Annotated in this window: 64 protein-coding genes and 25 pseudogenes (1 of these 89 cut by a window edge); 41 read left to right on the top strand and 48 right to left on the bottom strand. The window is 72.4% G+C overall.

The features are described from left to right. From G5V59_RS35720 to G5V59_RS04740, 14 genes and pseudogenes are all read left to right on the top strand, one after another. Positions 1-314: the 3' portion of a 5'-3' exonuclease H3TH domain-containing protein gene (locus tag G5V59_RS35720; protein ID WP_341350849.1), read on the top strand. Its footprint begins 103 nt before the window's first position; 314 of the gene's 417 nt are visible here — the last part of the coding sequence; its start codon lies off the left edge, out of view; it ends in the stop codon at positions 312-314. A gap of 314 nt (positions 315-628) precedes the next feature. After that, on the top strand, positions 629-793 hold the full coding sequence (locus tag G5V59_RS04800; RefSeq protein ID WP_278259642.1) for a transporter substrate-binding protein: 165 nt from the start codon (positions 629-631) through the stop codon (positions 791-793). Beyond that, entirely contained in the window at positions 780-1,706 is a 927-nt protein-coding gene (locus tag G5V59_RS04795) for a transporter substrate-binding protein (RefSeq protein WP_278259641.1), read from the top strand. Before G5V59_RS04800 ends, G5V59_RS04795 begins: the two co-directional genes overlap by 14 nt. A 99-nt stretch (positions 1,707-1,805) precedes the next feature. Beyond that, positions 1,806-2,615, top strand: a complete 810-nt coding sequence (locus G5V59_RS04790) for a hypothetical protein (protein WP_278255756.1) — start codon at positions 1,806-1,808, stop codon at positions 2,613-2,615. Next, positions 2,609-4,450 (top strand): ATP-binding cassette domain-containing protein, encoded by a 1,842-nt coding sequence (locus tag G5V59_RS04785; RefSeq protein ID WP_278255755.1) that lies wholly within the window; start codon positions 2,609-2,611, stop codon positions 4,448-4,450. The genes G5V59_RS04790 and G5V59_RS04785 overlap by 7 nt, the downstream gene beginning before the upstream one ends. Then, positions 4,374-5,210, top strand: coding sequence for an ATP-binding cassette domain-containing protein (locus G5V59_RS04780; RefSeq protein WP_278255754.1), 837 nt, complete (start codon positions 4,374-4,376; stop codon positions 5,208-5,210). Before G5V59_RS04785 ends, G5V59_RS04780 begins: the two co-directional genes overlap by 77 nt. 56 nt (positions 5,211-5,266) lie before the next feature. Beyond that, positions 5,267-5,520 (top strand): annotated as a pseudogene (gene ureA / locus G5V59_RS04775) (urease subunit gamma). Positions 5,521-5,530: 10 nt separating this feature from the next. Beyond that, positions 5,531-5,869: an urease subunit beta gene (gene ureB, locus G5V59_RS04770; RefSeq protein ID WP_278255753.1), complete on the top strand. Its 339-nt coding sequence runs from the start codon at positions 5,531-5,533 to the stop codon at positions 5,867-5,869. Further along, a pseudogene (gene ureC / locus G5V59_RS04765) lies at positions 5,862-6,167 on the top strand (urease subunit alpha); the annotation flags it as partial. The gene ureB and the pseudogene ureC, both read left to right, overlap by 8 nt. A gap of 16 nt (positions 6,168-6,183) precedes the next feature. Then, positions 6,184-7,101, top strand: a pseudogene (locus tag G5V59_RS04760) (urease subunit alpha); the annotation flags it as partial. Between the two features lie 70 nt (positions 7,102-7,171). Beyond that, entirely contained in the window at positions 7,172-7,573 is a 402-nt protein-coding gene (locus G5V59_RS04755; protein WP_278255752.1) for a hypothetical protein, read from the top strand. 99 nt (positions 7,574-7,672) lie between these two features. Next, positions 7,673-8,023: pseudogene (locus G5V59_RS04750) on the top strand (urease accessory UreF family protein); the annotation flags it as partial. 334 nt (positions 8,024-8,357) lie between these two features. After that, positions 8,358-8,939 (top strand): GTP-binding protein, encoded by a 582-nt coding sequence (locus G5V59_RS04745; protein ID WP_341350848.1) that lies wholly within the window; start codon positions 8,358-8,360, stop codon positions 8,937-8,939. Further along, positions 8,923-9,672 carry a hypothetical protein gene (locus G5V59_RS04740; protein ID WP_278255751.1) on the top strand — a complete coding sequence of 250 codons (750 nt, stop codon included), beginning with the start codon at positions 8,923-8,925 and terminating at the stop codon, positions 9,670-9,672. The genes G5V59_RS04745 and G5V59_RS04740 overlap by 17 nt, the downstream gene beginning before the upstream one ends. On the opposite strand, the pseudogene G5V59_RS04735 reads toward G5V59_RS04740, so the two are convergent. From G5V59_RS04735 to pafA, 17 genes and pseudogenes are all read right to left on the bottom strand, one after another. Continuing rightward, positions 9,656-10,288: pseudogene (locus tag G5V59_RS04735) on the bottom strand (ABC transporter substrate-binding protein); the annotation flags it as partial. The gene G5V59_RS04740 and the pseudogene G5V59_RS04735 overlap by 17 nt on opposite strands. Beyond that, complete coding sequence (locus G5V59_RS04730; protein WP_278255750.1) at positions 10,285-10,602, bottom strand: ABC transporter substrate-binding protein; 318 nt, start codon at positions 10,600-10,602, stop codon at positions 10,285-10,287. The pseudogene G5V59_RS04735 and the gene G5V59_RS04730, both read right to left, overlap by 4 nt. Before the next feature lie 790 nt (positions 10,603-11,392). Then, a pseudogene (locus G5V59_RS04725) lies at positions 11,393-12,049 on the bottom strand (NUDIX domain-containing protein); the annotation flags it as partial. Between the two features lie 1,010 nt (positions 12,050-13,059). Next, on the bottom strand, positions 13,060-13,569 hold the full coding sequence (locus tag G5V59_RS04715; protein ID WP_278255749.1) for a hypothetical protein: 510 nt from the start codon (positions 13,567-13,569) through the stop codon (positions 13,060-13,062). Beyond that, entirely contained in the window at positions 13,566-14,465 is a 900-nt protein-coding gene (locus tag G5V59_RS04710; RefSeq protein WP_278255748.1) for a DEAD/DEAH box helicase, read from the bottom strand. Before G5V59_RS04710 ends, G5V59_RS04715 begins: the two co-directional genes overlap by 4 nt. Further along, a complete protein-coding gene (locus G5V59_RS04705) occupies positions 14,462-14,608 on the bottom strand; it encodes a hypothetical protein (RefSeq protein WP_278255747.1) in 147 nt (48 codons plus the stop codon). Before G5V59_RS04705 ends, G5V59_RS04710 begins: the two co-directional genes overlap by 4 nt. Then, complete coding sequence (locus G5V59_RS04700; protein ID WP_278255746.1) at positions 14,605-15,333, bottom strand: diacylglycerol kinase family protein; 729 nt, start codon at positions 15,331-15,333, stop codon at positions 14,605-14,607. Before G5V59_RS04700 ends, G5V59_RS04705 begins: the two co-directional genes overlap by 4 nt. A 9-nt stretch (positions 15,334-15,342) precedes the next feature. Beyond that, complete coding sequence (locus G5V59_RS04695; RefSeq protein WP_341351129.1) at positions 15,343-15,852, bottom strand: twin-arginine translocase subunit TatC; 510 nt, start codon at positions 15,850-15,852, stop codon at positions 15,343-15,345. A 121-nt stretch (positions 15,853-15,973) separates the two neighbouring features. Continuing rightward, a pseudogene (locus tag G5V59_RS04690) lies at positions 15,974-16,129 on the bottom strand (twin-arginine translocase subunit TatC); the annotation flags it as partial. Between the two features lie 205 nt (positions 16,130-16,334). Further along, a pseudogene (gene tatA / locus G5V59_RS04685) lies at positions 16,335-16,469 on the bottom strand (twin-arginine translocase TatA/TatE family subunit); the annotation flags it as partial. 77 nt (positions 16,470-16,546) lie between these two features. Continuing rightward, positions 16,547-17,006: pseudogene (locus G5V59_RS04680) on the bottom strand (WYL domain-containing protein); the annotation flags it as partial. Positions 17,007-17,059: 53 nt separating this feature from the next. Then, entirely contained in the window at positions 17,060-17,404 is a 345-nt protein-coding gene (locus G5V59_RS04675; protein ID WP_278259638.1) for a hypothetical protein, read from the bottom strand. 162 nt (positions 17,405-17,566) lie between these two features. Further along, complete coding sequence (locus tag G5V59_RS04670; protein ID WP_278255745.1) at positions 17,567-18,154, bottom strand: WYL domain-containing protein; 588 nt, start codon at positions 18,152-18,154, stop codon at positions 17,567-17,569. A 35-nt stretch (positions 18,155-18,189) separates the two neighbouring features. Beyond that, positions 18,190-18,888: pseudogene (locus tag G5V59_RS04665) on the bottom strand (FKBP-type peptidyl-prolyl cis-trans isomerase); the annotation flags it as partial. Between the two features lie 72 nt (positions 18,889-18,960). Next, positions 18,961-19,482 carry a hypothetical protein gene (locus G5V59_RS04660; RefSeq protein WP_278255744.1) on the bottom strand — a complete coding sequence of 174 codons (522 nt, stop codon included), beginning with the start codon at positions 19,480-19,482 and terminating at the stop codon, positions 18,961-18,963. Beyond that, positions 19,439-19,654, bottom strand: coding sequence for a hypothetical protein (locus G5V59_RS04655; RefSeq protein WP_278255743.1), 216 nt, complete (start codon positions 19,652-19,654; stop codon positions 19,439-19,441). Before G5V59_RS04655 ends, G5V59_RS04660 begins: the two co-directional genes overlap by 44 nt. A 66-nt stretch (positions 19,655-19,720) precedes the next feature. Beyond that, positions 19,721-21,084, bottom strand: a pseudogene (pafA, locus tag G5V59_RS04645) (Pup--protein ligase). A gap of 44 nt (positions 21,085-21,128) precedes the next feature. On the opposite strand from pafA, the gene G5V59_RS04640 reads away from it, so the two are divergent. From G5V59_RS04640 to G5V59_RS04620, 6 genes and pseudogenes are all read left to right on the top strand, one after another. Further along, positions 21,129-21,383: an FAD-dependent oxidoreductase gene (locus G5V59_RS04640; RefSeq protein ID WP_278255742.1), complete on the top strand. Its 255-nt coding sequence runs from the start codon at positions 21,129-21,131 to the stop codon at positions 21,381-21,383. Between the two features lie 5 nt (positions 21,384-21,388). Further along, a complete protein-coding gene (locus G5V59_RS04635; protein ID WP_278255741.1) occupies positions 21,389-21,592 on the top strand; it encodes a hypothetical protein in 204 nt (67 codons plus the stop codon). Next, a complete protein-coding gene (locus tag G5V59_RS04630) occupies positions 21,576-21,698 on the top strand; it encodes a hypothetical protein (protein WP_278255740.1) in 123 nt (40 codons plus the stop codon). Before G5V59_RS04635 ends, G5V59_RS04630 begins: the two co-directional genes overlap by 17 nt. Further along, a pseudogene (locus tag G5V59_RS35715) lies at positions 21,641-21,850 on the top strand (hypothetical protein); the annotation flags it as partial. The gene G5V59_RS04630 and the pseudogene G5V59_RS35715, both read left to right, overlap by 58 nt. Before the next feature lie 148 nt (positions 21,851-21,998). Next, positions 21,999-22,190, top strand: a pseudogene (locus G5V59_RS04625) (hypothetical protein); the annotation flags it as partial. Positions 22,191-22,368: 178 nt separating this feature from the next. Next, complete coding sequence (locus tag G5V59_RS04620) at positions 22,369-22,548, top strand: Rieske 2Fe-2S domain-containing protein (protein WP_278259636.1); 180 nt, start codon at positions 22,369-22,371, stop codon at positions 22,546-22,548. Positions 22,549-22,564: 16 nt separating this feature from the next. On the opposite strand, the gene G5V59_RS04615 is transcribed toward G5V59_RS04620, so the two are convergent. The 4 genes and pseudogenes from G5V59_RS04615 to G5V59_RS04600 form a co-directional block, all read right to left on the bottom strand. Continuing rightward, positions 22,565-22,828 (bottom strand): hypothetical protein, encoded by a 264-nt coding sequence (locus G5V59_RS04615; protein ID WP_278255739.1) that lies wholly within the window; start codon positions 22,826-22,828, stop codon positions 22,565-22,567. Positions 22,829-22,937: 109 nt separating this feature from the next. Then, positions 22,938-23,282, bottom strand: a pseudogene (locus G5V59_RS04610) (SDR family NAD(P)-dependent oxidoreductase); the annotation flags it as partial. Between the two features lie 174 nt (positions 23,283-23,456). Next, positions 23,457-24,041 (bottom strand): SDR family oxidoreductase, encoded by a 585-nt coding sequence (locus G5V59_RS04605; protein WP_278255738.1) that lies wholly within the window; start codon positions 24,039-24,041, stop codon positions 23,457-23,459. Positions 24,042-24,144: 103 nt separating this feature from the next. Beyond that, positions 24,145-24,231: pseudogene (locus tag G5V59_RS04600) on the bottom strand (short-chain dehydrogenase); the annotation flags it as partial. A gap of 41 nt (positions 24,232-24,272) precedes the next feature. Here G5V59_RS04600 and G5V59_RS04595 point away from each other — a divergent pair. Genes G5V59_RS04595 through G5V59_RS04575 form a run of 5 tightly spaced genes read left to right on the top strand, consistent with a single transcriptional unit; the run spans position 24,273 to position 27,748 of the window. Further along, on the top strand, positions 24,273-24,971 hold the full coding sequence (locus G5V59_RS04595; RefSeq protein WP_278255737.1) for an enoyl-CoA hydratase family protein: 699 nt from the start codon (positions 24,273-24,275) through the stop codon (positions 24,969-24,971). A 5-nt stretch (positions 24,972-24,976) separates the two neighbouring features. Next, the gene (locus tag G5V59_RS04590) at positions 24,977-25,927 is read left to right on the top strand and encodes a CoA-transferase (RefSeq protein ID WP_278255736.1); all 951 of its coding nucleotides are present in this window, start codon (positions 24,977-24,979) and stop codon (positions 25,925-25,927) included. After that, positions 25,924-26,829, top strand: a complete 906-nt coding sequence (locus tag G5V59_RS04585; protein ID WP_278255735.1) for a CoA-transferase — start codon at positions 25,924-25,926, stop codon at positions 26,827-26,829. Before G5V59_RS04590 ends, G5V59_RS04585 begins: the two co-directional genes overlap by 4 nt. Next, positions 26,748-26,999: a nitronate monooxygenase gene (locus tag G5V59_RS04580; protein ID WP_278255734.1), complete on the top strand. Its 252-nt coding sequence runs from the start codon at positions 26,748-26,750 to the stop codon at positions 26,997-26,999. Before G5V59_RS04585 ends, G5V59_RS04580 begins: the two co-directional genes overlap by 82 nt. A gap of 5 nt (positions 27,000-27,004) precedes the next feature. After that, positions 27,005-27,748: a nitronate monooxygenase gene (locus G5V59_RS04575; RefSeq protein ID WP_278255733.1), complete on the top strand. Its 744-nt coding sequence runs from the start codon at positions 27,005-27,007 to the stop codon at positions 27,746-27,748. Here the strand turns inward: G5V59_RS04575 and G5V59_RS04570 are convergent. Further along, positions 27,736-28,077 carry a hypothetical protein gene (locus G5V59_RS04570; RefSeq protein ID WP_278255732.1) on the bottom strand — a complete coding sequence of 114 codons (342 nt, stop codon included), beginning with the start codon at positions 28,075-28,077 and terminating at the stop codon, positions 27,736-27,738. The two genes, G5V59_RS04575 and G5V59_RS04570, sit on opposite strands and share 13 nt — an antisense overlap. Before the next feature lie 92 nt (positions 28,078-28,169). On the opposite strand from G5V59_RS04570, the gene G5V59_RS04565 reads away from it, so the two are divergent. Next, positions 28,170-28,418, top strand: coding sequence for a hypothetical protein (locus G5V59_RS04565; protein ID WP_278255731.1), 249 nt, complete (start codon positions 28,170-28,172; stop codon positions 28,416-28,418). A gap of 113 nt (positions 28,419-28,531) precedes the next feature. Here G5V59_RS04565 and G5V59_RS04560 read toward each other — a convergent pair whose 3' ends face one another. Then, the gene (locus G5V59_RS04560; protein ID WP_278255730.1) at positions 28,532-29,425 is read right to left on the bottom strand and encodes a GNAT family N-acetyltransferase; all 894 of its coding nucleotides are present in this window, start codon (positions 29,423-29,425) and stop codon (positions 28,532-28,534) included. 41 nt (positions 29,426-29,466) lie between these two features. Here G5V59_RS04560 and G5V59_RS04555 point away from each other — a divergent pair, with 41 nt between their 5' ends. Then, positions 29,467-29,814, top strand: coding sequence for a hypothetical protein (locus tag G5V59_RS04555; protein WP_278255729.1), 348 nt, complete (start codon positions 29,467-29,469; stop codon positions 29,812-29,814). Positions 29,815-29,818: 4 nt separating this feature from the next. On the opposite strand, the gene G5V59_RS04550 is transcribed toward G5V59_RS04555, so the two are convergent. Further along, entirely contained in the window at positions 29,819-29,944 is a 126-nt protein-coding gene (locus G5V59_RS04550; RefSeq protein WP_278255728.1) for a hypothetical protein, read from the bottom strand. Continuing rightward, entirely contained in the window at positions 29,941-30,507 is a 567-nt protein-coding gene (locus tag G5V59_RS04545) for a hypothetical protein (protein ID WP_278255727.1), read from the bottom strand. The genes G5V59_RS04550 and G5V59_RS04545 overlap by 4 nt, the downstream gene beginning before the upstream one ends. A 204-nt stretch (positions 30,508-30,711) precedes the next feature. On the opposite strand from G5V59_RS04545, the gene G5V59_RS04540 reads away from it, so the two are divergent. Further along, positions 30,712-31,338 (top strand): hypothetical protein, encoded by a 627-nt coding sequence (locus G5V59_RS04540; protein WP_278260272.1) that lies wholly within the window; start codon positions 30,712-30,714, stop codon positions 31,336-31,338. A 5-nt stretch (positions 31,339-31,343) separates the two neighbouring features. Here G5V59_RS04540 and G5V59_RS04535 read toward each other — a convergent pair whose 3' ends face one another. The 8 genes and pseudogenes from G5V59_RS04535 to G5V59_RS35710 form a co-directional block, all read right to left on the bottom strand. After that, positions 31,344-31,514, bottom strand: a complete 171-nt coding sequence (locus G5V59_RS04535; protein WP_278260271.1) for a hypothetical protein — start codon at positions 31,512-31,514, stop codon at positions 31,344-31,346. A 114-nt stretch (positions 31,515-31,628) separates the two neighbouring features. Continuing rightward, positions 31,629-32,795, bottom strand: a pseudogene (locus tag G5V59_RS04520) (acetyl-CoA C-acetyltransferase). Then, positions 32,788-33,072, bottom strand: coding sequence for a hypothetical protein (locus G5V59_RS04515; protein ID WP_278259634.1), 285 nt, complete (start codon positions 33,070-33,072; stop codon positions 32,788-32,790). The pseudogene G5V59_RS04520 and the gene G5V59_RS04515 overlap by 8 nt, the downstream one beginning before the upstream one ends. Before the next feature lie 300 nt (positions 33,073-33,372). Further along, the gene (locus G5V59_RS04510) at positions 33,373-33,450 is read right to left on the bottom strand and encodes a hypothetical protein (protein ID WP_278259633.1); all 78 of its coding nucleotides are present in this window, start codon (positions 33,448-33,450) and stop codon (positions 33,373-33,375) included. Next, the gene (locus tag G5V59_RS04505) at positions 33,447-33,866 is read right to left on the bottom strand and encodes an SDR family NAD(P)-dependent oxidoreductase (RefSeq protein ID WP_278259632.1); all 420 of its coding nucleotides are present in this window, start codon (positions 33,864-33,866) and stop codon (positions 33,447-33,449) included. The genes G5V59_RS04510 and G5V59_RS04505 overlap by 4 nt, the downstream gene beginning before the upstream one ends. 310 nt (positions 33,867-34,176) lie before the next feature. Then, positions 34,177-34,404, bottom strand: a pseudogene (locus tag G5V59_RS04500) (acyl-CoA dehydrogenase family protein); the annotation flags it as partial. A 93-nt stretch (positions 34,405-34,497) separates the two neighbouring features. Then, on the bottom strand, positions 34,498-34,956 hold the full coding sequence (locus G5V59_RS04495) for an acyl-CoA dehydrogenase family protein (RefSeq protein ID WP_278255726.1): 459 nt from the start codon (positions 34,954-34,956) through the stop codon (positions 34,498-34,500). Beyond that, entirely contained in the window at positions 34,899-35,690 is a 792-nt protein-coding gene (locus tag G5V59_RS35710; RefSeq protein WP_341350847.1) for an acyl-CoA dehydrogenase family protein, read from the bottom strand. The genes G5V59_RS04495 and G5V59_RS35710 overlap by 58 nt, the downstream gene beginning before the upstream one ends. Before the next feature lie 1,154 nt (positions 35,691-36,844). Between G5V59_RS35710 and G5V59_RS35705 the strand changes: the two genes are divergently transcribed. The 11 genes and pseudogenes from G5V59_RS35705 to G5V59_RS35700 form a co-directional block, all read left to right on the top strand. Beyond that, positions 36,845-37,378, top strand: coding sequence for an MFS transporter (locus G5V59_RS35705; RefSeq protein WP_341350846.1), 534 nt, complete (start codon positions 36,845-36,847; stop codon positions 37,376-37,378). A gap of 35 nt (positions 37,379-37,413) precedes the next feature. Next, positions 37,414-37,695: pseudogene (locus G5V59_RS04480) on the top strand (AMP-binding protein); the annotation flags it as partial. A gap of 115 nt (positions 37,696-37,810) precedes the next feature. Then, positions 37,811-37,903: pseudogene (locus G5V59_RS04475) on the top strand (hypothetical protein); the annotation flags it as partial. Between the two features lie 100 nt (positions 37,904-38,003). After that, positions 38,004-38,432, top strand: a complete 429-nt coding sequence (locus tag G5V59_RS04470; RefSeq protein ID WP_278255724.1) for an AMP-binding protein — start codon at positions 38,004-38,006, stop codon at positions 38,430-38,432. A 26-nt stretch (positions 38,433-38,458) separates the two neighbouring features. After that, positions 38,459-38,779, top strand: a pseudogene (locus G5V59_RS04465) (fatty acid--CoA ligase); the annotation flags it as partial. 88 nt (positions 38,780-38,867) lie between these two features. Then, positions 38,868-39,422, top strand: a pseudogene (locus G5V59_RS04460) (acyl-CoA dehydrogenase family protein); the annotation flags it as partial. Positions 39,423-39,585: 163 nt separating this feature from the next. Continuing rightward, complete coding sequence (locus G5V59_RS04455; RefSeq protein ID WP_278259631.1) at positions 39,586-40,176, top strand: acyl-CoA dehydrogenase family protein; 591 nt, start codon at positions 39,586-39,588, stop codon at positions 40,174-40,176. Positions 40,177-40,215: 39 nt separating this feature from the next. Beyond that, positions 40,216-40,593: a hypothetical protein gene (locus tag G5V59_RS04450; RefSeq protein WP_278255723.1), complete on the top strand. Its 378-nt coding sequence runs from the start codon at positions 40,216-40,218 to the stop codon at positions 40,591-40,593. Beyond that, positions 40,563-40,922, top strand: a complete 360-nt coding sequence (locus tag G5V59_RS04445; RefSeq protein WP_278255722.1) for an acyl-CoA dehydrogenase family protein — start codon at positions 40,563-40,565, stop codon at positions 40,920-40,922. Before G5V59_RS04450 ends, G5V59_RS04445 begins: the two co-directional genes overlap by 31 nt. Before the next feature lie 42 nt (positions 40,923-40,964). Next, a pseudogene (locus G5V59_RS04440) lies at positions 40,965-41,099 on the top strand (acyl-CoA dehydrogenase); the annotation flags it as partial. Between the two features lie 454 nt (positions 41,100-41,553). Continuing rightward, positions 41,554-41,610 (top strand): annotated as a pseudogene (locus G5V59_RS35700) (hypothetical protein); the annotation flags it as partial. 228 nt (positions 41,611-41,838) lie between these two features. Here the strand turns inward: G5V59_RS35700 and G5V59_RS35695 are convergent. The 4 genes from G5V59_RS35695 to G5V59_RS04420 form a co-directional block, all read right to left on the bottom strand. Beyond that, on the bottom strand, positions 41,839-42,057 hold the full coding sequence (locus G5V59_RS35695; RefSeq protein ID WP_341350845.1) for a hypothetical protein: 219 nt from the start codon (positions 42,055-42,057) through the stop codon (positions 41,839-41,841). Between the two features lie 11 nt (positions 42,058-42,068). Then, the gene (locus tag G5V59_RS04430; protein WP_278255721.1) at positions 42,069-42,317 is read right to left on the bottom strand and encodes a hypothetical protein; all 249 of its coding nucleotides are present in this window, start codon (positions 42,315-42,317) and stop codon (positions 42,069-42,071) included. A gap of 83 nt (positions 42,318-42,400) precedes the next feature. After that, on the bottom strand, positions 42,401-42,562 hold the full coding sequence (locus G5V59_RS04425; protein WP_278255720.1) for a hypothetical protein: 162 nt from the start codon (positions 42,560-42,562) through the stop codon (positions 42,401-42,403). Continuing rightward, positions 42,522-43,016, bottom strand: a complete 495-nt coding sequence (locus G5V59_RS04420) for a hypothetical protein (protein WP_278255719.1) — start codon at positions 43,014-43,016, stop codon at positions 42,522-42,524. The genes G5V59_RS04425 and G5V59_RS04420 overlap by 41 nt, the downstream gene beginning before the upstream one ends. A 948-nt stretch (positions 43,017-43,964) precedes the next feature. Between G5V59_RS04420 and G5V59_RS04415 the strand changes: the two genes are divergently transcribed. Further along, complete coding sequence (locus tag G5V59_RS04415) at positions 43,965-44,984, top strand: hypothetical protein (protein WP_278255718.1); 1,020 nt, start codon at positions 43,965-43,967, stop codon at positions 44,982-44,984. A gap of 409 nt (positions 44,985-45,393) precedes the next feature. On the opposite strand, the gene G5V59_RS04410 is transcribed toward G5V59_RS04415, so the two are convergent. The 9 genes and pseudogenes from G5V59_RS04410 to G5V59_RS04375 all read right to left on the bottom strand — a co-directional run bounded on the left by G5V59_RS04410 (position 45,394) and on the right by G5V59_RS04375 (position 50,365). Continuing rightward, positions 45,394-45,855: a flavin reductase family protein gene (locus G5V59_RS04410; RefSeq protein WP_278255717.1), complete on the bottom strand. Its 462-nt coding sequence runs from the start codon at positions 45,853-45,855 to the stop codon at positions 45,394-45,396. Next, a complete protein-coding gene (locus G5V59_RS04405; RefSeq protein ID WP_278255716.1) occupies positions 45,822-46,037 on the bottom strand; it encodes a hypothetical protein in 216 nt (71 codons plus the stop codon). The genes G5V59_RS04410 and G5V59_RS04405 overlap by 34 nt, the downstream gene beginning before the upstream one ends. A 21-nt stretch (positions 46,038-46,058) precedes the next feature. Further along, entirely contained in the window at positions 46,059-46,256 is a 198-nt protein-coding gene (locus G5V59_RS04400; protein WP_278259629.1) for a VOC family protein, read from the bottom strand. 94 nt (positions 46,257-46,350) lie between these two features. After that, positions 46,351-46,482: pseudogene (locus tag G5V59_RS35690) on the bottom strand (VOC family protein); the annotation flags it as partial. After that, positions 46,421-47,491 (bottom strand): hypothetical protein, encoded by a 1,071-nt coding sequence (locus G5V59_RS35685; RefSeq protein WP_341350844.1) that lies wholly within the window; start codon positions 47,489-47,491, stop codon positions 46,421-46,423. The pseudogene G5V59_RS35690 and the gene G5V59_RS35685, both read right to left, overlap by 62 nt. Further along, a complete protein-coding gene (locus tag G5V59_RS35680; protein ID WP_341350843.1) occupies positions 47,488-47,850 on the bottom strand; it encodes an alpha/beta hydrolase in 363 nt (120 codons plus the stop codon). Before G5V59_RS35680 ends, G5V59_RS35685 begins: the two co-directional genes overlap by 4 nt. Before the next feature lies 1 nt (position 47,851). Further along, complete coding sequence (locus G5V59_RS04385) at positions 47,852-48,106, bottom strand: hypothetical protein (protein ID WP_278255715.1); 255 nt, start codon at positions 48,104-48,106, stop codon at positions 47,852-47,854. 67 nt (positions 48,107-48,173) lie between these two features. After that, positions 48,174-49,043 (bottom strand): annotated as a pseudogene (locus G5V59_RS04380) (acyl-CoA dehydrogenase family protein); the annotation flags it as partial. A 38-nt stretch (positions 49,044-49,081) separates the two neighbouring features. Further along, complete coding sequence (locus G5V59_RS04375; RefSeq protein ID WP_278255714.1) at positions 49,082-50,365, bottom strand: Fic family protein; 1,284 nt, start codon at positions 50,363-50,365, stop codon at positions 49,082-49,084. 208 nt (positions 50,366-50,573) lie between these two features. Between G5V59_RS04375 and G5V59_RS04370 the strand changes: the two genes are divergently transcribed. Further along, positions 50,574-51,491 (top strand): hypothetical protein, encoded by a 918-nt coding sequence (locus G5V59_RS04370; RefSeq protein ID WP_278255713.1) that lies wholly within the window; start codon positions 50,574-50,576, stop codon positions 51,489-51,491. Between the two features lie 129 nt (positions 51,492-51,620). On the opposite strand, the gene G5V59_RS04365 is transcribed toward G5V59_RS04370, so the two are convergent. Beyond that, the gene (locus tag G5V59_RS04365) at positions 51,621-52,793 is read right to left on the bottom strand and encodes a hypothetical protein (RefSeq protein ID WP_278260270.1); all 1,173 of its coding nucleotides are present in this window, start codon (positions 52,791-52,793) and stop codon (positions 51,621-51,623) included. Further along, positions 52,742-53,161 (bottom strand): hypothetical protein, encoded by a 420-nt coding sequence (locus tag G5V59_RS35675; protein WP_341351367.1) that lies wholly within the window; start codon positions 53,159-53,161, stop codon positions 52,742-52,744. Before G5V59_RS35675 ends, G5V59_RS04365 begins: the two co-directional genes overlap by 52 nt. Positions 53,162-53,215: the final 54 nt, after the last annotated feature.

Here is a 53,215-nt window from a genome sequence, read left to right as displayed (position 1 = left end):
AGACCGCGGCGTCGCTGCTGCAGAAGTACGACGACATCGCCGGGGTGCGCGCGGCCGCCGAGGACCCGGGCAGCGACCTCGGTCCGGGACCGCGCGCGAAGATCAAGGACGCTGCGCCGTACCTGGAGGTGGCGCCGCGGGTCGTCGCGGTGGCCCGCGACCTCGACCTGCCGCGCGGGGACGCGCTCGCGCTGCCGGCCTCCCCCGCCGATCCCGGCCTCCTGGCGGAGCTCGCGGAGCGCTGGGGACTCAGCAGCCCGGTGACCCGGCTGACCGGCGTGCTGGCCGCGCTGGGGGACGCCCGCGGCATGTAACACCGATTTCATTCCATTTGGTACTAGTTCGAAATCAGCCCTTCCTAGGTTCGTCGTCACCGGGGCCCGGCGTCGTGCCCCAAGGCCCAGCACCCGCCTCCCGAGAGGGCGGGTCCGATGACCGAAGGGTTGTCCCACGTGACGATTTCCCGCGCCCGTCTTGCGACCGGCACCGTCCTCGCCCTCACCGCGGCACTCAGCCTGAGTGCCTGCGGGGGCTCCAAGTCCGGAGAGTCGAGCGCAGCCGAGAGCCTGCGTCGACACCTCCGGAGACACCATCGAGGCTCGGGTTCCTCAACTCCACCTCGGGAGCCATGGCGATCAGCGAGCAGACCGTTCGCGACTCGCTCGCGATGGCGGCGGAGGAGATCAACGCCAGCGGCGGCATCCTCGGCAAGAAGATCGAGCCGGTCGTCGAGGACGGCGCCAGCGACCCGGCCGTCTTCGCCGAGAAGATCGAGAAGCCTGCTGACCGGTGACTGCGTCGCCGCGGTCTTCGGCGGGTGGACCTCGGCCTCCCGCAAGGCCATGCTCCCCGTGGTGGAGGCCGACAACGGCCTGCTGTTCTACCCGGTGCAGTACGAGGGCCTGGAGGCCTCGAAGAACATCTACTACACCGGCGCCACCACCAACCAGCAGATCATCCCGGCGATGGACTTCTTGAAGTCCAAGGGCGTCAAGACCCTCTTCCTCGCCGGATCCGACTACGTCTTCCCGCGCACCGCGAACAAGATCATCAAGCAGTACGCGAAGCAGGCTCGGCATCGAGATCGTCGGCGAGGAGTACGTCCCGCTCGACGACGACGACTGGACCACGCAGGTCTCCAAGATCGTCAAGGCGAAGCCGGACTTCGTCTTCAACACGATCAACGGCTCCTCCAACGTCGGCTTCATCAAGGCCTACTACGAGCAGGGCCTGAGCCCGAAGACCTCGCCGATCATCTCGGTCTCGATCGCCGAGGAGGAGGCGCCGGCGATGGGCAAGGACGTCACCGGCCAGTTCGCCGCGTGGAACTACTTCGAGTCGGTGAAGAGCCCGGCGAACGAGAAGTTCATCAAGGCCTTCCAGGCCAAGTACGGCGCCAAGCGCCCCACCTCGGACCCGATGGAGGCGGCGTACACCTCGCTGTACCTCTACAAGGCGCTGGTCGAGAAGGCCGACTCCTTCGACGTCGACAAGATCAACGAGGGCGCCGACGGCGTCTCCTTCGACGCACCCGAGGGCACCGTCACCATCGACGGCGAGAACCACCACATCGCCAAGACCGGCCTCATCGGGCGGATCAACTCCGACAACCAGTTCGACGTCGTCTGGTCCTCGGAGAAGCCGATCGAGCCGGACCCCTTCCTCAAGGGCTACGACTGGTGGGACCCGAGCGGCAAGTGACCTGATCCGGCACGGCCGGACCAGGCTCAGCCTCCCCCTCCCGGGGGTGCCCCGCTCGCGCAGCGGGGCACCTCCGGGCTCTGCCCCTCAGGAGACCCTTCGTCGTGGATGCCTTCACCACCCCGCTGCTCGCCGGTACGGCGACCGGCGCGCTCCTCCTCATCGCCGCGCTCGGCCTGGCCCTCACCTTCGGCCAGATGGGCGTCATCAACATGGCGCACGGCGAGTTCCTCATGGCCGGCGCCTACACGACCTACCTCACCCAGCAGGTCGTCACGAACACCGACCTCTCCCTGCTGGTCGCCCTGCCCGCGGCGTTCCTCGTCGCGGGGGCGCTCGGCCTGCTGCTGGAGGTGGCGATCATCCAGTGGATGTACCGCCGCCCGCTCGACACGTTGCTGGTCACCGTCGGGGTGAGCCTGCTCCTGCAACAGGCTCGCCAAGGACGTCTTCGGCGCCCAGGGCGACCCGGTCCACACGCCGGGCTGGCTCGACGGCAACGTCGACGTCTTCGGCTACCACTGGCCCTACCGGCAGATGTTCACCGTCCTGCTGGCGGTCGCGGCCCTCGCCGGGCTCGGGGCGATGCTGAGGTACACCGCCTACGGCCGCCAGATCCGCGCCACCGTGCAGAACCGCGACCTGGCGGAGACCATGGGCGTCTCCACCCGGGCGGTCGACCGGGTCACCTTCTTCGTGGGCTCCGGCCTGGCCGGGGTGGGCGGCGTGGCCGTGTCGCTGATCTCGGGGACGAACCCGAACCTCGGGACGACGTACATCATCTCGGCGTTCCTGGTGGTCGTCGCCGGCGGCCTCGGCCGACTCAAGGGCACCGTCATCGCGGCCTTCGTGGTCGGCGTGGTCGGCGCCTACTTCACCGACTGGTTCAGGCTCGAGCCTGGCGCAGGTGCTGACCTTCGCCCTGGTCGTGGTGTTCCTCCAGGCTCAGGCCGCAGGGCCTGTTCACCGTCCGGACGAGGGGTCTCGCATGAAGCACCTGCAGGCGAGCGCGCGGACCTGGGCTCCGCTGCTGGCGATCGCGCTCCTGGCCGTCGTCCTCATCGTGGTGGCTCCGGCCGTGCTGAGCCCGTTCCGGCTCAACAACCTCGGCAAGTACGTGTGCTGGGCGATCGCGGGCGTCGGCATCGGCCTCGCCTGGGGCCGCGGCGGCATGCTCGTCATGGGCCAGGGCGTCTTCTTCGGCCTCGGCGGCTACGCGATGGCGATGCACCTCAAGCCTGGAGGCCGCGATGGCCACCGGCGGCCCGGACGCCATCCCCGACTTCATGGTGCTCTACGGCGACGGCACCATGCCCGGCTGGTGGGAACCCTTCCGCAGCGGGCCGTTCACCCTGTTCGCCATCGTCGCCGTCCCGGCCGTCGCGGCGACGCTGCTCGGCTGGGCGATCTTCAAGCGGCGGGTCAAGGGCGCCTACTTCGCGATCCTCACCCAGGCGCTGGCGGTCGCCTTCGCCACGCTGCTCGTGGCGACGATCAAGCAGACCGGCGGGTTCAACGGGCTCAACCAGTTCACCCAGTTCTTCGGCTACAACCTCTACGACCCGGTCAACAAGCGGATGATCTACTCGATCGCCGCGAGCGTGCTGATCGTGTGCCTGGTCGTGGTGTGGCAGGCTCTACCGCAGCCGCTTCGGCGAGTCTGCTCGTCGCCACCCGGGACGCCGAGGAGCGCGTGCGCTTCCTGGGCCACGACCCGGCCAACATCAAGTCTGGTCGCCTTCGTGGTGGCGGCGGTGATGGCGAGCGTGGGCGGTGCGCTCTTCGCGCCGATCACCGGCATCATCTCCCCCTCCGACGTGGACGCCACCGCCTCGATCTTCCTGATCGCGGGGGTCGCGCTGGGCGGACGGGCACTCCTGCTGGGTCCGGCACTGGGCGCACTGGCCGTGGGCTACGGCCGCACCTCGCTCTCGGAGTCCTTCCCCGACCAGTGGACCTACTTCCTCGGCCTGCTGTTCATCGTGGTCATCCTGTTCTTCCCCGCGGGGCTGGGCAGCGCGTGGTCCCAGGTGACGGCACGGCTGCGCAAGCAGAAGGCGGTGGCGTCGTGAACGACGACTACCTGGAGGTGCGCGGGCTGAGCGTGTCCTTCGACGGCTTCACCGCGGTGGACGCGGTCGACCTGACGCTGCTGCAGGGCCGGCTCCACTTCCTCATCGGCCCCAACGGCGCCGGCAAGACCACCCTGGTCGACGCCGTCACCGGCCTCGTGCCCGGTACCGGCTTGGTCCGCTACCGCAACAAGGACCTGTTGAGGACCAAGTCGCACCGCATCGTGCGTGCCGGCATCGGTCGCACCTTCCAGACCGCGACGGTGTTCGAGGGGCTGAGCGTCCTGCAGAACCTCGACATCGCCGGCGGCGTGCACCGGCCGGCCTGGCGCATGCTCCTGGCCCGGCGCGGCACGCCGTCGTACGTCGAGGAGGCGCTGGAGACGATCGGGCTCTCCCACCTGCGCGACAGGCCGGCGGGCGTGCTGGCGCACGGGCAGAAGCAGTGGCTGGAGATCGGCATGCTGCTCGTGCAGGACGCCCGGGTGATGCTGCTCGACGAGCCCGTCGCCGGGATGAGTGCCGAGGAGCGGGAGCAGACCGGCGAGCCTGCTGCGCCGCATCGGCCGCGAGCGCACCATCGTCGTCATCGAGCACGACATGGAGTTCGTGCGCAGCTTATGCCGACGTCGTCACCGTGCTGCACGCCGGCAAGGTGCTGGCCGAGGGCTCGGTGACCGAGATCCAGGCCGATCCGCGGGTCCAGGAGGTCTACCTGGGCCGGACCCCCGACCCGATCGAGGAGACCGACCATGCTTGAGCCTGCGCGGGGTGACGGCCGGCTACGGCCGTACCCGGGTCCTGGAGGACGTGTCGCTGGCGGTGCCCGAGGGCGGCGCCGTCGCCGTGATGGGCCACAACGGCGCCGGGAAGACCACGCTGCTGCGGGTCGCCGTGGGACTGCTGCCGGTGATGCGCGGCCAGGTGCTCGTCGACGGCGAGGACGTGACCCGGCTGCGCCCCAACAAGCGGGTACGACGCGGGGTCGGCTACGTCCCCCAGGGCCAGCTGTGCTTCCCGCAGATGACGACCCTGGAGAACCTCCAGGCTCGTCACCACCGACAAGGCGGCGATCGATGGGGTGCTGGACACCTTCCCGGCTCTGCGCGGCCTGCTCGCCCGCCGTGCGGGGCTGCTCTCCGGCGGCCAGCGACAGCGAGCTTCTCGATCGCGCGCACCCTGCTGACCCGGCCCCGCCTGCTGATCCTCGACGAGCCGACCGAGGGCATCCAGCCCAATGTCGTCGCCGAGATCGAGGCGGTCATCACCGACCTGACCGCGCGCGGCGACCTCTCGGTGCTCCTCGTCGAGCAGCACGTGGGCTTCGCGCTGCGCAGCACGGACTCCTACTACGTCCTGGAGTCCGGCCGGGTGACGTCGAGCGGCGAGGGCGGACCCGGGGCGCTGGACGCCGTCCGCGCGGCGATGGCGGTCTGAGTCGATGCACCTGACTCCCGCGGACACGGAGAAGGCTGCTGCTCAGCGTCGCCGGGATGGTCGCCCGCGACCGCCTGGCCCGGGGCGTGCTCCTGAACTACCCCGAGACCGTCGCCCTGCTCTCCTGCTGGGTGATCGAGGAGGCCCGGGCCGGCGCCATGGTCACCGAGCCTGATGGAGCGCGGACGCGACGTGCTCACCCGTGACCAGGTGATGGCCGGCGTCGCCGAGATGCTCGTCGACGTCCAGGTCGAGGCCACCTTCCGCGACGGGCGCAAGACTCGTCACCCTCCACCACCCGATCGCCTGAGGAGCCGCAGATGGGAATCGTGACCGACGGACCGGGCGCCGTACGGACGGGCGAGGGGACGGTCGTGCTGAACGGCGACCGCTCCCCCGCCGAGCGTCTCGTGCTGGTGGTGACCAACACCGGCGACCGGCCGGTGCAGATCGGCTCGCACGTGCACCTGCCCGACGTGAACCCCGCCCTCGCCTTCGACCGGGCGGCCGCCCACGGCTTCCGCCTCGACATCGCCTCCGGCACGTCGCGGCGCTTCGAGCCCGGCGCCTCCCAGGAGGTGGCGGCGGTGGCGCTGCGCGGGGCGCGGATCGTGCCGGGCATCCAGGTGCGCGACGGCGAGGGGGCGCTCGATGGTTGAGATCTCCCGGGCGGAGTACGCCGCGCTCTACGGGCCGACCGTCGGCGACCAGGTCCGCCTCGGCGACACCGACCTGTGGATCGAGGTCGAGCGGGACCTCACGGCCGGCGGCGAGGAGGCGGTCTTCGGCGGCGGCAAGTCGATCCGCGAGTCGATGGCCCAGTCCACCCGGACCTCGGCCGAGGGCGCGCTGGACACGGTGATCACCAACGCCCTGGTGCTCGACCACTGGGGAGTCGTCCGCGCCGACGTGGGGATCCGGGCGGGCCGGATCGTCGCGCTCGGGCGGGCAGGCAACCCGGACGTCGCGGACGGTGTGCACCCCGAGCTCGTCATCGGCCCGGGCACCGACGTGGTCTCGGGCGAGGGCAGGATCCTCACCGCCGGGGCGATCGACATCCACGTGCACCTGCTCTCGCGCTCCCAGGCTGGTCGAGGCGCTGGCCACCGGCATCACCACGATCGGGGGTGGCGGGACCGGACCCTCGGAGGGCTCCAAGGCGACCACGGTGACGCCCGGGGCCTGGCACCTCGCCGCCGTGCACCGTGCCCTCGACACCGTGCCGCTCAACATCCTGCTGATGGGCAAGGGGAACACGGTCAGTGCCGGTGGGCTGGCCGAGCAGGCGCTGGCCGGCGCCGCGGCGTACAAGGTCCACGAGGACTGGGGCGCGACCCCGGCCGCGATCGACGCCTCGCTGCGCGCGGCCGACGAGTTCGGCCTGCAGGTCGCCCTGCACTCCGACAGCCTCAACGAGGCGGGGTACGTCGAGTCCACGATCGGCGCCATCGGCGGGCGGGGGATCCACGCCTTCCACGCCGAGGGCGCCGGCGGCGGCCACGCACCGGACATCCTCACGGTCGCCTCGCTGCCGCACGTCATCCCCGGCTCGACGAACCCGACCCTGCCGCACACCGTGAACACGGTGGCCGAGCACCTCGACATGCTGATGGTCTGCCACCACCTCAACCCCCAGGTGCCCGAGGACCTCGCCTTCGCCGAGTCCCGGATCCGGGCCACGACCATCGCGGCGGAGGACCTGCTGCACGACATCGGCGCACTGTCGATCACCTCCTCCGACGCCCAGGCGATGGGCCGCATCGGCGAGGTGATCTGCCGCACCTGGCAGGTCGCGCACGTCATGAAGCACCGGTACGGCGCGCACGGCGACCTCGCCGAGGGCCCCGCCGACAACGCCCGGGCCCGGCGGTACGTCGCGAAGTACACGATCAACCCGGCCGTCGCCCACGGCATCGACCACGAGGTCGGCTCGGTGGAGCCCGGCAAGGCTGGCCGACCTCGTGCTGTGGGACCCGCGCTTCTTCGGCATCCGGCCCCAGGTGGTGATGAAGTCCGGGACCCTCGTGTGGGGTGCGCTCGGGGACCCGAACGCCTCGATCCCGACGCCGCAGCCGGTGCTGATGCGCCCCACCCTGGTCGAGGACGGCAGCAACCACGCCGTCACCTTCGTCTCCCCCGCCGCGCTCGCCGACGGGCTCGCCGATCGGCTCGGGCTGCGTCGCCGGCTCGCGGAGCCTCCGGCCGACCCGCGCGGTGACCAAGGCCGACATGGTCAACAACACCGCGCTGCCGCGCATCGACATCGACCCGGAGACCTTCGCGATCGACGTCGACGGCGAGCGCGTCGTCCCGTCCCCGGCGACCGAGTTCGCCGCTGGCGCAGCTTCTACGCGATGTTCTGAGCGCCCGTGACCCACCCCGACCTCCTCCTGCTGCTGCTCGCCGATGCGCGCCTGCCCGTCGGCGGGCACACCCAGTCGGGCAGCCTGGAGGGCGCGGTGATGGCGGGCCTCGGGACGGCGGACGTCCCGTCGTACCTGCGCGCGCGTCTGCTCGGCGTCACCCGCACCGAGGCCGGGACCGCGGTGGCGGCGCGGCACTGCGTCGCCAGCGGCGGCAGCCTGGCCGAGGTCGACCGGGCGTGGCAGGCGCGCACCCTCACCCCCGCGCTGCGCGCGGCCTCGCGCACCCAGGCGCTCGCCCTGCTCCGGCTGGCCCGCGGGCTGTGGCCCGCGATCGGCGGCGTCGGCCTCCCGGAAGCCCCGGGCCGGGCCACCGTCCTCGGGGCGCTCGGCGGGCTGCTCGGGCTCGGCTCCGAGCAGGTCGCCCGCCTCGTCGCCTACGACGACGTGCAGACCGTCTGCGCCGCCGCGCTCAGCCTGCTGCCGCTCGACCCGGCCGTCGCCACCGGCTGGGTGGCGGGTGCCCTGCCCGCCGTCGAGGACGTGGTGGCCGCCGTCGCCGGCATCAAGGGCGCCACCGAGATCCCGGCGGTGGCCTCCCCCAGATCGAGGCGTGGGCACAGGCGCACGCCCGCACCACCAGGAGGTTGTTCCGTGCCTGAGCACACCCACCACGCCCCCCGCCCGCTGCGGCTCGGTGTCTGCGGACCCGTCGGTACCGGCAAGAGCTCGCTCATCGCGCTGCTGTGCCGCGAGGCTCTCCTCCCGGCTGGACCTGGCCGTGGTGACCAACGACATCTACACCGACGAGGACGCCCGTTTCCTGCGCTCCGCGGGGGTGCTGGCCGCGGAGCGGATCCGTGCCGTGGAGACCGGCGCCTGCCCGCACACCGCGATCCGCGACGACATCAGCGCCAACCTGGCCGAGGTGGAGACCCTCGAGGCGGACTACCCCGGACTCGACCTGGTCCTGATCGAGTCCGGCGGCGACAACCTCACCGCGACCTTCTCCCCCGCGCTGGTGGACGCGCAGGTGTTCGTGCTCGACGTCGCCGGCGGCGGCGACGTGGCGCGCAAGGGCGGGCCGGGCATCGAGCGCGCCGACCTGCTCGTGGTGAACAAGACCGACCTGGCGCCGTACGTCGGCGTGGACGTGGCCCGGATGCTGGCGGACGCCACCGGTGCCCGCGACGGCCGTCCGGTGATCGGGCTCTCCCGCCACGACCGGGCCTCCGTCGACGCGGTTCTGACGTGGGTGGACGGCATGCTCGCCGTGCACCGCACCGGTTCCTGGGTGCCGGTCGACCCCGGGCCGATGGCCCGGCACGTGCACGCCGACGGGACGGCGCATGCTCACCAGCACTGAGCGCCTGGGCCGGACCCGGCTGCGGGTCTCGCCCGGCGCCGGGAGCGGCCGGTGCCGGGTGCGCACCGCGACCACCCAGTCCGACGCGACCGCCTCGGTCGTGCGTCCGATGCTGGTGGCCCACGACCGGGACCGGGCGCGGGTGTCGCTGGTGCCGGAGGGCGCCCTGCTGCTGGCCGGCGACGCCGTGGAGGTCGACGTCAGCGTCGACGCCGGGATGAGCCTGGACCTGGTGGAGCCGGGCGGCACGGTCGCCTTCGACATGCGGGGCGCGACCGCCCGGTGGGACGTGCGGATCGAGACTCGGCACGGGTGCCCGGCTCACCTGGGCCGGCCTTCCGTTCGTGGTCTCGGAGGGCGCGGACGTCACCCGGTCGCTCCGCGTGCGCTGCGGCGAAGGCGCCCGGCTCCTGCTGCGCGAGGTGCTGGTGCTCGGCCGTTTCGGGGAGGCGCCGGGCCGCCTGCGCCAGACCACCACGGTCATCGACGACGAGAGCCGGCCGGTGCTGGTGGAGGACCTTCCGCTCGGCCCGGGCTCGACCGCGCTGCTGCTCGGCGGGCACCGGGTGCTGTCGTCGGTGCTGGCGCTGGGTGCCGAGCCTGCCGGACGACGACGACCCCGACCGCTTCGACCTCGCCACGCCCGGCGCCGTCCTGTGGCGCCGCCTGGGCCACCACGCGCACGAGGCCGAGTCTCGCCTCCGTGTGGCGCCAGGTCACCGGCGAGCGGTGAGGTGCCTCAGTGGACGCGCGCGATCTGCTGCTCGACCCGGAACTCCAGGCCGTCCGCGACGGCGAGGTAGACGTCCTGGTCGAGCAGGTTGCCGTCGAGGCGCACCAGCCCGCGCGGGCTGGAGTAGAAGTGCCCGCTCGGAAGGGCAGCCGCGGCGTCCACCGACAGCGAGCCGCACACGTCGCCGACCCGGGCGAGGAACATGATCGCCTCGAAGCACGACTCGCCCACGGCGTTGAGCGCCGGCGCCCAGCGGCCCCAGCGTGCGTAGTAGTCCCGGGCCAGGACCGAGGCTCTCCGCGGTCCCCAGCCCGTCGAAGTACGCCGCCGCGGCGTACAGGCCCTCGTTGGCCGCGGCGCCGCCGGCGAGCAGGGTGTTCTCCTCCACCGCCGGGCTGAGCCGCGGCAGCGCGGCTGTCAGGCCGGCGCGGGCGAACTGGCGGTTGAAGTGCACCGCGTCCTGCCCCATCAGCAGCATGATCACGCCGTCGACGGGCTGCCGCTCGAGGTCGGCGATGACCGGTGCGAAGTCGCTCGTGCCCAGCGGGACGTAGGTCTCGCTGACGACCTCCGAGGCGGTGTCCTGCAGGGCCAGCCGAGCCGTCGTACCGGTCACCCGGGGGAAGACGTAGTCGTTGCCGACGATCGCCCACCGTCCGACGCCGAGTCTCCTCGCGCATCCAGTGCGCGGCCGGCAGCAGCCTGGTTGATCGGGCGCTCGCCGATCATGAAGACACCGGGCGTCGGGTCCCCGCCCTCGTGCATCGCGGCGAAGGCGTAGACGACGCGTCCGCCGCCGACCCGGCGGGTGATCGCCTGGCGCACCGCGGAGATGTGCCAGCCCGCGACCGCCTCGACACGTCCGGAGTCGACCAGGCGGCCGACCTCCTCGGCGACCACCTCCGGCGCGCGGCCTCCGTCGACGACCACGAGCTCGACCTGCCGGCCGGTGATCCCGGAGCCGGCATTGAGTCTGCTCGGCCGCGAGACTCGGCGCAGGCCAGGCAGGACGGTCCGTAGATGCCGGTCGGTCCCTGCAGCGGGACCACCAGCGCGACGGGGAGGACCTCGTCCAGTCGGGTGCGGGGCACGGGACCTCCGTGCGGGCCGGGGCTGCGGCCGCCGGCGACGTTGCGGGCGAGGCGATCAACCGGAGCTTCTTGTGATCCCGCCTAGGATAGGCCCGACGCCGCGGCGTGGCAGCGTCGTCCCAGAGTTCGTGACGCATCCGAGCGAGGAGAGCGCCGTGACGCAGTCCGCACCGGCAGCGTTGGAGACGTCGAGCCTTGCCGTCCACGTGCGGCAGGTCGAGGCACGGCTGCGGCGGGTCCTGCAGCCTCTGCTCGACGACCACGGGCTGTCGATGGACCACTGGCGGATCCTCGCCGTGGTCGGCGCCTCCCCCGGTCTGGGGATGGCAGAGGTCGCGGCCCAGGCCGTCGTACCCGCTGCCAGCCTCACCCGGCACATGGACCGTCTCGTCGAGCACGGCCTCGTCGTCCGCCGGGTGGACGCGGGTGACAAGCGGCGGGCCGTCGTCGCGCTGTCGCCCCGCGGGGAGGAGTACGCCGCGCGTCTGCGCGCGGCCGAGGGGGACGCGGGCGCCTAGTCCAGCAGGCCCGCCGCGAGCAGCGCCGGGACGACGTGGTCGCGGATCGCCGGTCCGAGCCCGTGCTTGCCGGCACCGTCGATCCAGTCCAGCGCGGCGAGACTCGGCCTGCAGCCGAGGCTCGCCGTCGGTCTCGGCGAGGAAGACCGTCAGCCGCATCGGGACCCGCTCGATCGCGGCCGGCGCCTCGACGTCGAGGAAGTGGGTGGCGGCGCCCACGACGAGCCCGAGCTCCTCGTGGACCTCGCGGCGCATCGCCGCCTCCTGGGTCTCCCCCGGCTCCGGCTTGCCGCCGGGCAGGTAGAACACGTCCGGAGCCGCCTGCTTGCTGACCACCAGCAGCCGGCGCTCGCGCAGGATCACCGCGCCGGCGACGACGAGCGTCACGGGCCCGCGACGATCCCGCGCCGGAGCAGGCTTTGACCAGGCTCGCGTGCGGTGTCGCGCACCGGCGTACCCGCTGCGGCGTCGGCGATCTGGCCCGCGAAGTCGATGAGACTGCTTCATCTGGCGCACGAAGTCGCCGGCGGTCTGGTCGTTGCGGGTGATCACCTCGTCGAGGTCCTGCCCCTCCGCCCAGCGGTACGCCGTCCAGGCGAATCCGCCGTCCGGCTTGCGCAGGAAGTCGAGCCGGTGCGTGCGCTCCAGCCGCTCCAGGCTCCCCCACAACCGGGTCATCTCGTCGATGGTCACCCCGATCGCGCCCCCCGGCACGTTCGGCGGACCGTCCTCGGGACGGCGCGCCTCGTAGACCAGCGCCGAGAGCACGGCGCCGAGCCTGGGCGGGCGAGAGGTCGTCCCACAGCCCGGTGCGCAGCGACTCGGCGGCGACCAGGTCGAGGTCGGAGTAGATCCGCATCAGGCTGCGGCCCCGCTCGGTGACCTCGTCGCCGGCGAGGTACTCCAGCGCCTCCAGCACCTCGCACACCCGGTCGAAGGTCCGGGCGACGGTGTTGGTGCGCCGCTCGATGCGCTGCGCCAGGACCTGGGTGTCCTTCTCCAGGCTTGGCGTACCGCTCGGCCCAGCGCGCATGGTCCTCGCGCTCGGCACAGCCGTGGCACGGGTGCTCGCGGACCTGGGCCCGCAGCGCGGCGATCTGCTGGGCGGTCTCGGCGTCGACGGGACCTCGCTCGGACTTCGGCCGGGTCACCGACAGCGGGAGGCCGCGCACCGCCTCGCGCACCGCCTGGGCGACGTCCTTGCGCTGGTGCGGGTTGCGCGGGTCGAGCTTGCGCGGCGAGCTGATCCTCGCGACCGGCTCGACGGGCGTCGGGAAGTCCATCATCGCCAGCCGGCGGCCCTGCCGCTCGGCGGTGATCACCAGCGGCCGGTGGCCGTGCTCGGACAAGCCGGGATCGACGATGACCGCAGGCCCCGCGAACTTGCCGACCGGTACGACGACGACGTCCCCCGGCTGCAGCCGCTCCAGGGACGCCTCCGCCTCGCTGCGCCGGTCGTGCCGGCGGACCTTGCTGGCCTCCTTCTCCGACTCCGAGATCCGGCGCCGCAGCCCGGCGTACTCCAGGAAGTCGCCGAGGTGGCACTGCGCTGCCTCGGCGTACCCGGCCAGGGCGTCCTCGGCCTTGCGCTGCTGCCGGGCCAGACCCACGACGGCGCGGTCGGCCTGGAACTGCGCGAAGGACTGCTCCAGCAGGCTCGCGGGCGCGGTGCCGGCCGTAGGAGTGCACCAGGTTGACCGCCATGTTGTACGACGGCCGGAAGGACGAGCGCAGCGGATAGGTCCGCGTCGAGGCGAGGCCGGCGAGGTCGCGCGGGTTCATGCCCGGCTGCCAGAGCACGACGGCGTGGCCCTCGACGTCGAGGCCACGGCGTCCGGCGCGACCGGTGAGCCTGGGTGTACTCCCCCGGCGTGATGTCGGCGTGCGTCTCGCCGTTCCACTTCGACAGACTTCTCCAGGACCACGGTGCGGGCGGGCATGTTGATGCCCAGGGCGAGGGTCTCGGTGGCGAAGACGATCTTGACCAGCCCGCGCAGGTAGAGCCCTCGACGCACTCCTTGAACGCCGGCAGCATCCCGGCGTGGTGGGCGGCGATGCCGCGCGAGGCCGCGTCGAGGAAGTCGTGGTATCCGAGCACGTGCAGGTCGTCGGAGGGCAGGCCGCCGAGGGTGCGCTCGACGTAGGCGATGGCGTCGTCGCGCTCCTCGGGGTCGGTGAGCCGCAGGTTGGCCTCGAGGCACTGCTTCACGGCCGCGTCGCAGCCGGCCCGGCTGAAGATGAAGTCGATGGCCGGGAGCAGGTTCTTGCGCTCCAGGCTGGTCGATCACGTCGATCCGGCTCGGGATCCAGATCCGGCGCCCGTTGCCGACGTTGCGACTGCCCGGCGCGCCCTGACGGCCGCGCGCGCCCTTCGGCGTACGACGGTCCTTGAGCCGGCTGGACGCCCAGTCGTCGCGGGCCAGACTTCATCAGGCTCGTCGTTGACCGGTGCGCCCTCGCGAACGAAGCCGGCGGCGGCGTCCACGTCGGAGGAGGCGAACAGGTCGAGCAGACGCCGCCCCACCATCACGTGCTGGAACAGCGGCACCGGACGGCGCTCGGCGACGATCGTGCGGGTCGAGCCGCGCACCGTCTCCAGCCACTCGCCGAACTCCTCGGCGTTGGACACGGTCGCCGACAGCGAGACCACCGACACCGACTCGGGCAGGTGGATGATCACCTCCTCCCACACCGCGCCGCGGGCCCGGTCGGCGAGGTAGTGCACCTCGTCCATCACCACGAAGCCGAGGCCGACCAGCGTGCGCGAGCGTGCGTAGAGCATGTTGCGCAGCACCTCGGTCGTCATCACGACCACCGGCGCCTCACCGTTGACCGTGGTGTCGCCGGTGAGCAGGCCGACCTGGTCGGCGCCGTACCGGTCGACGAGGTCGCTGTACTTCTGGTTCGACAGCGCCTTGATCGGCGTCGTGTAGAAGCACTTGCGTCCGGTCTCCAGCGCGAGGTGGACCGCGAACTCCCCCACGACGGTCTTGCCGGCACCGGTCGGCGCGGCGACCAGCACGCCGTCGCCGTCCTCGACGGCCTTGCAGCCCTCGACCTGGAAGTCGTCGAGCGGGAAGGCGTAGCCGGCCGCGAAGTCGCGGAAGACCGGGTGCCCCTTGTCGCGCCGGTACGCCGCGTAGCGCTCCGCCGCGCTCGGTCCGTCGTCCATCGCCCCGCTCATGCGCGCACCCGCAGGGCGCCGGGGACGGCCTCGACGGTGAGCGGCAGGGGGCCGAAGCGCTCCCCGTCGGCGTACCCGACGATGCCGGCGCTGGCGACCGTCACCCGCTTGACCCGGTGGTGCTCGTACTGCGGATGGTTCACGTGGCTCCCGTCGAAGAGCCTTCGGAAAGGTGCGGAGCAGCTGCACGCGGCTGACCGGCTTGATCAGGACCACGTCGAGCAGGCCGTCGTCGAGCCTCGGCACCGTGCGTGATCCGCAGCCCGCCGCCGAAGGAGGGGCCGTTGCCCACCGCGACCAGCATCGCCTCGGTCGCCGCTCGACGCCGTCGAGCTCCAGCACGTAGCGCAGCGGCTGGAAGGTCCGCAGGCTCCGCCACCGTCGCGAGGTTGTAGCGCATCTGCCCCTTGGGCCAGCGCATCCGGTTGGCCCGCTCGTTGACGACCGCGTCGAAGCCGGCGGCCAGGACCCCGGCGAAGTACCGGTCCCCGATCCGGGCCAGGTCGATGCTCCGGGTGCTCCCGGTGATGATCCGGCCGACCGCGGCAGCACCGTCCCCGAGCGGTACGCCGACCGAGCGTGCGAAGTCGTTGCCCGTCCCGGCCGGCAGCACACCCAGCGGTACGTCGGTGCCGGCGAGCGCCTGGAGGGCGATGTTGACCATCCCGTCACCCCCGCACACGACGAGGACGTCGGGCCGCTCGGCCACCGCGACCCGGGCCAGGTCCTGCGCGTCCTCGGCGCTGCGGCTGGTGAGCGCCGTGGTCTGCCACCCGGCTCCGTGGAACCGGGGCAGCGCCTCGTCCAGCACCCGCATCGCACGTCCCTTGCCCGAGGTCGGGTTGGTCAGGACGACGGCGCGGGGCACGGGGAAAGGCTATCCCCGGCTCACAGGTCGAGCGGACTCGCCTCGTCGGGCGACAGGCCTGCGTTGACGGACCGGTTGGCGCGACGCCGGTCGTTGAAGCGGGCGATCACCTCGGAGACGAGGAACAGCAGCACCATCGGAACGGCCATGAAGGCTCATCGTGAACGGGTCACCGGAGGGCGTCATGACGGCGGCGAAGATGAAGGTGCCGACGATCATCCACGGCCGGTGCGCGCCCAGCGACTTGCCCTTGACGATTCCCGCGAGGTTGAGCAGCACCACGAAGACCGGGATCTCGAAGGCGATGCCGAAGCCCAGCAGGGTGCGGATGAAGAACGACAGGTAGTCGTTGAACTCCACCAGGTTCGTCAGGTCCGCCTGGGTGAACCCGATCAGGATCTCCAGGCCCTTGGGCAGGGTGAGGTAGCCCAGGACGATGCCGATGATGAAGAGCGGGCCGGCGATCACCGCGAACACCAGGGTCCACTTCTTCTCCTGACGGTGCAGCCCGGGCAGGATGAACGCCCAGATCTGGTAGAGCCAGATCGGGCTGGTGGCGATGATGGCGGTGAGCCCGCACGAGCTTGAGGTAGAGCAGGAACGGTCCGCCGATGCCGTTGGCCGTGGCCATCGTGCGGTCCGCGCCGAGCGCCTCCCGCGCCTGCTGGTAGGGCTCGTTGATGACCGCGAAGATCGGGTCGAAGAAGAAGAGTGCGACGACGAAGGCGACGAGGATCGCGAACGCCGACTTCAGCAGGCGGGCGCGCAGACCACGCAGGTGGTCCGACAGTGCCATCCGGCCGTCGGAGCCGACGGGATGGAGGGGCTTGCCGATGAAGAGCCGGGCGACCCCGGTCAGCGACATGGAGAGGGACCTGCGGTCGGGTCAGGCGTTCTTCTCGCGCGTCTCGTCGACGATCTCGCCCTCGGCGATCTCCTCGGAGGTCGCGAGGCTGGCTCGGCGGGGTGGGCTTCGCCGGCGGGGCGGCCTCCTCGTCGTCGCGCAGGCCCTTGGTCTCGGCCTTGAAGATCCGCAGCGCCTGGCCGGTGCCGCGGGCGAGGTCGGGCAGCTTGGCCGCGCCGAACACGAGGACCACGATGGCCAGGATCACGAGCCACTCGGCGCCCTGGGGCATTCCGATCAGGGAAAACATCGTGGAGGACCAACTCTCGCTTCTCAGGTGCAACGGACTCCACCCATGCTACGCCCCCCTCACCCGTAGAGGCTGAGGGTCTCCTGTGCACGTGCGGTGAAAGACTCGGTGAACTCTGCCGGACGCACGACCACGGCGTACGGCGCCAGGCGCAGCAGCAGGCGGTCGAGCCAGCGCCGGTCGACCACCACGAGGTCCACCTCCGCCGAGCCGTCGGGCTCGTTGCGGACCGCGCGGACCGGGTAGTACTCCGTCGCCCAGCGCGCCTCCGGCGCCAGCCGCAGGGTGACGACGACGTGCTCGTCGCCCTCGAGGTCGGTGAAGAGCCCGCTGCTCAGGTCGCGCGGGGGCCGCGGGTCGGTCGCGGTCGGGCTGTCGAGCACCTCGAGCCTTGGTGATCCGGTCCAGGCGGAACAGCCGCTCCCCCTCGGCCCGGTGGCACCAGGCGTCGAGGTAGGAGAAGACGCCGTGGGTGACCACCCCCCGCGGGTCCACCAGCCGCTCGGACTCCTCGTCGCGCGAGGGCACCCAGTAGGTCAGCCGGACCTGCCGTCCCGCCGCGGCCGCGTCGGTCAGGCTGGCGGGTGCGGTCGGCGATCGCGACCTGCTCGGCGTCGCGCGGCGAGGGCGTCACGTCCACGTGGGCGGCGCCCGCCGTCGCGGCCGCTCCCTCCAGGCTTGTCGAGGACGCGGCCCACCAGGGCGCGATTCTCACCGGTCGAGGTGTCGCGCAGCATGCGCAGGGCCACGATGATCGCCGATGCCTCGGTCGCGCTGAGCCGCAGTGGCCGGGCGAGGTACTCCGCGTTCTCCACCCGGATCATGCCCTCGGTGATCGCACCGCCCTGCTCGGTCTGGATGGCGTCCATGTCGACGTCGATCAGGTCGTCGGGCAGTCCGCCCGGGAGCCCGCACATGAAGAGCACCTTGAGGTCGCGCAGCACCTGCTCCGAGTCTGGTGCCGAGCAGCCGCGCCGCCTCGTCGAGCCGTACGCCGTCGCGGTGGTGCAGGAAGGGCACCAGCGTGAGCAGCCGGGCTACCTGGTCGCGGGCGCCCGACGCGGGCAGCGCCGTGCGGCTCATGCGACCACCCGCCGCAGCCGGTCCACGACCTGCGCGCGCACTGCAGCGGGCTCCACCAGCACCACGTCCGGGCCGTGCGCCAGGACCTCGTCGGCGAGACCGATGGCCGGGCGCACCAGCTCGACGCGGTCCCAGCGGGTCCGCACGTCCGGGCCTGGTACGCCGGTCTCGACCCGCGCCGCGGCGCGCCGGAGGCCGTGGCCCGCACCCTCGCGGACCAGGAGCACCGCGTGCTCGGTCGCGCTCGGCGGGGCCAGCCGGCGGGCGATCTCGCGCACGTCGGTGTCGGGCGGCACGTCGTAGGCGCCGGGGAGACCGACGGTGCGCACCTCACCCTGGACCCGGGAGAGCCGGAAGACCCGTTCCGCCTGCCGGTCGAGGTCGAAGCCCACGACGTACCACCGGCCGGTGGAGCGGACCACGCCCCACGGCTGGACGCGGCGACGGCTCGGGGCGTCGGCGCCGGGGCGCTGGTAGTCGAAGGCGATCTCCATGCGCTCGCAGACCGCGAGCCAGCAGGTCTCGAAGCCCGGCTCCTCCGCGGTCAGCAGCGGCTGGGCGATGTCGAGGGCGTCCAGGTCCACGTCGATGCCCGCGGCCGACAAGCTTGCGCACCGCGTCAGAGGTCGCCTGCGCCATCGTCGCGTGCTGCCACACCCGAGACGCCAGGCCGACGACCGCGGCCTCCTCCGCCGTCAGGCTCGACGTCGGGCAGGGCGAACGCCTCCGGCGGGATCCGGTAGCCGACCTCGTCCTCGAAGAGCGGGTCGATCGTCGCCACGTCGACGGGCACGCCGAGGCTGCGCAGACTCGTCCTTGTCGCGCTCGAACATCTTCTCGAAGGCGTCGGGACGCGAGTCGGGGTAGAGCAGGCTCCCGGATCCGCTCCTTCGCGATCGGGCGCCGCTGGACGAGCAGCATGATGAGCAGGTTGAGCAGCCGCTCGCTCTTGGGTGCGGGCATGGGGGGATTCTGCCCTGTCGAGCGCTACTGCGAGGGCGTCGCCGACGGCGAGGCCGGCGCGCTCGAGGAGGCACCTGTGGACGGCGAGGGGGTTCCGGTCGGCTCGGGCTTGGGCTCGGGCTTCGCGGTGTCGAGGATGTCGACGACGAAGTAGAGCGTGGAGACTCGCCGGGATGTCGGTGCCCTGCGGCTTGTTGCCGTAGCCCAGGCTCGGCGGGATCTCCAGGATCACCCGGCTGCCGACGGTCTGGCCGACGAGGGCCTGCGACCAGCCCTTGACGACCGAGGCCTGCGGGCCGCCGAGCACGGCGGTGAAGCCGCCCTTGCTGAAGCTCTCGTCGAACGGCTTCTTGCCCTTCGCGAGCCTGACCGAGGTAGTTGACGATCGTCTCCTGGCCGGTCCCGACGACCGGGCCGGTGCCCTTGGTCAGCACCGCGACCCGGAGCCTGGCCGTTGGCGGCCGGGACGCCGGCGAAGTCGAGACCGGTGGGGATGCCGTCCTTCTCGACGACCTTCGGCGCCCACGCGGGGGCCGGCTGCGCCTTGCCCTCGGGCTGGGCGAGGCCGACGATGTCGGCGACGTAGAGCATGCCGTCCTGGTTGCCGATGTCGAGGTCGGCCAGCAGGGTCGCGGCCTGGCTGCCGAAGTACTGGCCGAACGCCTTGTCGCTCCCGACGGCCACCGCGATCCGGCTGCCGATGGTCTGGCCGGCCTTGACCTGGCCGTCGAGGCCGAGCGCGAGCACGTCGGACAGGCTGGTCGGGTCGCCGGGCTTCGCCCCGATGCGGACCACCCGGCTGAGCTTGGTGTCCTGGTAGCTCGTCGTAGGTCACCTTGTGCGTCCAGCCGTCGGCGAGGGTGAACTCGACCTTGACGACGTCGCCGTCCTTGAGGGCAGCGCCGTCACCCTTCGTCAGCACCTTGGAGGTCGCCTTCTCGGCGGTCATGGTGCCCTTCCAGTCCAGGCTTCGGCGCCTCGCCGACCTTGCCGGAGACGGACACGGCGTCGAGGCCCTTGAGCTCGGAGTCGTCGCTGCCACCGCACGCGGCCAGCGCCAGGGAGGCGGGCAGCAGGGCGGTCAGGAACAGGGTCGCGGGACGTCGCAGGCGCAGCAGCACGCGCAAACCTTACCCATGGCACCCGAAAACCGGCGGCACCGGGCGCGCGGTGCGATCACTTGTCGATCACATGCCGTCGATGAGGCGCTGCACCCGCTCGTCGTACGCCCGGAAGGGGTCCTTGCAGAGCACCGTGCGCTGGGCCTGGTCGTTGAGCCTTGAGGTGCACCCAGTCGACGGTGAAGTCGCGCCGGCGCTCCTGCGCCTTGCGGATGAACTCCCCCCGCAGCCGGGCGCGGGTGTTCTGCGGCGGCACCGACTTCGCCTCGAAGATCGTGAGGTCCTTGGTCACCCGGGCGACCGCGCCGCGCTTCTCCAGCAGGTAGTAGAGGCCGCGGCCGCGGTGGATGTCGTGGTAGGCGAGGTCGAGCCTGCGCGATCCGCGGGTGGCTCATCGGCAGCCCGTGCTTGGCGCGGTAGCGGTCGATCGACTTCCACTTGATCACCCAGTCGATCTCCCGGTCGACCAGGCCGAGGTCGTCGGACTCCACGGCCTTGAGGGTCCGCTCCCACAGGTCGAGGGTGCGCTCGATCACCGGCGTGCTGATGCCGCGGCGGTCCACGAAGTCGCGTGCCTTGGTGAGGTACTCGGCCTGGATGTCCAGCGCGCTGGCCTCGCGACCGTTGGCGAGGCGGACCTTGCGGCGCCCGGTGACGTCGTGGGAGATCTCCCGGATCGCCCGGATGGGGTTCTCCATCGTGAGGTCGCGCATCACCACGCCCTCCTCGATCATCCGCAGCACCAGGTCGCAGGAGGCGACCTTGAGCATCGTGGTCGTCTCGCTCATGTTGGAGTCGCCCACGATGACGTGCAGGCGGCGGTACTTCTCCGCGTCGGCGTGCGGCTCGTCGCGGGTGTTGATGATCGGGCGGCTGCGGGTGGTGGCGCTGGAGACGCCCTCCCAGATGTGCTCGGCGCGCTGGCTGACGGCGTACGACGTGCCGCGCGGGGTCTGGGTGACCTTCCCCGCGCCGACGATCACCTGGCGGGTCACCAGGAACGGGATGAGCACGTCGGCGAGCCGCGAGAACTCGCCCGCGCGGCCCACCAGGTAGTTCTCGTGACAGCCGTAGGAGTTGCCGGCCGAGTCCGTGTTGTTCTTGAAGAGGTAGATCTCACCGGCGATGCCCTCGTCGTGCAGGCGCTGCTCGGCGTCCAGCAGCAGTCCCTCCAGGACCCGCTCCCCCGCCTTGTCGTGGGCGACGAGTCCGGCGACGTCGTCGCACTCCGGCGTGGCGTACTCCGGGTGGCTGCCCACGTCGAGGTAGAGGCGGGCGCCGTTGCGCAGGAAGACGTTGCTCGAGCGACCCCAGCTGACGACCTTGCGGAAGAGGTAGCGGGCGACCTCGTCGGGGCTGAGCCGGCGCTGTCCGCGGAACGTGCACGTGACGCCGTACTCGTTCTCGATGCCGAAGATGCGGCGGTCCATGTACGCACACTACTGTCCCGGGCCGCATCGGGTAGCGAACCGGCATGGACACTCCGATCCCCGCCTCCAGCACCCCCGTCTGGTTCGACCGGCCACGCCCGGAGCAGCGTCCCGCGGCGACCGGCCGGGCGTCGTACGACGTCGTGGTGGTGGGCGCCGGCATCGCCGGCCTGCTCACCGGTCTCCTGCTCGCGCGCGGCGGACGATCGGTGGCCGTGCTCGAGGCGCGACGCGTCGGCGACGGCACCACCGGTCACACCACCGGCAAGGTGAGCCTCCTGCAGGGCACGAAGGCCTGAGCCGGGTGGTCCGCACCAACCCGCTCGGCGTCGCCCGGCAGTACGTCGAGGCGAGCCGGGAGGGCCAGGCCTGGCTGCGCCGCTACTGCGAGGAGCACGACGTCGACCACCGCGCCGGGCACGCGACGACCTACGCCACGACCCGGCTCGGCGAGCCTGCGGGCGCGCGCCGAAGCTCGCCGCCGCGCGCTCGTGCGGGCTTGCCGTGAGCCTGGACGCGCGAGACCGAGCCTGCCCTACGACGTGCACGGGGCCGTGTGCCTGGAGGACCAGGCTCCAGGCTGCACGCCCTCGACCTGCTCGCCTCGCTCGTGACCAGCCTGGAGGCGGAGGGCGGCACGCTCTTCGAGTCCTCCCGTGTGATCGGCGTGGACCGGTCGGGCGAGCGGGTGACGGTGCGCACCGCGCAGGCTGAGATCGACACCGACCGGGTGGTGCTGGCCAGCGGACAGCCGATCCTCGACCGCGGTGCCTTCTTCGCCCGGCTCAAGCCGCAGCGCTCCTACGCCGCCGCGCTGTCGTCGTCCTGGGTGCCGGAGGGGATGCACCTGTCCGCGGACCAGCAGGCCCGCTCGCTGCGCTCGGTCACCGTGGCCGGCGGCGAGGAGCCTGCTGATGATCGGCGGCTCCGGGCACGTGACCGGCCGCAGCGACCCGCCGCGCCGGCTCTCGTCGCTGCTGTCCTGGGCGGCCGAGACCTTCCCCGGCAGCGAGGTCCGCCACGTGTGGTCGGCGCAGGACCAGTCGCCCGTTAGCGGGCTGCCGTACGTCGGACCGTTGCTGCCCGGCGACCACCGGATCCAGGTCGCGACCGGCTTCGACAAGTGGGGCCTCACCGCCGCACCCGCCGCCGCACTGGCGCTCGCCGCGGACCTGCTCGGCGGCACGGTGCCGTCCTGGGCGCGGGCGCTGCGCAGCCTGGACCCCGCGGGAGGCGCTCGCCGCCGGCCGCGCCGCGCTCTTCAACGGCGAGGTCGGCGTGCAGATGGCCTGCGGGCACGCCGCCCGCCCGTTCCGTGGAGACGACGCGCCGCTGTGCACCCACCTGGGCGGGGTGCTGTCGTGGAACGCGACCGAGGACTCCTGGGACTGCCCGCTGCACGGCTCCCGGTTCGGCGCCGACGGAGCGGTGCTGGAGGGTCCGGCCACCCGGCCGCTGAAGTGAGCGGCCGGGCCGCGGTTCAGGCGCCGTAGACGGGCTCGGGAGCGGGAGCCTCCGCGACCAGGTCCCGCAGGGCGGGACCGACCGCGGCAGCATCCCAGCGGGCACCGGCGTCGCGGGACGGGCCGTGGGCCCAGCCGGTCTCCAAGGTGATCACGGAGCCGTCCACCTCGATCACGCGGCCGGTGACGTCGCCGGACTCCTCCGAGGCGAGCCACGCGACGAGCGGTGAGTTGTCCTCGGGCAGGGCCATGGCGGAGGTGTCGAAGGCACCCTCGGTCATCCGGGTCTTCGCGACCGGGGCGATCGCGTTGACCGTGACCCCGACCCGACCCAGGCTCGGCCGCTGCGACGAGGGTCATCGTGGCGATCCCGCCCTTGGCGGCGGAGTAGACGACCTGGCCGATCGAGCCCTGGAGCCCGGCTCCGGAGGTGGTGTTGACGACGCGCGCGGCGCGCTGGCGGCCCGCCTTCGACTCCGCCCGCCAGTACGACGCGGCGTGCCGCAGCGGCGCGAAGTGGCCCTTGAGGTGCACCCGCACCACCGCGTCGAACTCGTCCTCGGTGGCGTTGACGAGCATCCGGTCGCGGACGAAGCCGGCGTTGTTGACCAGGATGTCCAGGCCGCCGAAGGTGTCGATCGCCTGCTGCACCATCGCCGCGGCCTGCTCGAAGTCGGCGACGTCGGCACCGTTCACGACGGCCTCCCCGCCCATCGCCTCGATCTCGGCGACCACCTCGTGCGCGGGGCTCTGCTGGTCGGAGGGGGCGGTCTTCTCACCGTGGTTCGACACGCCGTAGTCGTTGACGACGACCTTCGCACCGTGCCGGGCCAGGCTCGAGGGCGTGGGCCCGGCCGATCCCACGGCCGGCTCCGGTGACGATCGCGATGCGACCCTCCAACAACCTGCTCACTGCTGCTCCTTCTGGGCTTCTCGGGCGAGATAGAGGAAGACCGGCTGCTCGCCGCCGCCGTGGCAGGCGACCCGCGCCCCCGAGACGTACGACGCCAGGTCGCTGGCCAGGAACGCGACGACCTGACCGATCTCGGCGACCTCGGCCATCCGGCCGGCCGGGATGGTGGACTCGATGGCGGCGACGGTCGCGTCGCCGCCGTAGTGGTCGGCGGTGTCGGGCGTGCGCACCAGCCCGACGTCGACGGCGTTGACCCGCACCTTCGGGCCCCACTCCTGGGCCAGCGAGGTGGTGAGGGAGTCGACCCCGGCCTTCGCGGCGCCGTACGCCGCCGTGCCGGGTGAGGGGCGCACGGCCGAGACCGAGGAGATGTTGACGATCGCGCCGCCGCCCGGCTGCGTCTGCATCACGGCGTTCGCGGCCTGAGCGACCAGCAGCGAGGACATCAGGTTGAGCCCGACGACCTTGTCGTGGAAGCGCGGGGAGGCGTCCGCGGCGAGCGCGTAGGGCGCTCCCCCGGCGTTGTTGACGACGACGTCCAACCGGCCGTGCTCGGCCACGATCCCGGCGACCAGGCTCACCCACCGACGTCTCGTCGCGCACGTCGCACCGCCGGTGTGTGGCACCGGCCGGCGGGTCGGCCTCGGAGCGGCCGCAGGTGACGACGCTCGCGCCGGCGGCGAGCAGCACCTCGGTGATGCCGCGGCCGATGCCGCGTGCCCCGCCGGTCACCAGCGCGACACGCCCGCCCAGGTCCAGTGCGAGTGCCATGACGAACACCCTACCAAGCATTTGCTTGGTAGGGTGCAGCCATGACAGTCACCAGCGAGCGGCGCGAGGACGGGATCCGTCTCGTCACGATGAGCGCTCCCCCGGTCAACGCCCTCACCGTGCAGGGCTGGTACGACGTGGCCGGCGCCCTCGACGAGGCGAGCGCGGACCCGGCGACCAAGGTCGTGGTCCTGCGCGCGGAGGGCAAGGGCTTCAACGCCGGCGTCGACATCAAGGAGATGCAGGGCACGACCGGCTTCGACGCGCTGCTCGGCGCCAACAAGGGCTGCTACGCCGCGTTCAAGGCGGTCTACGAGTGCAGCGTCCCGGTGATCGCGGCCGTCAACGGCTTCTGCGTCGGCGGCGGCGTCGGGCTGGTCGGCAACGCGGACTGCGTCGTGGCGAGCGAGGACGCCTACTTCGGCGTGCCCGAGGTCAACCAGGGTGCCCTCGGCGCCGCCACCCACATGGCCCGCCTCGTGCCGCAGCACATGATGCGCACCCTCTACTTCACCGCCCGCACCATCCCCGCCCACGACCTGGTGCAGTTCGGCTCCGTCCTGGAGGTCGTCCCCCGCGAGGAGCCTCGACGAGGCCGCCCTGCGGGTCGCCCGCGACATCGCCGCCAAGGACACCCGCGTGATCCGCGCCGCCAAGGAGGCGCTCAACGGGATCGACCCGGTCAACGTCAACAAGTCCTACCGGTGGGAGCAGGGCTTCACCTTCGAGACTCAACCTGATGGGCGTGTCCGACGAGGCTCCGCGACGAGTTCGCGGGCACCGACAAGGGAGCGAAGAAGTGAGCCGCAAGCCCCGCGACAAGCAGATGACGATCGAGGAGGTCGTCGCCTCCCTCGAGGACGGCATGACCATCGGCATCGGTGGCTGGGGGCCGCGCCGCAAGCCGATGGCGCTGGTCCGCGCGATCCTCCGCTCGGACCTGAAGGACCTGACGATCGTGGTCTGGGGCGGCGCCGACGTCGGCCTGCTCGCCCGCGCGGGCAAGATCCGCAAAGCTCGTCTACGCCTTCGTCTCCCTCGACTCCGTCCCGCTGGAGCCCAGGCTTCCAGAAGGCCCGCCAGGAGGGCACCATCCCCGAGGTCGTCGAGCCTGGACGAGGGCATGTTCCAGACTGGTCTCAAGGCCGCCGCCGAGCGCCTGCCCTTCCTGCCGATGCGTGCCGGCCTCGGCTCGGACGTCCTCGTCAACAACCCGGACATCACGACCGTCACCAGCCCCTACGACGAGGGCCACGGCCACGAGGAGTCGGTCGCCGTCCCGGCGCTCCGGCTCGATGTCGCCCTGGTGCACCTCAACCGCGCGGACGTGCACGGCAACGCGACGTACCTGGGGCCGGACCCGTACTTCGACGACCTGTTCGCGATGGCCGCCGACCGCACGTACCTCGCGGTCGAGCAGGTCGTCGACACCGCCGGCCTCACCGTCGACACCCCCGTCCAGCGGGTGCTGCTCAACCGGATGATGGTCACCGGTGTGGTCGAGACGCCGAACGGCGCGCACTTCACGACCTGCACGCCGGACTACGAGCGCGACGAGCGCTTCCAGAAGGCATACGCCGCCGCGGCCGCCGGTTCCGAGGAGGACTGGGCGGCCTTCGAGGAGCGTTTCCTGTCCGGGGACGAAGAGGCCTACCAGGCCGCCGTCCAGGCCTTCACCGAGGAGAACGCACGATGAGTGAGTGCACGCGCGCGGACGTCTGCGCCGCCGCCATCGCCGACGCCTTCAAGGACGACGGCGAGATCTTCGGCAGCCCGATGGGCCTGCTGCCGATGCTCGGGGTCCGGCTGGCCAGGCTGACCAGCAACCCGGACCTCGTCCTCTCCGACGGCGAGTCGCTCTTCCTCGGCGGGGTGCCGCCGCTGCTCGCCAAGGGCGACGTGGTCGAGGGGTGGATCCCGTTCCGCCGGGTCTTCGACGTGGTCGCCTACGGCAAGCGGCACGTGATGATGGGCGCCACCCAGGTCGATCGCCACGGCAACCAGAACATCTCCGCCATCGGGCCCTTCGACCGGCCGAAGCGTCAGCTGCTCGGCTCCCGCGGTGCGCCCGGGAACACGGTGAACAACCGGACGTCGTACTGGGTCCCGAAGCACTCGCCCCGGGTCTTCGTCGAGCAGGTCGACATCGTCTCCGGAGTCGGGCCGAAGCGGGCCAAGGAGGCCGGGCCGGCCGCCGCCCGCTTCAACGACATCCACCGGATCGTCAGCAACCTCGGGGTGTTCGACGTCAAGGGTCCCGACGACACGGTGCGCCTGCTCTCGGTGCACCCGGGGGTCGGCGTGGACGAGGTGGTCGCGGCCACCGGGTTCGCGCTGGACGTGCCGGACGACGTCGCGACCACCCGCGAGCCGACGGCCGAGGAGCCTGGTCGTCATCCGCGAGGTGCTCGACCCCCGGGGCCTGCGGTTCAAGGAGGTGCCGGATGCCTGAGCAGCGGATCCGCACCCCGTTCACCGACCTGGTCGGCGTCCCGCACCCCGTCGTGCAGACCGGGATGGGCTGGGTCTCCGGCCCGCGCCTGGTCTCCGGCACCGCGAACGCCGGCGGGCTGGGCATCCTGGCCTCGGCCACGATGACCTTCGCCGAGCCTGGAGCAGGCGATCGTCGAGGTCAAGGGACGCACCGACCGGCCGTTCGGCGTGAACCTGCGCGCCGACGCCGGCGACGCGGCCGACCGCTGCCGGCTGCTCATCGACCACGGCGTGAAGGTGGCCTCCTTCGCGCTCGCGCCCAAGCCCGAGCCTGATCGCGATGCTCAAGGAGCACGACGTCGTGGTGATGCCGTCGATCGGCGCCGCCAAGCACGCGAAGAAGGTTGCGGCCTGGGGTGCCGACGCGGTGATGGTCCAGGGCGGCGAGGGCGGCGGGCACACCGGCCCGATCCCGACCACGCTGCTGCTGCCGACCGTGCTCGACGCCGTCGACATCCCGGTCATCGCCGCCGGGGGCTTCTACGACGGCCGCGGGCTCGCCGCCGCCCTGTCCTACGGAGCCGCCGGGGTCGGCATGGGCACGCGCTTCCTGCTCACCCAGGACTCCGCCGTGCCCGACGCCGTCAAGAGGCTCTACCTCGAGCGCGGCCTCACCGACACGGTCGTCACCGCGAAGGTCGACGGGATGCCGCACCGGATGCTGCGCACCGAGCTCGTCGAGTCGCTGGAGGAGACCTCCGCCGTACGCCGGCTGGGACCGACCGCCCGTCGCACCCTGGAGTTCAAGAGGTCCTCGGGCATGTCGTGGAGCCAGCTTGCTCAAGGACGGCCGCGCCATGAAGAAGGCGCAGGGCCGCACTCTCGGCCAGATGGCGCTCGCCGCGAACACCCCGACGATGCTGCGCGCGGGGCTCGTGGAGGGCGACACCTCCGCCGGCGTGCTCGCCAGCGGGCAGGTGGTCGGCGTGATCGACGACCTGCCGACCTGCGCGGAGCCTGGTGGAGCGGATCGTCGTCCAGGCGGCCGACGAGCCTGCGCCGGGCCGCGTCCTACGTGCGCTGAGACCCGCGCTGCTCGCGGCGCTCCTGCAGGCGGTGCTCGGCCGCGGACAGGAACTCCAGGCAGGGCGCGTCGCTGCCGGGGTGGCGCTCCCTGAGGTGGAAGATCCAGCGGTCCATGGCGGCCATGAACCCGTTGTCCTCCCCCGGCCGGTACGCCGACCAGGGCCGCTCGCCCTTGCCGGTGCACTCCACACAGGCTGATCTTGTAGACGAACTGCTCCTGCGCGCCGACCTCGATGCGCACCCGCGCCAGCGGCCCGGCCTGCCCGGCGGCCTTGCGCTCGCGCGCGGAACGGCTCGCCACCATGTCAGCCTCCTGGGCTCGTCCATCTCGTCGGAGCGGGAAGCCTACCGACCGGGGGGCCGACCTGCCGGAGCGTCGTGTCGGACCCGTCGCCTAGGGTCGCTCCCGTGAAGAGCCGATGAGCAAGATGGACGCCGTCCGCGCGATGCGCGAAGCCCGCTACGCCGAGGCGCAGGCCCGGGCCGCGAGTCCGGCGAAGAAGGCCGCGCCGGCCAAGGCGACGCCGACCAGGGCGAGCGCCGCGAAGGCGACAGCCCCGGAGGAGGACGCCCCGCAGGCCGACGGGCTGTGCGGTCACCGCAACATGAGCGGCCGCACCTGCACCCGGGAGCAGGGCCACCCCCAGAAGAGCCACCGCTACGCCTGAGTGCCCGCGATGCGTCGCTGGTAGGCCCACTCCCGGCCCTGGATCCGGTACGCCAGCAGGCTCGTTGACGCCGATCATGTGGTCGTTGGACTCGGCGTTCCAGGTGTTGACGGTCAGCACCTGCGGCTCGGCCTCACGCAGCCAGAACAGCAGACTCGGCCTTGAGCAGCAGCCCCAGCCGGTGGCCCCGGTGCGCCCGGGTCACCGACGTGTCGTGCTGGTCGGCCCAGGTGGGCTCCTCGGTGTCGACGACCACCACGGTCTGGCCGGCGAGCTCGCCGGTCGGGACGTGCCGGGCCACCACCCGGTACATCCGCTCCCCCTTGCCGGCGGAGGCCTCCTCGTAGGCCCGCATGCGCTCGCCCGTGAACACCTCGTCCTCGTAGTCGAGGTCGTCCAGGGGCGCGTCGTTGATGGCGGAGGCCATCGCCGCGAGGTCGTCCAGGCGGTCCTCGGGGGTCGGCGTTTCCCAGCGCTCGAGGACGTAGTCGGGCGCGGCGGCCGACGCCGCGTCGTACTGCTCGGCGAGGGCGGGCCAGTCCACGTCGGCGAGCGTCTGCCGGCGGTTGATGGAGGCGAGCTTTGCGCTCGAAGCCGTGGTGCGTGGCGAAGGCGTGCAGCGCCTCGCTCTCCCACGTCTCGCCGACGACGCTCGTCCGTCCCCGGCGCCGGGCCTCCTCGAGGAGCGCGGTGAGCAGGGCGGTGCCGTGCCCCCGGCGCCGGTACGACGGGTGCACCGCGACCATCACGAAGGCCAGGTCGAGGTTGTCGTACTCGCTGGTGCTCACCGTGCCGTAGGCGACGGGCACCCCGTCGGCCGTGGCGAGGTAGGGGTCCTCCGGCTCGCCGTCCCAGCCGAACCGGAGTCGGCCGGCGAGCCGGGCCGGCGTGGTGGGCCGCTCCCACGGCGCGTCGACCGCGTTCACCTCGTTGCGCAGGGTGGCGAAGGCAGCGAGACTCGGCAGCGTCGTCGGGGCCGAACGGGATGATCTCCATGCGGCCAGCATGCGGTGCCGGACCGCCCGTCGCCACTGGATATCCTGGCCGGGTGGCTGATCAGCCGAACCCCCGCCGGCGGCACCTCATGGACCCGAGTGCCCCACGCAAGGCACCCGACCCCGAGGACGTCGAGCGTCTGCAGCGCACCCAGCGCCGCGTCGTCGCCGCGCTGATCGTGACGACGGTGCTGCACCTGGCCGTGGGCTTCGTGATCGCGGCCGACCACGTCGATCCCGACCGCACCGATGCCCGGGTGGGTCTCAGCATCATCGCGACGGCGTTCATGGTCGGCGGCATCGCGGCGACCCTGCTGGTCCTGCACCGCTCCTGGAGGTCGCCGTGGCTGCTGCTCGGCCTCCTGCCCGGCATCGCCGGCATCTGGTGGACCGTGCTCTGAGGCCTCAGTCGTCGATCTCCACGGGATAGAGGTCGTCGAGCCCGTCGGCCACGCTGAACCCCCAGCCCGGTGGCAGGGCGAGCCGCGGCTGGATCGCCGGATGGGCCCGGCTCGCCTCCTGCACCATCACCACGTCGAAGCCGACGGTGGCGGCGACCTCCTCGAAGTCGGCACTGTCGGCGAAGAACACCCAACCGGTGTCGCGGCGCTGCGGTGTCGGGGGAAGCGGGCGGCGTGCAGGACCGCCACGTCCGGGGTGACGTTGCGCGCGAGCAGCGCAGCACCGAAGGGCCAGGGCGGCTCCGCGCGGACACCGGCGCGCTCGCACACGGCCTGCTGGTCGCCACGGATCCGCGGCGGCGCCGCCGGGGCGACGGGGGTGTCCTGGGCCGCGGGCCGTTCGTCCTCCTCGGCCATCCGGGCCACGAACGCCAGGTGCTCGGCGAGGTGCGGGCGCGGCGGGTCGGTGGCGATCAGGTGCGACAGCGGGATCCGCAGCCGGTCGAAGAGCGTCAGGCTGGTGTGCGTGGCGTACGGCTGGTTGTCGAGCAGGCACTCGACCACGTCGCCCTCGACGGAGGTGACGACCGCCCACATCCGCTCGACGTGGGGCACCAGGACCGGGCGCCCGTGCACGTCGTACGGCGGCCGGTCGTCGCGCGCCAGGTCGGCGATCGTGGCGAGCCGGAACATCGCGCGGACCACGCTGCCGGGAACGAGCCCCGCCAGGGCGTCGGCACCGGGCAGGCTCGAAGGTGTCCGGGTTCTCCGCGGCCACCGGACGGGGGTCCACCAGGCTCCCAGCCGCCGCGTGCCAACAGGGCCTGCATCCCGGGATCCATGACCTCATCGAACCAGACCACTCAGGTCGGTGTCCCGGCTGCCGAGAAGAGGACCATGACGGTGTCGCGTCCGCTCCCGGCTCCTGCTGAGGTGCACCCTGCCCTCCTGCAGTCGGTGGCGCTGACCCTCCGCCCGACCTCCGGGGAGCCGGTGGCGGTGGAGACCCGCGTCCTGGACCTGGAGCCGTACGGCGACGGCGGCACCGCGCTCGTCGTGGCCTGCCCCGAGGGCATGGACCCCGACGAGCACCACTTCGACGCGAGCGTCACCTGGACCTACCCGCTGGGCCGGATGGAGTGCGCCGTCAGCACCCGCCCGGCGATCCGCAGGCTACGGCAGGGTGTGGCTGCTGCGGCCCTCGTCCGCGCCGACCCGGCTGCAGCAGCGGGCGTTCTTCCGTGCCCGGGTAGCGGTTCCGATCTCGCTGACCTGGCCGGCGACGCCGGACGACGACGGCATCCTGCCGGAGAACCTGCTCGGCGTCGCGGTCGACCTCAGCGAGGGCGGCGTGCTGCTGGCCACCCAGGGCCAGGTGCCGCCGGCCGGCCAGGAGGTCGAGGCGACGATCCGCATCGACAGCGAGAACCTCGCCCAACCGGCCCGCGTCGTGCGCCACGTCCGGTTCGCGGGCGGCGGCGTCGGCATCGCGATCGCGTTCCTCGACCCGAGCGTGCACGGTGACCGGATCAGGCGGCTCGTCTTCGAGTCGGAGCGGCGCCGGCACCGTCCGCGCTGAGGCCGCCGTGCCGCGCCCCGGCGGCGATGCGTCGTACGCCGTGCTCGTGGGCGGGCCCGCGCGACCAGAGCGTCGCGATCGAGCGCCCCGCGAGGTAGCCCAGCGCGTAGGTGCCGAGCACGACCAGTGGCGAGCTGCTCGGCGTGGCGGTTGTTCATGGCCTCCCCCTTCCCCCGAGATCCTTCCCATCGGCAGCACGCGGCCGCGGACGAGGACTCCGGCCCCCGGGGGAAGGTCAGCCCAGTCGCTCGATGATCGTGACGTTGGCCTGTCCGCCGCCCTCGCACATCGTCTGCAGGCCGTAGCGGCCCCCGGTGCGCTCCAGGCTCGTCGAGCAGCGTGGTCATCAGCCGGGTGCCGGTCGCGCCGATCGGGTGGCCGAGCGCGATGCCGCCGCCGTTGACGTTGACCTTCTCGTGCGGCGCGCCGGTCTCCTTCATCCACGCCAGCGCGACCGAGGCGAATGCCTCGTTGCACTCGAACAGGTCGATGTCGTCGATGGCGATGCCCGAGCGCTCCACGGCGTGCTTGGTCGCGCCGATCGGCCCGGTGAGCATCCAGACGGGGTCGTCCCCACGCACCGACAGGTGCACGATCCGGGCCCGGGGGTGAGCCCGTGGTCCTTCACGGCCTGCTCGGAGGCAACCAGCACGGCCGAGGAGCCGTCGCAGATCTGGGACGCGACGGCCGCGGTGATCCGGCCGCCGGGGGCCAGCGGCTCGAGACCGGCCATCTTCTCCAGCGAGGTCTCCCGCGGGCACTGGTCGGTGTCGAAGACGGTCCCGTCCTCCAGCGTCAGCGGCGCGATCTGCCCGGCGAAGCGGCCCTCGGCGATCGCGGTGCGCGCCCGCTCGTGGGAGGCCAGTGCGAAGGCCTCCATCTCCTCCCGGCTGATGTCCCACCGCTCCGCGATCATCTCGGCCGAGCGGAACTGCGAGACCTCCTGGTCGCCGTACCGCTTCTGCCAGCCGGGCGACTCCGCGAAGGGCGTGGAGAAGCCGTACTGCTGGCCGACCAGCATCGCCGCGGAGATCGGGATGGCGCTCATGTTCTGCACACCGCCCGCCACGACGAGGTCCTGCGTGCCGGACAGCACACCCTGCGCCGCGAAGTGGACCGCCTGCTGCGAGGAGCCGCACTGGCGGTCGATGGTCACGCCGGGGACGTGGTCGGGCAGCCCGGCCACGAGCCAGGCCGTACGAGCCACGTCGCCGGCCTGCGAGCCGATCGTGTCGCAGCAGCCGAGGATGACGTCGTCCACCGCGCCCGGGTCGGCCCCGGTGCGCTCGAAGAGCGCGGCGATCGAGTGCGCCGCGAGGTCCGCGGAGTGCACGCCGGCGAGCGCACCGCCGCGCTTGCCGACGGCGGTGCGGACGGCGTCGACGAGGTAAGCCTCAGGCATTGCTGATCCCATCTAGGAGAATCCGGACGTACTGGTCGGCGACGTCGGTGTGGCTCAGCCCGCCGCCGGGGCGGTACCACCGCACGGCGACCCACACCGTGTCGCGGATGAAGCGGTAGGTCAGCGTGACGTCGAGGTCGGCGCGGAGCACACCGGTGCGCACGCCCTCCTCGATCAGGGTCACCCAGACCTGCCGGGACTGGGCGTTGCGGTCGGCGAGGTAGCCGAAGCGCTCGAAGGTCCCGAGGTGGTCGGCGTCGTTCTGGAAGATCGCCACCTCGTGCGGGTGCCGGTCGATCGCCTCGAAGGACACCCGGACGGCCGCCTCCAGGCTTCGTGCGCGCGTCGTCGCCGCTGGCGAGGATCGCGTCGTACTTGCCGAAGAGCTCGTCCTGGAAGGGGATCAGGATCTCGTCCACCATCGACTCCTTGGAGTCGAAGTGGTGGTAGAGGCTGCCGGAGAGGATGCCCGCGGCGTCGGCGATGTCGCGCACCGTCGTGTTGCGGAAGCCCTTCTCGGCGAACAGCGTGGCCGCGATCGCGAGCAGACTGCTCGCGGCGACTGGGCGTGCCGCCCTCAGGCGTGCTGGCTGCTGACACTGATCACCTCACCGGTCAGGTACGACGAGTAGTCGCTCGCGAGGAACACCATCACGTTGGCAACCTCCCACGGCGCGGCGGCGCGGCCAAATGCCTCGCGCTGCTTGAGACCCGGCGAGCAGACTCGGCCGAGGTGACCTTCTCCAGGAAGGGGTGCATCGCCAGGCTCGGGGAGACCGCGTTGACCCGGATCCCGTACGGCGCAAGGTCGAGCGCCGCGCAGCGGGTGAGCGCCATGACCCCGGCCTTCGCGGCGGCGTAGTGGGCCTGGCCCTCCTGTGCGCGCCAGCCGATCACGGAGGCGTTGTTGACGATCACGCCCCTCTTGCCGGCCGCCACGAAGCGCTGCCCGGCGGCGCGGGTGGCGCGCATGGTGCCGTTGAGAGTGATGTCGATGACCCGGTTCCAGGTCTCGTCGGTGACCTCGAGGATCGAGTCGGTGCCACCGAGGCCGGCGTTGTTGACGAGCACGTCCACCCCGCCGAGGCTCGTCGGCGGCGTCGAGCAGCGCTTGGACGTCGGCCTCCCGGGTGACGTCGCAGACGAGCCTGGCGGACCCGCTCGGCGCCGAACTCCCCCGCCAGCGCCTCCTCGGCCTCGGCCAGGCGCCGGGCGTGGGTGTCGCTGAAGACGACCGCCCTGGCGCCCTCCTCCAGCGCGCGTCGTACGACGGCCGCGCCGATGCCGGCTCCGGCGGCCGCCGTCACCACGACGACCTTCCCGGCCAGGAGGTCGTGGCCGGGGACGTAGTCGGGCGTGGGCTGCTCGGGACGCAGAGCGGTCATCCGCGGGGCTCCTTGGGTAGGCCGAGCACCCGCTCGGCGAGGATGTTCTTCTGGATCTCGTCGCTGCCGCCGTAGATCGTGTCGGCGCGGGAGAAGAGGAAGAGCCGCTGGTGCTCGTCCAGGTCGTAGCCGGGCCGCGCCACCAGGCCCTCGGCACCGGCGACGTCCATCGCGACCTCGCCGAGGGTGCGGTGCCAGCCGGCCCACGCCAGGCTTGAAGACGGACCCCGCGCCGTTGCCGGCGGCGGAGTCCTGGCCGCCCTCGACGAGCGCCAGCGAGCGCAGCGCGAAGGACCGGATCACGGCCAGCTCGGTCTTCATCCGGGCCAGCCGGTCGCGGATGACCGGGTCGTCGATGGAGCCGTTGTCCTTGGCGCGCGCCACGACGCTCTCCAGGCTCGCGGGCGAAGCCGACGGTCTGGCCGAGCGTGGACACGCCACGCTCGAAGCCGAGCAGGCCCATGGCGACGCCCCAGCCGCGGCCCGGCTCGCCGACGACCAGCCCGCCCGCCGTACGCGCACCGGTGAAGAAGACCTCGTTGAACTCCGAGCCGCTCGTCAGCCTGCTCGATCGGGCGGATCTCGACGCCCTCCTGGTCGAGCGGGACGAGCAGGAAGGACAGCCCGGCGTGGCGCTCGGAGCCCGGCTCGGTGCGAGCGACGACGAAGCACCAGTCGGCGAGGTGGGCGAGCGAGGTCCACACCTTCTGCCCGTCGATCACCCACTCCTCGCCGCCGGTCGAGCCCGTCGAGACCAACCGCGCCCGGGTCTGCACGTTCGCCAGGTCCGAGCCGGCACCGGGCTCGGAGTAGCCCTGCGCCCACAAGCTCGCGCACCGCGACGATCTCGGGCAGGAAGCGCTGCCGCTGCTCGTCGGTGCCGAACGCGATCAGGGTGGGGCCGAGCAGGCTGCTCGCCGAGGTGGTTGACGCCGGCGGGGGCGTTCGCGCGGGCGTACTCCTCGTGGAAGACCACCTGCTGCCACAGGCTCAGTCCGCGGCCGCCGTGCTCGACCGGCCAGCCGAGCGCGGTCCAGCCGTGCTCGGCGAGGTGCCGGTTCCAGGCCAGCCGCTCGTCGTGCGCCTCGTGCTCGCGGCCGGGTCCACCGAGACCGCGCAGCGCGCCCCACTCGCCGCTCAGGTGGTCGGCGAGCCAGGTGCGCACCTCCTCGCGGAAGGCGCGGTCCTCGGCGCTCTCGGTCAGGTCCACCGGAGCAGCGTACCAAGCAAATGCTTGGTAGGTCAGCCGCGTCGTCCGGTGACCACCGTCTCCTCGATCGGTACGTCGTGCCCGGACTCGCAGCGCAGCACCGCGTGCACCGCCGCGCCGCAGTCGTGGTGGGACAGGGCGACCCGGCTGCGGTCGTCGGGCAGGTGGGTGCGCCCCCACTCGAGCAGCCCGACCAGGATCGGGGCCAGGCTCGCGGCCCGCGTCGGTGAGGACGTACTCGTGCCGGGTGCGCTGGCCGGGCTCGCGGTAGGGCTCCTTCGCCAGCACCCCGGCGGCCACGAGCTCGCGCAGCCGCTGGGAGGCGACGGCATCGGTGACGCCGACGCGACGGACCAGGCTGCTCGAAGCGTCGGGCGCCGTAGAACGCCTCGCGCAGCAGCAGCATCGCGGTGCGGTTGCCCAGCAGGCCCATCGTCCGGTCGATCGGGCAGGCCGGGCCGAGCGGGACCTCTCCCCGCTCGGCCAGCGGGCCGGCCATGCGCATGGTCATGCCCGCATCCTAGACCTCTGAGTTGTGCGATCCATAGCCAGGCCTCTACGGTCCTGGCTATGTCCACCCACAGTCAGCCACGACCGGGCCTGGTGACCGCGCTCCTCACCGGCGCGACCTTCCTCGCCGGCCTCGACCTCTTCATCGTCAACGTCGCCTTCGACGACATCGGCCGCGACTTCGCCGCTGCCGGCTCGCCGCCCACGCTGAGCCGACTCAGCCTGGGTCCTCAACGGGTACGCCGTCGTCTTCGCCGCCCTGCTCATCCCGATGGGCCGGCTCACCGACCGCTACGGCCGCAAGGCGGGCTTCGTCGGCGGCATCGTGCTGTTCTCCGCGGCCAGCCTGGCGTGCGGGCTCGCCGACGACGTGTGGACCCTCGTCGCCTTCCGCGTGCTGCAGGCCGTGGGCGCTGCGGCCATGACGCCCGCCAGCCTCGGCCTGCTCCTCGGCGCCCTGCCGCCGGAGCGGCGCGCGGCGGGTGCCCGCATCTGGGCGCTGGCGAGCGCTGTCGCGGCCGCGCTCGGCCCCGCCGCCGGCGGCGTGCTGGTCCAGGCGTCGTGGCACTGGGCGTTCTGGATCAACGTGCCGATCGGGGCCGGGCTGGCGCTCGCCGCAGTGCGCTTCGTCCCCGACGTGCGCCACAACGCGGGCGCGCCGCGCCCCGACCTCCTCGGCGCCGTGCTCATCACCGGGGGCATCGGCGGCCTGATCCTCGGCCTGACCCAGGGCAACGAGTGGGGCTGGTCCTCGCCCGGCGTGCTCGGCTCCTTCGCGGGCGCCGTCCTCCTGCTCGGCGGCTTCGTCCTGGTCAGGCTCCCGGCACAGCGCGCCGGTCGTGGACCCGGCGCTGCTCCGGATCCGCACGGTGCGGTGGGCGAACCTGGCCGCCCTCGCCTACAACACCGCCTTCGGCTCCTCGCTCCTGCTGGGCATCCTGTGGATGCAGAACGCCTGGGACTACTCGGCGCTGCGCACCGGCGTCGCGGTCGCGGTCGGACCCCTGCTCGTCGTACCGACCTCGATCCTCGCCGCGCGCCTGCTCCCACGGGTCGCACCGGGCCGCCTGATCGCCGCCGGGAGCCTGCTGTTCGGACTCGCCGCCACCTGGCAGGCCCTCGTCATCTCCGCCGAGCCGTCCTACGCCACGACCTTCCTGCCCGGCTGGCTCCTCGGCGGCGTCGGCGTCGGGCTCGCCATGCCGAACCTGGTCGCCGCCGCGACCGCCGGACTTCCGCCGGAGCAGGCCTCGACCGGCAGCGGTCTGGCGAGCATGGCCCGCCAGGTCGGGATGGCCCTCGGGGTCAGCATCCTGGTCGGCATCCTGGGCAGCGGAGCCATCGGCCTGGAGGACGTGCGCGCGGGCTGGGAGTTCATCGCGATCGCCTCCGTCGTCGCCGCGGCTGCAGCGGTGGCGATCGAGGGAGCACGCTCCCCCGTCCGGACCCCGGTCCCGGCGCCTGCCGTTCCCGAGTGAACACAGACCAAGCAAATGCTTGGTAGGGTGTCGGCATGGACACGATCCCCGCCGTCCTGCGCGACGCCGCCGAGCGGTACGGCGAACGCCCCGCCTACGTCGAGGACGGCCGAGCGCTGAGCTTCGCCGGCCTGCTCGACCGGGTGCAGCGCACCGCGTCCGCCTTCCGGACAGCGGGTGTCCGGCGCGGGGACCGGGTCGTGGTGTGGGCGCCCAACAGCACCGCGTGCGCGGTCGCGATCCTCGCCGTCTCCTGGGCGGGCGCCGTCCTGGTGCCCGCCAACACCCGCTACCTCGGTGCCGAGGTGGCGGCGATCGCGGAGCGGGTCGATGCCGCCCTGGTAGTCGTCGAGGACGGCTTCCTCGGGCGCTCGCAGGTCGCCGAGTCTGCGGGCCGAGGGGCTGAGCCGTCCGGTCGCGCTGCTCGCCGACGTGAGCGCCGCGGACCTGCCCGAGGGCCAGCCGTTCGCCGACCAGCCCGGTCCCGACGACGTCGCCGACATCCTCTTCACCTCCGGCACGACGGGCCGCCCCAAGGGCGCCATGAGCGCCCACCGCCAGACCGTCGGCGTCGCGCGGGCCTGGGGCGAGACTCGGCGGGGTCGGTCCCGAGGACCGCTACCTCGTGGTCAACCCGTTCTTCCACTCCTTCGGCTACAAGGTGGGCATCGTCACCGGGCTCACCACCGGCGCCACCCTCTACCCGCTGGCCACCTTCGACCTCGAGCGCACCATGACGCTCATCGAGACCGAGCGGATCAGCGTGCTGCCCGGCGCCCCGGCGATCTACCAGTCGCTGCTGACCGCGCCCGGTCGCGAGCAGCGCGACCTCAGCAGCCTGCGCCTCGCGGTGACCGGGGCGGCCGTCGTACCGGTGGTGCTGATCGAGCGGATGCGCGAGGAGCCTGGGCATCGACCAGGTCGTCACCGCCTTCGGGATGACCGAGGCGGTCGTCGTCACGATGGCCCGCGCCGGCGACGACGCCGAGCTGGTCGCGACCACCTGCGGACGCGCGATCCCCGGCATGGAGACGCGCATCGCCGAGGACGGTGAGTCTGCTCGTGCGCGGCGAGCTCGTGATGCTCGGCTACCTCGACGACCCGGACGCCACCGCCGCCGCGATCGATGCCGACGGCTGGCTGCACACCGGCGACGTCGGCGTGCTCGACGACGCGGGCAACCTGCGGATCACCGACCGGCTCAAGGACATGTACATCTCCGGCGGCTTCAACGTCTACCCCGCCGAGGTCGAGCAGGTCCTGCTGCGCCTGGACGGCGTGGACGACGTGGCCGTCGTCGGCGTGCCGGACGAGCGGATGGGCGAGGTCGGCAAGGCGTACGTCGTCGGCTCGGCCTCCGCCGAGGACGTGCTCGCCTTCGCCAGGACCCGCCTGGCCAACTTCAAGGTGCCGCGCCTCGTCGAGCACCTCGACGCACTCCCCCGGAACCTGTCCGGCAAGGTGCTCAAGACCGAGCCTGAGGAAGTGAATGGATCTGCAGCTTGTCCGCATCCGAGCCTGGCCTTCCAGGCCGAGGCCCGCGCCTGGCTGGCCGAACACGTGCCGGCCGAGCCCCTGCCCTCCCTGGACACCCCCGAGGGCTTCGAGTCTGCACCGTGCGTGGGAGGCGAGGCTGGCCGAGGCCCGCTGGTCGGTCGTGTCGTGGCCGTCGGCGTACTCCGGGCGCGAGGCCTCGCTCGTGGAGTGGGTGGTCTTCGAGGAGGAGTACTACCGGGCGGGCGCCCCGTTGCGGGTCAGCCAGAACGGCATCTTCCTGCTCGCACCGATCATCTTCGAGCACGGCACGCCTGAGCAGCAGGACCGCTTCCTGCCGACGATGGCGACCGGGGAGAAGGTCTGGGCGCAGTGCTGGAGCGAGCCCGAGGCGGGCTCGGACCTGGCCTCGCTGCGCTCGACGGCGCGCCGTGACGACGTACGCGGCGGCTGGGTGCTGAACGGGCAGAAGATCTGGTGCTCACGCGCGGCGCTGGCGCACTGGGGCTTCGGGCTGTTCCGCAGCGACCCCGAGGCTCAGAAGCACGCCGGGCTCACCTACTTCCTCTTCCCGCTCGACGCCGACGGGGTCACCGTGCGCCCCATCGCCCAGGCTCGACGGCGAGGAGGGCTTCGCCGAGGTCTTCTTCGACGACGTCTTCGTCCCGGACTCCGACGTGCTCGGCGCGCCCGGCGACGGCTGGCGGGTCGCGATGAGCACCGCCGGCAACGAGCGCGGCCTGTCCCTGCGCTCCCCCGGCCGCTTCACCGCCGCTGCCGACCGCCTCCTCTCCCTGTACGACGAGCGGCCCGACCCGCGCGTGGCCGACCGGGTCGTCGACGCCTGGCTGCGCGCCGAGGCCTACCGGCTCTACACCTGGGGCACGGTGACCCGGCTCCGCGACGGCGGCGACGTCGGTGCCGCCGGCTCGGTCAACAAGGTCTGGTGGAGCGAGACTCGACGTGGCCCTCCACGAGACTGCGCTCGACCTGCTCGGACCGGACGCCGAGACTCGACTCGGCCTGGCTCGACGGCTACACCTTCGCGCTCTCCGGCCCGATCTACGCCGGCACCAACGAGATCCAGCGCAACATCATCGCCGAGCGGATCCTCGGCCTGCCCCGCGAGCCGAAGGGAGCCCTGCGATGAGGTTCGAGCTCAGCGCCGACCAGCGCGACTTCGCCGCCTCGCTCGAGTCCCTGCTCTCCGCCGCGGACACCGCCGGCGCGGCCCGGGCGTGGGCCGACGGCGACAGCGGGCCCGGCCTGAAGGCTGTGGCAGCGCCTCGCCGACCAGGGCCTGACGCAGGCTGGCCACCGAGGCGTCGCCGGTCGAGGTCGTCGTGGCGTTCGAGGCGCTCGGGCGGCACGCCGTCCCCGGGCCCTGGGTGGAGTCGGCCGCCTACCTCCCTCGTGCACTCGGTCGGGAGGTCGAGGGGATCGCCACCGTCGCCGTGCCTCCCCACGTGCCCCACGCCCTCGATGCCGACGTCGCCGACGAGGTGTACGTCGGCAGCACCCTCACGACCGACGTCGGCGCGCGCCTGGCGTCCGTCGACCCCGCCCGCCGGCTCTTCGAGGTCGCTGGCGAGGGCGAGGTGGACGAGGCGGCCTTCGACCTGGCGGTGCTGGCCACCGCGGCCCAGGCTCCTCGGCGCCGGCGAGCGGGTGCTCGCCGACTCGGTGACCTATGTCAAGCAGCGCAAGCAGTTCGGCCGTGAGATCGGGTCCTACCAGGCCGTCAAGCACAAGGCTCGCCGACGTCCGGATCGCGCTCGACTTCGCCCGTCCGCTCGTCCACGGCGCCGCGCTGGCCTCGACGGGCTCGACCGGGGAGAGGGCGCGGGCGGTCTCGGCGGCGAAGGTCGCGTGCGGGGATGCGGCGTACCTCGCCGCGCGGACGGGGCTGCAGGTCCACGGCGCGATCGGCTACACCCGCGAGTTCGACCTGAGCCTGTGGCTCACCAAGATCCGTGCCCTCCTCACCGCGTGGGGCACCCCCGGCTTCCACCGCGACCGGATCCTGACCTCGCTGCGGGCCGAGCGATGAGGTTCGCGCTGAGCGAGGAGCAGGCCGAGTCTCGCCCGCACCGTGCGCGGCCTGCTCGCCAAGCGCGCGGACCCGGCGGCCGTGCGCGCCGCCTCGATCTCGCCGGCCGGCCATGACGAGTCGCTGTGGGCGACGCTCTGCGAGCAGATCGGCGTGGCCGCGCTCGCCGTCCCCGAGGCGTACGACGGCGTGGGCGCGGGCTTCTTCGAGACCGCGGTCGTCCTCGAGGAGCCTGGGTCGCTCGCTCGCGCCCTCTCCCCCTGCTGGCCACCACCATCGCCACGCACGCACTGCTGGCCGGCGGCACCGAGGGCGCGCGGGCCCGCCTGCTGCCCCGGATCGCCGCCGGCGAGATCGCCACGCTCGCGATCGACGACGGCCCGGTGCTCGACGGTGACCGCGCCGCCATCGTGCTGGCCGTTCGCGGTGACGACCTGGTCGAGGTCTCCGGCCCGGCGCCCAGGCTGGGTGGAGTCGATGGACCAGAGCATCCGGCTGGCCCGGCTCGACCTGTCCGGCGCCGGCCTCGCCGTCGTCGGCGACGGCGCCCTGGCCGGGGCGCGGGCCGAGCCTGGTCGCGGCCGCGTCCGTCGCCGCGCTCGCCGTCGGGCTGTGCGACCGGGCGCTGCGGATGACGGTCGACTACAGCAAGGAGCGGGTGCAGTTCGGCCGGCCGATCGGCTCCTTCCAGGCACTCAAGCACCGGATGGCGGAGGTGTTCGCGCGCACCGAGTCGGCCCGCTCGGCGAGCCTGGGCGGCGTCGTACGCGCTGGCGGAGGGGGCGGCCGATGCCGACTTCCTGGTCCGTTCGGCGGCGTCGTACGCCCTGGAGACCGCGGCGCTCGCCGCGTCCGAGTGCGTGCAGGCTGCACGGGGGCATCGCGATCACCTGGGAGCACGACGCCCACCTCGTGCTCAAGCGCGCGCACGCCCTGGGAGCGCTGGCCGGCGCAGCACACCGGCACCGGGCAGCCGTGGCACTCTGAGCCGACGGCCCCGGGTCTGCTCGGGAACGACGGCCGTCAACGCCTCCTCGCCCTGCAAGGTGGCCGCGATGGCCGGTGCCGCCAGGCGCACCACCTCGTCCACCGAGGCGGAGGCAAGGGGCTCGATCTTCAGGACGTAGCGGGTCATCGCCAGGCCGATCAGCCTGCGAGGCGACCAGACTCGGCCTTCATCGCCGACATCGCCCGGCGCTCGACGACGGGCTGGAAGCGGGGGTGCAGGACGGCGCTGTTGATCCAGCCGTAGAGCCGCGGCGCCCCGGGACCGAGCCGGGTCGACTGGCGCACCAGGCGCAGCATCCGCTGCCGCGTGCGGGGGTGCTCGCACAGGAGCAGGAAGCGCCGCAGCAGACGGATGGCGAAGTCTTCGGTGGGATCGAGGCTGTGCATCTCCTCGATCGTGCCGCACCGGCGGGTCGCGAGGTCAACCGTCGTGCGCGGGTCGCGGGGTGGGCTGCACCACAGCCCGGCTCTCAGAGCTCGGGGAGTGCTGCGTCGAGAGCCGCGTTGACCAGTGCCGAGCGGCTCGCCGCCCCGGTGGAGACGACCAGGTCGTCGATGATCGTGGTCGACTGGCGAGGAAGCCGCCGATCGTCAGGCTGGACGCGCTGCTCGGCCGGCGGCCGGCGCTGCACGGGCCGGCGCTCGAACAGCCGTCCACGCACCGCCGCGTCGGCGCCGGTGGCACTCGCGACCAGGCCGGCGAGACTCGTCGACGGTCTCCTCGATCGCGTCCAGCACCTGGTCGCGGTAGAGCGTCCCGTGCGCCGCCTGGACCGCCTGCATCCGGGCGCGGACCGCGACCGGGGTCCACAGCACCAGCCGCCCGGACGGCGAGGCGGAACGAGCGGACCGACGCCGCGACGGCCGTGGTGCCGCACCCGACGTCGGTACGGAGGCCTGGTTCGACGCTCCCGGGTCCCGGCGGAAGGCACTGGCGAGGTCGGCGGAGGGCAGTGATCGGCGCCGATCGTTCATGGGCGGACCCGCCCGTGAGCGGCCGGCCCGGCCGAGAGCAGCCGGTCGACGTCGTCGTCGGCCCATGGCGCCGCGGAGCCTGGCGGCAGAGGTGCTGCTGGAGGTGGACATGACCTTCCCGAGACCGACACTTCCCCGTGGGCAGCACAGACGCGACCCTCGGGCTATCTCGCGGAGATTAGCGCTCTCGTTCGGGAAACCGGAACAGGTACGCCGTGTCGCGCGACCGGGTCTGACAACTTCGGCCCCGTCCCTACTCCCCGAACGCCATCTCGGCGCGACGCAGGAATCGCCCCCGCTTATCAATGATATTCACAGTGGCCGCGCACGCTGCTGCGCTGTTATAGAGCCCGCATAGCGCTCCCATTGCGACTCCATCGCGCCCAATCCACCCGGTCCCCATGGCTTTCACCATGGTCACAATCGATGGTCCGCTGGCGGTGCCAGGGTCCGTGACCTGCGACGATCGACCAGCGACCCCGCTGGCACACCAGTGTCATATCGAGGTCACACGTCGTTCCCGCGCCCTGGACACAACGGGGGAGCGGGTGTAGCCTCCGGCTCGACCGCGCGATCCCCAGCGCCCCGTGCCCACCCGGCTCCGGAGCGATGGCAGTCGAGAATGCGGCCGTCTGCATTCGGCCCAGAAGGAGAATTCGACGAGCGTGTCGTTGAATTCTTTATCCGGAGGTCCAGCGGGAATTCTCCCTGCGGGTCGATGAATTCATGGTCGCCGAATTGTTCGGTGATGCCGATATCGCGATGCGCGACCCTGTGCACCGCTCGCTCCGACAGATTCCACTCCGGCGGCCAGGAGTGACCGCTCCGTGCCTCCGAGCGCGGGTACGTCGAGCAGTCGCCCGGCGCCGTGCACGATGGTCGAGGTACGGGAGGTGTCTGCCTCCGCCGGCCCCTCCTCGGCCTCCCCCTGGGCCTCTTCCTGGGCGCCCTCCCCCAGCCGTGCGCGCTGCCCTGACACCTTGACTGCGGCTTGACTCGCTCCAGTTCCGTTTTGCCACATCGCACGTACCCTCCGTCAGCATGGGTCAGATCGACGCGGTGGGCACCGATCTCGGCTCGGTCGATCTCCAGGCGCTCGGCGGGCGCATCCGCGCGCTGCGCACCACCCGAGGCTGGACGCAGAGCGAGGCTGGCCGGGGAGAACCTCTCCACGGGCTACGTCTCGCGCATCGAGGGTGGGACCCGCCGTCCCACGATGAAGGTCCTGCGCGACCTGGCCGAGCGTCTCGGCACGACCACCGAGCAGGCTTGCTCAACGGCATCGAGCGTTCCCGCTACGACGAGATCCGGCTCGGTCTCGACTACGCCGAGATAGCGCTCGAGAACGGCGACGCCGACGAGGCCGAGGCCCAGGCCCGGGAGGCGCTGGCCGCCGCCATCGCCGGACAAGCCTGCCGGCCTTCGCGCAGCGCGGCGAGTCTGCTGGTGGGCCGCGCGCTGGAGGCCCGCGGGCAGTACGACGAGGCGATCACCCGGCTCGAGGAGGTGGTCACCCACGGCGACGGCCTGCCCCGGTTGGAGGCCGGCATCGCGCTGAGCCGCTGCCTGCGCGAGGCCGGTGACCTCAGCCTGGCGATCGAGGTGGGCGAGCAGCTGGAGGCCGCCGCCGCGGGCACCCTGCTGGCCGACACCGAGGAGGCCGTGCAGGCTCTCGGTCACCATCGCCGCGGCGTACGCCGAGCGCGGCGACCTCGCTCGCGCCACCCGCCGCTGCACCGAGGCGATCGCGGCGGCCGAGCGGCTGGCCTCGCCGCGGGCCCGCGCGTCGGCGTACTGGAGCGCGAGCCAGGTCGAGGCGACCAAGGGCCGCACGAGCGCCGCCGCGCCTTTGGCCGCACGGGCGCTGGCGCTGCTGAGCGAGGGGCGCGACGAGCGCAACCTGGCGCGGCTCCGGCTGCAGGTCGGCCGGCTGCTGCTCCAGGCCGACCCGCCGGAGGTCGCCTCCGCGATCGAGCACGCGCGCCGCGCCCGCGAGGCGATGACGCACACCTCGTCGAGCAGCGTCGACCTCGCACTGTGCGACGTGACGCTGGCCCAGGCACACCTGCTCGACGGTGATCCCGCGACGGCGCGCGAGATGGCCGAGCGCGGCCTGGCCGGCGCGCCACAGACCGCGGCACTGGCCCGGGTCGAGGCGACGGTCGTCCTCGGCCAGGCGGCCGCCGCCGAGGGGGATCGCGCGCACGCTCGGAACCGCTACCAAGAGGCGGTGCACCTGCTCACCTCGCTCGGCGCGGACCGAGCGGCGGCCCAGGTGTGGTACGAGTCGGCCGAGGCTCCTCGAGGACGTGGAGGAGTACGACGCGGCGCGCGCCGCCTTCCGCAGCGCAGCCGCCGCGACCGGGCTCGCGGCTCGCCGGCAGCGCCGCGCGGTCGACATCGCGCGCTGACCGGGCGCCGCCCGAGCAGGGACGCGCCGCAGCGCCTGGCACCGGCGGTCACACCGGTCCGGCGCGCGATCAGGCCGTCAGCCGTCGGTGGTCCGGTACCGACCCTTGAAGTAGAGGAGCGGCTCGGCGCTGCCTGCGTCCGCGGGGTGCGGGGCGAGGTGCTCGACCCTGCCGACGACGATGAAGTGGTCGCCCCCCTCGTAGACCGCGGCGATCGTGCAGTCCAGGTGCGCGAGCGTGCCGGCGATGACGGGCGACCCGGTCGCGGCCGCGGGCTGCCACTCGATGCCGGCGAACTTGTCGACGCCCTTGGTCGCCATCTGCGCGGAGACGTGCTCCTGGTCGGCCGCCAGCACGTTGACGCAGAACCGGCCGGCCCGCTGGATGAGCGGCCAGGCGCGCGACGAACGTGCCGGGACGAAGGTGATCAGCGGCGGGTCGAGGGACACGCTGGAGAACGACTGGCAGGTCATCCCGACCGGCTCGTCGCCGCTCATCGTGGTGATCACGGTGATGCCCGAGGCGAAGCAGCCGAGCACGTCGCGAAAGCGCCGCGCGGCCGCCTGGGCCTCCGGGTCGTCGAGGACAGCCACCTCCTCGCCGGGACGCAGGCTCGAAGTCCACGTCGGCATCGCCGAGCCAGGACTGGATCAGGCTCCGGGTGGGGCCAGGTCTCCCGCGCGTCGGGGCTGATGCCCTCGGGGATGGCGTCCTGGTTCACGCTGCCCACGCTAGTCGTCACTCACCGACCACCGAAGACGTGGCCCCAGTACGAGACCGCGGTCGACTCCCGGGCCACCCACCGGCTGTCGTCGACGGTCATCCCGTCGGTCCCGAACTCGACGTCGAAGCCACCGGGCGAGCGCACGTAGAACGAGACCATCTCGTCGTTCATGTGCCGGCCGAGGGTCGCCGAGAGCGGCGCGCCGTGCTTGCGCACCCGCTCCAGGGCGCGGCCCACGTGGTCGAGTCTCGTCCACCTCGAACATGACGTGCACGCACTTGCTGGCGTTCGGCATCGGCAGGAACGCCAGCGAGTGGTGCCGCGGGTTCACGCCCAGGAAGCGCAACCAGACCTTGCTGCCCGGCTCCTTGCCGACGAACTCACCGGGCATGCTCATCGAGTCGCGCAGCCGGAAGCCGAGCACCTCGGTGTAGAACCGCAGCGCCTCGACGTCGTCCAGCACGGGGACCACGATGTGGCCCAGCCCCTGGTCGCCGGTGACGAACCGGGCGGCGTACGGCGTGACGACGGGCCGGGCCTCGTAGGTGATCCCGTGGTAGAGCTCGAAGACGTTGTCCCACGGGTCGCGGAAGCGGACCAGGCTCCTGCACGCGGCGCTCGGCGAGTCTCGTCGGCGGTGCCCTCCTCGAACTCCACACCGGCCTTCTGCAGGTGCTCGCGGGCGTCCTGCAGCGCCCGGTGGTCGGCGACCTCCCAGCCGGTGGCGTCGAGCCTGGTCGACGTCGGAGGGGAAGACCACGACCCGCGCGGAGACCTCGTCGAGGCGCCAGTACTGGTGCTCGGGGTTCGGCCCGCGGCCCTCGGCCAGTCCGAGGACCTTGCCGGCGAAGGTCCTCCAGGCGTCCAGGTCGGTGCTGGCCACCCGGATGTAGCCCATGGAGCGGATGTCGATCGTCATGCCTTCGTCCTCTCGACGTGGCGTGCGAGGAAGGCGGTGCAGATCTCGGCGAACTCCTCCGCCGCCTCGATCTGCGCCCAGTGCCCGCAGTTCGGGAACACGTGCAGCCTGGGCCTTCGGGATCTGCTTGAGCGCGACCAGCGCACCGTCGAGCGGGTTGACCCGGTCCTCGCGGCCCCAGGTGAGCAGGGTGTGCTTGCGCAGGCGGTGCGCCTCGCGCCACAGCATGCCGTCCTCGGCCCACTCCGGGTTCCAGAACGACGCGCCCATCGAGCGCATCGCGTCCAGCGAGCCGGGCGCGGTGGCGTCGGCGAAGCGCTCTTCGACCAGGCTCGTCGGTCACCAGCCCCTGGTTGACGACCATCGTGGAGATGAACGCGCGCAGTGCCTCGCGGCTGGGGTTCATGGAGAAGTCCATCAGCCGTTGGACGCCCTCGGTCGGGTCGGCGTGGAAGAGGTTGACCGACAGCCCGCCCGGGCCCATCAGGACGAGCCGCCCGACACGGTCGGGGTGCTCGAGGGCGAACCTCATCGCCGTACCGCCGCCGAGGGAGTTGCCCAGCAGGTGGATCCGCTCGATCTGCAGGCTCGTCGAGGAGCCTTCAGCAGGTACGACGCGGAGTGGCGGAAGTAGTTCGCGCCCACCTCCGGCTTGTCGGACTGCCCGAAGCCCGGCTGGTCGACCAGCAGGGTGCGGAAGCGGGCGGCGAAGCGAGGCAGCGCCGTACCGAAGTTGCTCCACGCCGAGGCGCCCGGACCACCGCCGTGCAGCAGCACGAAGGGCAGCCCGCCACCCACCGACGAACCGCCGTCGGGCCCGGCCTCGTAGTAGTTGAGGGTGATGTCGCCGGCCTTCGCCGAGCGGCGGGTCGCCTCCTTCGAGAAGTCCACGTCAGTACATCCCGGGGTCGACCTTGTGGCCGAACTGCTGGGCGCCGTACATCTGCAGGGCGCGCTCGGGGTCGTTGGCCGCGTGGACCCGGCCGGCGTGCGCGTCGCGCCAGGCCCGCTGCAGGTAGGTCCCCTCGGCGAGCGCGCGCCCGCCCGAGGCCTCGAAGAGCGCGTCGATCGCCTCGATGGCCCGTGCCGTGCCGAGCACCTGGTCGCGGCGCACCCGCAGGCGCAGACTCCAGCGGGATCTGCTCACCGCGCGCGACGTGCGCCTGCTCCTCGCGGATGTTGCTCACCAGCAGCGCCCAGGCCGCGTCGATCTCCGAGGAGGAGCGGGCGATGCGGACGGCGGCGAAGGGGTCGAGCGAGGCCTTCTCACCGAGGTACGCCGCCCGGACCCGCTTCTGCTGCATCTCCACGTGCTCGGCGTAGGCACCCTGGGCCATGCCGATGATCGGCGTGGCGATCGTGGAGGTGAAGATCGAGTGGAAGGGCAGGCTTGTAGAGGTCGCTGGTGTTGACCGCCTGGCCGGGACCCTTGCACGCACCGGTCTCCCCCATCGAGAGCGTGAAACCCTCGGGGATGAAGGTCTCCTCCACGACGATGTCGTTGGAGCCGGTGCCGCGCAGGCCCACGACGTTCCAGACGTCGACGACCTCGTACTTCTCCCGCGGCACCATGAACGTGCGGAAGTCGACGACCTGACCCTCCTCGTTGAACACCAGCCCACCGAGCAGCACCCACGAGCAGTGGTCGCTGCCCGAGGAGAAGCCTCCACCTGCCCGACAGCGTGAACCCGCCCTCGGCCAGCACCGCCTTGCCGGTGGGGGCGTACGACGAGCCTGAGCCGGGTCTTGGTGTCCTCGCCCCACACGGCCTGCTGGGCCTCGTCGGAGAACAGCGCCACCTGCCAGGGGTGCACGCCCACCACGCTGGAGACCCATCCGGTCGAGCCGTCGGCCGAGGCGATGTCGCGCACCGCGGTGTAGAAGGCGACCGGGTCGGCCTCGAGGCCGTCGTACCGCTTCGGCTGGAGCAGGCGGAAGAACCCGGTCTCCTCGAGCTCCTTGATCGAAGCGTCGGGGATCACCCGCAGCCGGTCGCCCTCCTCGGCCCGCTCACGGAACGTCGGGAGCAGGTCGCGGACGCCGTCGAGAACGGCGGTGACCTCGGGAGAGAAGTCCTGGTGCATGTGCGCTCCTAGGCTGGGTGGTCCGAATGCACCCAATACTAGAACACGTTCTTGTTTTGGTCTACGCGACCCTCGGGAGGCGTTCCGTCCACGACGCGGGACACCGCCTCCGGCAGCCGGGTCGGCCGCGGCCCGCGCCCCGACTCCTCCCCCTCGTGCCGCAGCAGACCGGCGACGACCTCTGCCTGCAGGCGTCGCCACACCGGATCCGCGGCGGTGGCCGAGGCGACCCGAACGCCGAGATCCTCGAGCTCGTCGATGATGTCGCCGGCGCACCACACCTGGTTGCGCGTCCGGCTCGTCAGCCCGCGCAGGATCCCCAGACCGGCGAGCCTCCTCACCGCATCGCTCGTCGACGACCCCGAGGAGCCGATGGCCCGCTCCATCTCCTCGACGCTGAAGAACGGGTCGTCCAGCAACCGCTCGAGGACGCGGCTGGTCGCACTGCCCGCGCGCGGGTACCGCCCGGTCGCCGCCCGGTGCCGCTCCCGCCATGCCGCCGGCAGGTCAGCGAGCCGCCGGCCCGTCGTCGCCGACTCACGAGCGGCACTGGTCGCGGCGAGGGCGAACGCCACGATGATCGGGCCGGCGTCACCCCTGCGGTACGCCGTCAGCAGGTCGAAGTAGGCCTCGCGCTTCGCCACCAGGGCCGTCGCCACGGGAACCACCACGCTCGTCGTCGCTCCTCGCCGGCGCAGGATGGCGTTGACCAAGGCTCGGCCGATCCGTCCGTTCCCGTCGCCGAAGGGGTGGATCGACTCGAACTGCGCGTGCACCACGGCCGCCTGCGCGAGCACCGGGACGTCGTCGCGGTTCGCGAGCTCGAGCAGGTCGGCCAGATATCCCTCGACCGTCTCCGCCGGCGGCGGCACGTACAGCGCCCCGCGCGGCGAGTGGTCGGACCCGCCGATCCAGTTCTGGTCGTCCCGCAACGCCCCGGCGTACGGTCGTTCGTCGGGGTCGTCGGCCATCAGGATCCGATGGGCCTCGAGGATGTCGCCGAGCGCGATCGACCGCCCCGAGCCGCCCGTCGCGTCGATGAGCACAGTCAGCGCACGCGTCGAAGCCACCATCGAGATCGCCGACGCGTTCGACCTCGTCCCGTGGGCCGCCCGCGCGAAGTCCTCGACCGACGCCTCGACCCGCTCGATCTTCGACGACGCGACGGACTCCGCCCGGAGCAGCAGCGCCGACAGGGATGCCAGGTGCTTCCCGTGGGCCGCGTCCAACCGCCCGATGGCCGCCATCGCGGCGTCGCACCGGGCCGCCAGCGACGCGGGCAGCGCTGCGGAAAAGTCGCCGATCCGCGGCGGCAGGCTCACCGTCACCTCCGCGAGTCTCGCGGTCGGCCCGCTCCCCGTGCCGCCCTCGCTGGCGCCACGGCACCGTCCGGCCGCCGTGCGGCTCGACCGGAACCGGGACGTCGCTGTCCATGGCCGTCCTTTCTCGGATCATCCCCGAGATAATCCGGGTTGATGAGTGTAACCCGGACTTTGCCGCGGGAGGTCCGCGTTGTCGGAAGCGCGACCAGTGGATCCTCGGAGCCCCCGGCGACAGGCACGTGGTGCCACACTGACCCGGACCCGCCACGTTCTCGAGGAGTGTCCTTGTCCAAGAAGGCTGATCCTGCTGACCCTGCTGGCGCTGCTCGGCACCCTCGCGCCGGCCCGACTCGCGACGGCGACGGCGGCGGGTCCGGCCGTCGATCCACCCGCCCTGTACTTCCGCAGCGGCGCCTTGAACGTCTACTCCTTCACCCCCCAGGCGTACCTGCGCATCGACCGCGGCGACACCCATCTGTCCGGTGCCGAGGGCCCGGAGAACCTCCGCTGGGACGTGCAGGTGCTCCGGGCCAGCATGCGCGCCGCGACCCCGCCCCCGTGGCGTACGGCGGTCTCCGGGACGCCGGCGCAGAACCACGTGCTCGCGGTCGCACCTGGACAGGTGATCTGCGTCCGGGCACGCCAGCACAGGCTGGGGTTCGACCAGCGCGTGGTCGCGGCTGTCGTGCGTCGTGCGGGCACTCGACGACCAGGCGATCCGCCGCAAGGGTCCGGTCCGGGTGGTCCGCGACGGCTACTACCCCGACCGCCGCGCGTCGATCCTGCGGCCCGGGACCCGCATGGTGATCGGGGGCATCCCCGCAGGCGCGATGTACGGCCCCGTCTTCACCAGGCCCAGCCTGGACTCCGACGGTCGGTGGTGCGTCGCACCGCACTGGAGGATCTCCGGCCAGCGCACCACGCAGGACGCCATGGGCTCCAGCGAGAACTTCCTGACCGTGCTGTTCCACCAGACGAGGACCGCGGGAACGGCCGTCGTCTGGCAGCCGTACCGGCCGCGTTGCGGTATCGGCGGCTTCGTCGTCGTCCCGCGCTGGGTTCCGCTGTGGTACCCGATGTAGTGGGGTTCTCCGCGCGACCCGCCCTCAGACCAGGTCCGGGTTGACCTGCACCTCGCACAGCACGACGCCCTCGACCCGGAACCTCTTCACCGTGGCGAACCTGGGCCACGGGTCCTTGCGCCAGTTCATCAGGGTGTAGATGCCGAAGTCGGGCTTGCCCTCGCGCAGGATGGTCAGGTCCCGTGCGACGTACTGCTCCAGCTTGTCCGTCCGCGCCCCACCGATTCTGCACGCTCGCCTTCTGCTGCGAGGTGTAGTCGGTCCAGTGGTCGTTCAGCCACAGCGCCGCCTCGCGGGTGCAGGCCGCCCAGTAGTCCGTCTCGAACTCGGTGTGCTGGGTGGAGAAGCCGCCGGTGGCGGCGTTGAAGTACATGTACTCGTAGGGGTAGAGACGGGCGACGCCGACGAGCACCTGGACCTGGGCGGCGACGGCCACGGCGACGACGGCGCCGACGGCCCAGCGCCGGGACGCCAGGGCGCGCACCCCCACCACCAGGGCGTACGACGCGACGAGCAGCATCGCCGGGATGACGAAGAGGAAGTGGCGCAGCGCGTTGTAGAGGGTCGGGTTCAGCGCGACCAGCGCGAGCACGGGGAAGACCCAGGCGCCGAGCAGCAGGATGCCGGCGGCGCTCCCCCGGCGTCGTACGAGGTCCACGACGATCAGCGCGGTGCCGGCCAGCGCGAGCAGCACCGAGAGCCACGGCGAGCCCTGCCAGATCCAGGTGGGGACGTAGTCGCGCGGCAGGCTCCATCGCCTGGATCATCTGGCCGCGGAAGAGGATCGGGTCGTCCCAGGGGTACTTCGACATGGAGGAGATCGCCGTCGGCAGCCCGGAGACGGGGTTGAGGAAGATGTAGGGCCACACCGCCAGGATCGTCAGGTACGACGCCAGCCCGATCACCCCCGCGCCCGCCGCCACCCGACGGAGCCCGGCGAGCGACCGGTCGCGCAGCAGGAGCCACACCAGGGCGAGCACGCCGACGACGGGCACCCACAGCAACGCGATCACCCGGATCGAGACCGCGACGCCGAACACCACGCCGAGCGCGACCAGCGAGCGCCAGGGCAGCCGGTCGCGCTCCTCCTCCCACCGGCGAGCGGCGCGGAGGGTCAGCCAGAGCACGGCGAGCATCGCGACAGCGAGCGGCATGTCCTTGGAGTTGGTGAAGATCGCGCCCGTCCAGCGCGGGTACAGCGCCAGGGACAGCGCGGCGACGAGGGCGAACCACCAGGCGCCCTGCTCGCCGATGCGCCGCGAGGAGCGCGCGATCTCCAGCGCGCACAACGCCATCAGCGCGATGCCGAGCACGCCGGTGAGCCCGGTGACGAGCGAGCGGACCACCCACGGGTCGGCGCCGAAGAGCCGGTCGGCGCCGGACTGGAAGAGCGCGACGACGGTCTCGAAGACGGGCCCGTGCTGCGGGAGCCTGCATCTTCTCGGGGTAGTCGAGGAAGCCGCGGTCGCTGCCGAGGCTGAGGTACCAGTCGAGGACGCGGTGCCCGTAGTCGTTCTGCAGCGGCTCGTCGTAGGTGCGCCCGTGCACTCCTGCCTGGGTCAGCACGAAGCCGAGCAGGAGGAGCAGCAGCAGGCCCAGGAGCACCTGGGGAGCACGTCGCAGCACGACGTGAGGATAGGTCACACCGACGCGGGCTCCCCTGCCGCCGCACGCAGCCGCAGCGCGATGTCGACGAGCTGGTCCTCCTGACCACCGATCAGGCTTGCGCTTGCCGGCCTCCAGCAGGATCTGCGCGCCGGAGACGCCG

Source organism: Nocardioides convexus, from assembly GCF_011090295.1.
Note: the sequence above shows the minus strand (reverse complement) of the source record. Positions and strands in the feature narration are given on the sequence as shown.

Excerpts from the sequence above, each read along its gene's own strand:
- G5V59_RS04740 (WP_278255751.1), top strand. The coding sequence starts at position 8,923 with ATGCTCACCAGCACTGAGCGCCTGGGCCGGACCCGGCTGCGGGTCTCG.
- G5V59_RS35685 (WP_341350844.1), bottom strand. The coding sequence starts at position 47,491 with ATGAGGTTCGCCCTCGAGCACCCCGACCGTGTCGGGCGGCTCGTCCTG.
- G5V59_RS04455 (WP_278259631.1), top strand. The coding sequence starts at position 39,586 with ATGAGCACCGCCGGCAACGAGCGCGGCCTGTCCCTGCGCTCCCCCGGC.
- G5V59_RS35705 (WP_341350846.1), top strand. The coding sequence starts at position 36,845 with ATGCAGAACGCCTGGGACTACTCGGCGCTGCGCACCGGCGTCGCGGTC.
- G5V59_RS04620 (WP_278259636.1), top strand. The coding sequence starts at position 22,369 with ATGGCCTGCGGGCACGCCGCCCGCCCGTTCCGTGGAGACGACGCGCCG.
- G5V59_RS04575 (WP_278255733.1), top strand. The coding sequence starts at position 27,005 with ATGCTCAAGGAGCACGACGTCGTGGTGATGCCGTCGATCGGCGCCGCC.
- G5V59_RS04710 (WP_278255748.1), bottom strand. The coding sequence starts at position 14,465 with ATGAGCGGGGCGATGGACGACGGACCGAGCGCGGCGGAGCGCTACGCG.
- G5V59_RS04595 (WP_278255737.1), top strand. The coding sequence starts at position 24,273 with ATGACAGTCACCAGCGAGCGGCGCGAGGACGGGATCCGTCTCGTCACG.
- G5V59_RS04570 (WP_278255732.1), bottom strand. The coding sequence starts at position 28,077 with ATGGACGAGCCCAGGAGGCTGACATGGTGGCGAGCCGTTCCGCGCGCG.
- G5V59_RS35695 (WP_341350845.1), bottom strand. The coding sequence starts at position 42,057 with ATGACCCGCTACGTCCTGAAGATCGAGCCCCTTGCCTCCGCCTCGGTG.
- G5V59_RS04780 (WP_278255754.1), top strand. The coding sequence starts at position 4,374 with ATGGAGTTCGTGCGCAGCTTATGCCGACGTCGTCACCGTGCTGCACGC.
- G5V59_RS04560 (WP_278255730.1), bottom strand. The coding sequence starts at position 29,425 with ATGCTGGCCGCATGGAGATCATCCCGTTCGGCCCCGACGACGCTGCCG.
- ureB (WP_278255753.1), top strand. The coding sequence starts at position 5,531 with ATGGGAATCGTGACCGACGGACCGGGCGCCGTACGGACGGGCGAGGGG.
- G5V59_RS04540 (WP_278260272.1), top strand. The coding sequence starts at position 30,712 with ATGACGGTGTCGCGTCCGCTCCCGGCTCCTGCTGAGGTGCACCCTGCC.
- G5V59_RS04800 (WP_278259642.1), top strand. The coding sequence starts at position 629 with ATGGCGATCAGCGAGCAGACCGTTCGCGACTCGCTCGCGATGGCGGCG.
- G5V59_RS04660 (WP_278255744.1), bottom strand. The coding sequence starts at position 19,482 with ATGACCGCCGAGAAGGCGACCTCCAAGGTGCTGACGAAGGGTGACGGC.
- G5V59_RS04675 (WP_278259638.1), bottom strand. The coding sequence starts at position 17,404 with ATGTGCGGGCTCCCGGGCGGACTGCCCGACGACCTGATCGACGTCGAC.
- G5V59_RS04585 (WP_278255735.1), top strand. The coding sequence starts at position 25,924 with ATGAGTGAGTGCACGCGCGCGGACGTCTGCGCCGCCGCCATCGCCGAC.
- G5V59_RS04445 (WP_278255722.1), top strand. The coding sequence starts at position 40,563 with ATGTCAAGCAGCGCAAGCAGTTCGGCCGTGAGATCGGGTCCTACCAGG.
- G5V59_RS04420 (WP_278255719.1), bottom strand. The coding sequence starts at position 43,016 with ATGTCCACCTCCAGCAGCACCTCTGCCGCCAGGCTCCGCGGCGCCATG.
- G5V59_RS04615 (WP_278255739.1), bottom strand. The coding sequence starts at position 22,828 with ATGACCGAGGGTGCCTTCGACACCTCCGCCATGGCCCTGCCCGAGGAC.
- G5V59_RS04430 (WP_278255721.1), bottom strand. The coding sequence starts at position 42,317 with ATGCACAGCCTCGATCCCACCGAAGACTTCGCCATCCGTCTGCTGCGG.
- G5V59_RS04640 (WP_278255742.1), top strand. The coding sequence starts at position 21,129 with ATGGACACTCCGATCCCCGCCTCCAGCACCCCCGTCTGGTTCGACCGG.
- G5V59_RS04565 (WP_278255731.1), top strand. The coding sequence starts at position 28,170 with ATGAGCAAGATGGACGCCGTCCGCGCGATGCGCGAAGCCCGCTACGCC.
- G5V59_RS04580 (WP_278255734.1), top strand. The coding sequence starts at position 26,748 with ATGGGCTGGGTCTCCGGCCCGCGCCTGGTCTCCGGCACCGCGAACGCC.
- G5V59_RS04545 (WP_278255727.1), bottom strand. The coding sequence starts at position 30,507 with ATGTTCCGGCTCGCCACGATCGCCGACCTGGCGCGCGACGACCGGCCG.